At 71.3% G+C, this 55,881-nt stretch carries 54 protein-coding genes and 4 pseudogenes (2 of these 58 only partly in view); 27 read left to right on the top strand and 31 right to left on the bottom strand.

What is annotated here, in order from left to right:
* The 5 genes from EF387_RS10445 to EF387_RS10425 form a co-directional block, all read right to left on the bottom strand.
* Positions 1-203, bottom strand: partial view of an amidohydrolase gene (locus EF387_RS10445; RefSeq protein ID WP_128376236.1) — the 5' end (the start) only. Its footprint begins 1,171 nt before the window's first position; only the first 203 of its 1,374 coding nucleotides appear in the window; the start codon lies at positions 201-203; its stop codon lies off the left edge, out of view.
* An 89-nt stretch (positions 204-292) separates the two neighbouring features.
* A complete protein-coding gene (locus EF387_RS10440; protein WP_128376235.1) occupies positions 293-1,231 on the bottom strand; it encodes a hypothetical protein in 939 nt (312 codons plus the stop codon).
* A 284-nt stretch (positions 1,232-1,515) separates the two neighbouring features.
* Entirely contained in the window at positions 1,516-1,707 is a 192-nt protein-coding gene (locus EF387_RS10435) for a YbdD/YjiX family protein (RefSeq protein ID WP_128376234.1), read from the bottom strand.
* Entirely contained in the window at positions 1,704-3,875 is a 2,172-nt protein-coding gene (locus EF387_RS10430; RefSeq protein ID WP_420802553.1) for a carbon starvation CstA family protein, read from the bottom strand. The genes EF387_RS10435 and EF387_RS10430 overlap by 4 nt, the downstream gene beginning before the upstream one ends.
* Positions 3,876-4,029: 154 nt before the next feature.
* Positions 4,030-4,287, bottom strand: coding sequence for a DUF3311 domain-containing protein (locus EF387_RS10425; protein ID WP_202918196.1), 258 nt, complete (start codon positions 4,285-4,287; stop codon positions 4,030-4,032).
* A gap of 192 nt (positions 4,288-4,479) precedes the next feature.
* On the opposite strand from EF387_RS10425, the gene EF387_RS10420 reads away from it, so the two are divergent.
* From EF387_RS10420 to EF387_RS10410, 3 genes are read left to right on the top strand one after another with little or no spacing between them, the layout of a single operon-like run.
* Positions 4,480-6,042: a sodium:solute symporter family protein gene (locus EF387_RS10420; protein WP_128376233.1), complete on the top strand. Its 1,563-nt coding sequence runs from the start codon at positions 4,480-4,482 to the stop codon at positions 6,040-6,042.
* Positions 6,039-6,659 (top strand): sigma-70 family RNA polymerase sigma factor, encoded by a 621-nt coding sequence (locus EF387_RS10415; protein ID WP_202918195.1) that lies wholly within the window; start codon positions 6,039-6,041, stop codon positions 6,657-6,659. Before EF387_RS10420 ends, EF387_RS10415 begins: the two co-directional genes overlap by 4 nt.
* A complete protein-coding gene (locus EF387_RS10410; RefSeq protein ID WP_128376232.1) occupies positions 6,656-6,991 on the top strand; it encodes a hypothetical protein in 336 nt (111 codons plus the stop codon). Before EF387_RS10415 ends, EF387_RS10410 begins: the two co-directional genes overlap by 4 nt.
* Before the next feature lies 1 nt (position 6,992).
* Here EF387_RS10410 and EF387_RS10405 read toward each other — a convergent pair whose 3' ends face one another.
* Positions 6,993-7,778 carry an MBL fold metallo-hydrolase gene (locus tag EF387_RS10405; RefSeq protein ID WP_128376231.1) on the bottom strand — a complete coding sequence of 262 codons (786 nt, stop codon included), beginning with the start codon at positions 7,776-7,778 and terminating at the stop codon, positions 6,993-6,995.
* A gap of 384 nt (positions 7,779-8,162) precedes the next feature.
* Between EF387_RS10405 and EF387_RS10400 the strand changes: the two genes are divergently transcribed.
* Positions 8,163-8,987 carry an alpha/beta fold hydrolase gene (locus tag EF387_RS10400; RefSeq protein WP_128376230.1) on the top strand — a complete coding sequence of 275 codons (825 nt, stop codon included), beginning with the start codon at positions 8,163-8,165 and terminating at the stop codon, positions 8,985-8,987.
* Between the two features lie 104 nt (positions 8,988-9,091).
* On the opposite strand, the gene EF387_RS10395 is transcribed toward EF387_RS10400, so the two are convergent.
* Positions 9,092-9,745 (bottom strand): phosphoribosyltransferase, encoded by a 654-nt coding sequence (locus EF387_RS10395; protein ID WP_128376229.1) that lies wholly within the window; start codon positions 9,743-9,745, stop codon positions 9,092-9,094.
* Between the two features lie 175 nt (positions 9,746-9,920).
* Here EF387_RS10395 and EF387_RS10390 point away from each other — a divergent pair, with 175 nt between their 5' ends.
* The gene (locus EF387_RS10390) at positions 9,921-10,373 is read left to right on the top strand and encodes a YbhB/YbcL family Raf kinase inhibitor-like protein (protein WP_128376228.1); all 453 of its coding nucleotides are present in this window, start codon (positions 9,921-9,923) and stop codon (positions 10,371-10,373) included.
* A 227-nt stretch (positions 10,374-10,600) separates the two neighbouring features.
* On the opposite strand, the gene EF387_RS10385 is transcribed toward EF387_RS10390, so the two are convergent.
* Positions 10,601-11,278 (bottom strand): dienelactone hydrolase family protein, encoded by a 678-nt coding sequence (locus EF387_RS10385; protein ID WP_128376227.1) that lies wholly within the window; start codon positions 11,276-11,278, stop codon positions 10,601-10,603.
* A 401-nt stretch (positions 11,279-11,679) separates the two neighbouring features.
* Between EF387_RS10385 and EF387_RS10375 the strand changes: the two genes are divergently transcribed.
* Positions 11,680-12,291, top strand: a complete 612-nt coding sequence (locus EF387_RS10375) for an aldo/keto reductase (protein ID WP_128376226.1) — start codon at positions 11,680-11,682, stop codon at positions 12,289-12,291.
* Positions 12,292-12,547: 256 nt separating this feature from the next.
* Here EF387_RS10375 and EF387_RS10370 read toward each other — a convergent pair whose 3' ends face one another.
* Together EF387_RS10370 and EF387_RS10365 are read right to left on the bottom strand one after the other, a co-directional pair.
* Positions 12,548-13,147 carry an Rv1733c family protein gene (locus EF387_RS10370; RefSeq protein ID WP_238431432.1) on the bottom strand — a complete coding sequence of 200 codons (600 nt, stop codon included), beginning with the start codon at positions 13,145-13,147 and terminating at the stop codon, positions 12,548-12,550.
* 115 nt (positions 13,148-13,262) lie between these two features.
* Positions 13,263-14,078: a DUF427 domain-containing protein gene (locus EF387_RS10365; protein ID WP_128376225.1), complete on the bottom strand. Its 816-nt coding sequence runs from the start codon at positions 14,076-14,078 to the stop codon at positions 13,263-13,265.
* A 344-nt stretch (positions 14,079-14,422) separates the two neighbouring features.
* Between EF387_RS10365 and EF387_RS10360 the strand changes: the two genes are divergently transcribed.
* Genes EF387_RS10360 through EF387_RS10350 form a run of 3 tightly spaced genes read left to right on the top strand, consistent with a single transcriptional unit; the run spans position 14,423 to position 21,740 of the window.
* Entirely contained in the window at positions 14,423-16,240 is a 1,818-nt protein-coding gene (locus tag EF387_RS10360; RefSeq protein ID WP_238431431.1) for a TIGR02677 family protein, read from the top strand.
* Complete coding sequence (locus EF387_RS10355; protein WP_202918194.1) at positions 16,237-17,628, top strand: TIGR02678 family protein; 1,392 nt, start codon at positions 16,237-16,239, stop codon at positions 17,626-17,628. Before EF387_RS10360 ends, EF387_RS10355 begins: the two co-directional genes overlap by 4 nt.
* Positions 17,628-21,740, top strand: a complete 4,113-nt coding sequence (locus EF387_RS10350; RefSeq protein WP_128376224.1) for a TIGR02680 family protein — start codon at positions 17,628-17,630, stop codon at positions 21,738-21,740. The genes EF387_RS10355 and EF387_RS10350 overlap by 1 nt, the downstream gene beginning before the upstream one ends.
* Before the next feature lie 66 nt (positions 21,741-21,806).
* Here the strand turns inward: EF387_RS10350 and hypE are convergent, their stop codons facing one another.
* From hypE to hypA, 6 genes are all read right to left on the bottom strand, one after another.
* Positions 21,807-22,796, bottom strand: a complete 990-nt coding sequence (hypE, locus tag EF387_RS10345) for a hydrogenase expression/formation protein HypE (RefSeq protein WP_128376574.1) — start codon at positions 22,794-22,796, stop codon at positions 21,807-21,809.
* A gap of 121 nt (positions 22,797-22,917) precedes the next feature.
* Entirely contained in the window at positions 22,918-24,021 is a 1,104-nt protein-coding gene (hypD, locus tag EF387_RS10340; protein ID WP_128376223.1) for a hydrogenase formation protein HypD, read from the bottom strand.
* Entirely contained in the window at positions 24,018-24,314 is a 297-nt protein-coding gene (locus EF387_RS10335) for a HypC/HybG/HupF family hydrogenase formation chaperone (RefSeq protein ID WP_128376222.1), read from the bottom strand. The genes hypD and EF387_RS10335 overlap by 4 nt, the downstream gene beginning before the upstream one ends.
* A 52-nt stretch (positions 24,315-24,366) precedes the next feature.
* On the bottom strand, positions 24,367-26,751 hold the full coding sequence (gene hypF, locus EF387_RS10330; RefSeq protein ID WP_128376221.1) for a carbamoyltransferase HypF: 2,385 nt from the start codon (positions 26,749-26,751) through the stop codon (positions 24,367-24,369).
* Positions 26,748-27,632: a hydrogenase nickel incorporation protein HypB gene (gene hypB, locus EF387_RS10325; protein WP_128376220.1), complete on the bottom strand. Its 885-nt coding sequence runs from the start codon at positions 27,630-27,632 to the stop codon at positions 26,748-26,750. The genes hypF and hypB overlap by 4 nt, the downstream gene beginning before the upstream one ends.
* The gene (gene hypA, locus EF387_RS10320) at positions 27,632-27,985 is read right to left on the bottom strand and encodes a hydrogenase maturation nickel metallochaperone HypA (protein ID WP_128376219.1); all 354 of its coding nucleotides are present in this window, start codon (positions 27,983-27,985) and stop codon (positions 27,632-27,634) included. The genes hypB and hypA overlap by 1 nt, the downstream gene beginning before the upstream one ends.
* A 147-nt stretch (positions 27,986-28,132) precedes the next feature.
* Here hypA and EF387_RS10315 point away from each other — a divergent pair, with 147 nt between their 5' ends.
* The 13 genes from EF387_RS10315 (at position 28,133) to EF387_RS10260 (ending at position 39,059) form a co-directional block, all read left to right on the top strand.
* Positions 28,133-29,905, top strand: a complete 1,773-nt coding sequence (locus tag EF387_RS10315) for an enoyl-CoA hydratase-related protein (RefSeq protein WP_128376218.1) — start codon at positions 28,133-28,135, stop codon at positions 29,903-29,905.
* 91 nt (positions 29,906-29,996) lie between these two features.
* Positions 29,997-31,058: an NADH-quinone oxidoreductase subunit B family protein gene (locus tag EF387_RS10310; RefSeq protein ID WP_128376217.1), complete on the top strand. Its 1,062-nt coding sequence runs from the start codon at positions 29,997-29,999 to the stop codon at positions 31,056-31,058.
* Between the two features lie 34 nt (positions 31,059-31,092).
* Entirely contained in the window at positions 31,093-32,883 is a 1,791-nt protein-coding gene (locus EF387_RS10305; protein ID WP_128376216.1) for a nickel-dependent hydrogenase large subunit, read from the top strand.
* An 11-nt stretch (positions 32,884-32,894) separates the two neighbouring features.
* Positions 32,895-33,425: a nitrogen fixation protein NifU gene (locus EF387_RS10300; RefSeq protein WP_128376215.1), complete on the top strand. Its 531-nt coding sequence runs from the start codon at positions 32,895-32,897 to the stop codon at positions 33,423-33,425.
* On the top strand, positions 33,422-34,084 hold the full coding sequence (locus EF387_RS10295) for a DUF5947 family protein (protein WP_128376214.1): 663 nt from the start codon (positions 33,422-33,424) through the stop codon (positions 34,082-34,084). Before EF387_RS10300 ends, EF387_RS10295 begins: the two co-directional genes overlap by 4 nt.
* Positions 34,069-34,275, top strand: a complete 207-nt coding sequence (locus EF387_RS10290) for a hypothetical protein (RefSeq protein ID WP_128376213.1) — start codon at positions 34,069-34,071, stop codon at positions 34,273-34,275. The genes EF387_RS10295 and EF387_RS10290 overlap by 16 nt, the downstream gene beginning before the upstream one ends.
* Positions 34,272-34,970, top strand: coding sequence for a DUF6084 family protein (locus tag EF387_RS10285; protein WP_128376212.1), 699 nt, complete (start codon positions 34,272-34,274; stop codon positions 34,968-34,970). The genes EF387_RS10290 and EF387_RS10285 overlap by 4 nt, the downstream gene beginning before the upstream one ends.
* Positions 34,967-35,971, top strand: a complete 1,005-nt coding sequence (locus EF387_RS10280; protein WP_128376211.1) for a hypothetical protein — start codon at positions 34,967-34,969, stop codon at positions 35,969-35,971. Before EF387_RS10285 ends, EF387_RS10280 begins: the two co-directional genes overlap by 4 nt.
* Entirely contained in the window at positions 35,968-36,762 is a 795-nt protein-coding gene (locus EF387_RS10275; RefSeq protein WP_238431430.1) for a hydrogenase maturation protease, read from the top strand. The genes EF387_RS10280 and EF387_RS10275 overlap by 4 nt, the downstream gene beginning before the upstream one ends.
* Positions 36,763-36,769: 7 nt before the next feature.
* The gene (locus EF387_RS49410) at positions 36,770-36,901 is read left to right on the top strand and encodes a hypothetical protein (protein WP_274388930.1); all 132 of its coding nucleotides are present in this window, start codon (positions 36,770-36,772) and stop codon (positions 36,899-36,901) included.
* 219 nt (positions 36,902-37,120) lie between these two features.
* Positions 37,121-37,606 (top strand): Lrp/AsnC family transcriptional regulator, encoded by a 486-nt coding sequence (locus tag EF387_RS10270; protein WP_128376572.1) that lies wholly within the window; start codon positions 37,121-37,123, stop codon positions 37,604-37,606.
* Positions 37,607-38,078: 472 nt separating this feature from the next.
* Complete coding sequence (locus tag EF387_RS10265) at positions 38,079-38,453, top strand: hypothetical protein (RefSeq protein WP_128376210.1); 375 nt, start codon at positions 38,079-38,081, stop codon at positions 38,451-38,453.
* Between the two features lie 204 nt (positions 38,454-38,657).
* On the top strand, positions 38,658-39,059 hold the full coding sequence (locus EF387_RS10260) for an ArsR/SmtB family transcription factor (protein ID WP_128376209.1): 402 nt from the start codon (positions 38,658-38,660) through the stop codon (positions 39,057-39,059).
* Here EF387_RS10260 and EF387_RS10255 read toward each other — a convergent pair.
* Entirely contained in the window at positions 39,047-40,405 is a 1,359-nt protein-coding gene (locus EF387_RS10255; RefSeq protein WP_128376208.1) for a 6-phospho-beta-glucosidase, read from the bottom strand. The genes EF387_RS10260 and EF387_RS10255 overlap by 13 nt on opposite strands.
* Complete coding sequence (locus EF387_RS10250; protein WP_128376207.1) at positions 40,402-41,154, bottom strand: DeoR/GlpR family DNA-binding transcription regulator; 753 nt, start codon at positions 41,152-41,154, stop codon at positions 40,402-40,404. Before EF387_RS10250 ends, EF387_RS10255 begins: the two co-directional genes overlap by 4 nt.
* Before the next feature lie 327 nt (positions 41,155-41,481).
* Here EF387_RS10250 and EF387_RS10245 point away from each other — a divergent pair, with 327 nt between their 5' ends.
* From EF387_RS10245 to EF387_RS10235, 3 genes are all read left to right on the top strand, one after another.
* Positions 41,482-42,759: an extracellular solute-binding protein gene (locus tag EF387_RS10245; protein WP_128376206.1), complete on the top strand. Its 1,278-nt coding sequence runs from the start codon at positions 41,482-41,484 to the stop codon at positions 42,757-42,759.
* Positions 42,760-42,889: 130 nt separating this feature from the next.
* Positions 42,890-43,831: a carbohydrate ABC transporter permease gene (locus EF387_RS10240; RefSeq protein WP_238431429.1), complete on the top strand. Its 942-nt coding sequence runs from the start codon at positions 42,890-42,892 to the stop codon at positions 43,829-43,831.
* A 50-nt stretch (positions 43,832-43,881) separates the two neighbouring features.
* On the top strand, positions 43,882-44,661 hold the full coding sequence (locus tag EF387_RS10235; protein WP_128376571.1) for a carbohydrate ABC transporter permease: 780 nt from the start codon (positions 43,882-43,884) through the stop codon (positions 44,659-44,661).
* Between the two features lie 342 nt (positions 44,662-45,003).
* Here EF387_RS10235 and EF387_RS10230 read toward each other — a convergent pair whose 3' ends face one another.
* Positions 45,004-45,369, bottom strand: coding sequence for a hypothetical protein (locus tag EF387_RS10230; RefSeq protein WP_128376204.1), 366 nt, complete (start codon positions 45,367-45,369; stop codon positions 45,004-45,006).
* 21 nt (positions 45,370-45,390) lie between these two features.
* Positions 45,391-45,915 carry a MarR family winged helix-turn-helix transcriptional regulator gene (locus EF387_RS10225; protein ID WP_128376203.1) on the bottom strand — a complete coding sequence of 175 codons (525 nt, stop codon included), beginning with the start codon at positions 45,913-45,915 and terminating at the stop codon, positions 45,391-45,393.
* A gap of 241 nt (positions 45,916-46,156) precedes the next feature.
* Between EF387_RS10225 and EF387_RS10220 the strand changes: the two genes are divergently transcribed.
* Entirely contained in the window at positions 46,157-47,107 is a 951-nt protein-coding gene (locus EF387_RS10220; RefSeq protein ID WP_128376202.1) for an alpha/beta hydrolase, read from the top strand.
* Positions 47,108-47,212: 105 nt separating this feature from the next.
* Here EF387_RS10220 and EF387_RS10215 read toward each other — a convergent pair.
* The 9 genes and pseudogenes from EF387_RS10215 to EF387_RS10175 form a co-directional block, all read right to left on the bottom strand.
* Positions 47,213-48,163 (bottom strand): annotated as a pseudogene (locus tag EF387_RS10215) (VOC family protein).
* A 19-nt stretch (positions 48,164-48,182) separates the two neighbouring features.
* Positions 48,183-49,232 (bottom strand): 4-oxalomesaconate tautomerase, encoded by a 1,050-nt coding sequence (locus EF387_RS10210; protein WP_128376570.1) that lies wholly within the window; start codon positions 49,230-49,232, stop codon positions 48,183-48,185.
* Between the two features lie 53 nt (positions 49,233-49,285).
* Complete coding sequence (locus tag EF387_RS10205; RefSeq protein ID WP_128376201.1) at positions 49,286-49,999, bottom strand: 4-carboxy-4-hydroxy-2-oxoadipate aldolase/oxaloacetate decarboxylase; 714 nt, start codon at positions 49,997-49,999, stop codon at positions 49,286-49,288.
* Positions 49,996-50,745 carry a PIG-L deacetylase family protein gene (locus tag EF387_RS10200; protein ID WP_128376200.1) on the bottom strand — a complete coding sequence of 250 codons (750 nt, stop codon included), beginning with the start codon at positions 50,743-50,745 and terminating at the stop codon, positions 49,996-49,998. Before EF387_RS10200 ends, EF387_RS10205 begins: the two co-directional genes overlap by 4 nt.
* A gap of 121 nt (positions 50,746-50,866) precedes the next feature.
* On the bottom strand, positions 50,867-51,517 hold the full coding sequence (locus EF387_RS10195) for a GntR family transcriptional regulator (protein ID WP_128376199.1): 651 nt from the start codon (positions 51,515-51,517) through the stop codon (positions 50,867-50,869).
* 149 nt (positions 51,518-51,666) lie between these two features.
* A pseudogene (locus EF387_RS10190) lies at positions 51,667-52,118 on the bottom strand (oxidoreductase C-terminal domain-containing protein); the annotation flags it as partial.
* Entirely contained in the window at positions 52,093-52,491 is a 399-nt protein-coding gene (locus EF387_RS49960; protein WP_420802552.1) for a winged helix-turn-helix domain-containing protein, read from the bottom strand. The gene EF387_RS49960 and the pseudogene EF387_RS10190, both read right to left, overlap by 26 nt.
* Positions 52,377-52,784 (bottom strand): response regulator transcription factor, encoded by a 408-nt coding sequence (locus EF387_RS49700; protein ID WP_338058101.1) that lies wholly within the window; start codon positions 52,782-52,784, stop codon positions 52,377-52,379. The genes EF387_RS49960 and EF387_RS49700 overlap by 115 nt, the downstream gene beginning before the upstream one ends.
* A gap of 443 nt (positions 52,785-53,227) precedes the next feature.
* Positions 53,228-53,575, bottom strand: a pseudogene (locus EF387_RS10175) (MarR family winged helix-turn-helix transcriptional regulator); the annotation flags it as partial.
* Between the two features lie 16 nt (positions 53,576-53,591).
* Here EF387_RS10175 and EF387_RS10170 point away from each other — a divergent pair.
* Entirely contained in the window at positions 53,592-53,942 is a 351-nt protein-coding gene (locus EF387_RS10170; RefSeq protein WP_162467109.1) for a hypothetical protein, read from the top strand.
* A gap of 595 nt (positions 53,943-54,537) precedes the next feature.
* On the opposite strand, the gene EF387_RS10165 is transcribed toward EF387_RS10170, so the two are convergent.
* Positions 54,538-54,945, bottom strand: a complete 408-nt coding sequence (locus EF387_RS10165; RefSeq protein ID WP_128376195.1) for a RidA family protein — start codon at positions 54,943-54,945, stop codon at positions 54,538-54,540.
* A gap of 245 nt (positions 54,946-55,190) precedes the next feature.
* Positions 55,191-55,881 (bottom strand): annotated as a pseudogene (locus EF387_RS10160) (serine hydrolase domain-containing protein); it runs 759 nt beyond the window's last position.

The following is a 55,881-nucleotide window of genomic DNA, read 5'->3' as shown; positions in this document are numbered from 1 at the left end:
CCGCGGCCGTCGATCACGTCCGCCATGGCCGCGCCGCCCTGCGGCACGTCACCGGCGGCCGGCCGTATCTCCTGGATGACACCGTCCGCCACGACGATGTCCTGCGCCCGCAGCACCTCGCACTCGCCCTCCGGCCGAACACGCAGCACATCGCAGCCGGACACCACAAGGCCGCCCGCGGACGCGGGTGCTCTGTCACTCATGGCGGACAAGCTAGGTTTCCAAAACGTTTTGCACAACAGTCCACCGCGACCGGCGCCGACGGCGATGCAGCAGGCCGAGCCGCAGGTCCTCAGCTCAGTCGGTCCCGCCAGTAGAGGAACGTACGCTCCGGGTCCGGCAGCAGGTCCCACGGCTCACGGGTCATGTACGGGCCGATGCGGTGGAAGACGGGCGCGGCGTCGACCGGGCGGTGCGTTCGGGTCAGCGCGAAGGCGAGGATGTTGAGGTCCGCGACCGCTTCCGCGTGCGGCGGCGAGGCGGTGCGGAACCAGCCGGTGAGGGCCGCCTCCACCTCCTCGACCGCCTGTCGTTCGTTCCAGTGCCCGCCCGCCCCCAGCGCGGCGATCGGATCCTGCCCCCGACGGTGCGCGAAGAGTTCCACCCGGGCCGCGACGGGCAGCAGGACCAGGGGCGACCCGGGCGGTACGCGCAGGGCGCACTGCCGGGCGAAGTCCATCATGTCGGGGACGTTGCCGTGCCCACGCGGGGAGATGTAGCCCAGCATCCGGTGATAGGCGGTCCGGTTCCACGGGGCGCGGGTGACGGCCTCGGTCCACACCGGGACGGCGTCCCGGACGGGTGTCCCGAAGGAGTGCAGCAGCGACAGCAGCGCCAGCCACGGGGTGGGGTCGTCCGGACACGCCTGCGCCGCCCTGAGACACGCCTGTTCGGCGCGCTGGGCGGCGGCCCGCCCCTCGGCCGGCGCCCGGCGGGCCAGGAGGTGGGCGTGCAGGACGAGCGCGTCCCCGTCCCCGGGCCGTTCGGCGACCCACCGTTCCACGATCGCCGCGGGGAGGCCGCCCGCCAGCACGGAGGCCCGGTGGACGCGGCGGTCCCAGTCGCGCCCGGTGGTGCGCAGCAGTTCGGCGACCGGCTCCCACGGCGGGCGGGTGCGGCCCGCGCCGAGGCCGTGGAGCTGTTGGGCCGGGCGCAGGTCGGTCAGGGTCACGTGCAGGTCGCGGTCGTCGAGCTCGGGCCGGATCAGCAGGGAGGGTCGGCGTCTCAGCATTTCGGTCCCGGGAGAGGGTGGGGTGGGCGCGGACGGACACGTGGGGGATGCGGGGGTGTGGGCGACGTGGCTGGGTGATGTGGGGTGGTGATGTGGGTTGGCCATGCGTGCGGGCCAACGCGTCAGGGCTCGAGGCACGCCCGCCCCGCCGTTGGACAACTGCCCGCCCCGCGGTTGGACAACTGCCCGCCCCGCGGTTGGACAGTTGCCCGCCCCGCGTTGGAGAGCCGCCCGCCCCGCGGCCCGTGGCGTGGTGCGCGGGGCGGGCAGCAGACCGGCAACCTTCAGCAACAGCGGCCCTGGGGGTGGGCTTCCCGCTGGTGGGTCCGCAGGACCTGGTATTCGCGCCGGGTCGGCACGGGAGCGTGCGGATGGTGGCGCCGGTGCCGCTGGCAGTAGCGGTCGTACTCCGCCTCGCCGGTCAGTTCGCGCGCGTACCAGAGCACAGTGCCCAGCACCCTCCGGACGACGCTCATGAGCCCGCCCCCACCAGCGACTCGCTCTTCCCCTGCTCCGGCAGGTCGATACGGGACTCGACGTACGGCGCCTCGGTCGTCGGCAGCGGCTCGGTGGCGCGGACGGCACGGACGCACACGACGGCGCAGTTGACCAGGACAGTGAGGACCAGCACCAGGAAGACCGCCATGATCACGCCGTCGACCGTGTTGTTGAGCACGATCTTGTGCATGTCGTCCATGGTCTTGGCACCCGGCAGGAGCTGACCGTCCTCGATGGCCTGCGCGTACTTGTCCCGCAGGGCGAAGAAGCCGATCGCCGGGTTGTCCGAGAAGATCTTCTGCCAGCCCGCGGTGAAGGTGACGGCCACGTCCCAGACCAGCGGGATGCCGGTGACCCAGGCCCAGCGCTGCTTGCCGTGCTTGACGAGCAGGGTGGTGGTGACGGCCAGCGCGACCGCGGCAAGCAGCTGGTTGGCGATCCCGAACAGCGGGAACAGCTGCCTGATGCCGCCCAGCGGGTCGGTGACGCCGGCGTAGAGGAAGTATCCCCAGGCGCCGACGACCACGGCGCTGGTGATCCAGATGCCCGGCTTCCAGGTGACCCGGCCGATCGGCTTCCAGACGTTGCCCAGCATGTCCTGGAGCATGAAGCGGCCGACCCTTGTGCCCGCGTCCACCGTGGTGAGGATGAACAGCGCCTCGAACATGATCGCGAAGTGGTACCAGAAGGCCTTCATCCCGGCACCGCCGAACACCCCGGCGAAGATCTCCGACATGCCGACGGCCAGCGTGGGAGCGCCACCGGAGCGGCCCACCAGCGTCTCCTCCTCGACGGCCTTGGCCGCCGCGGCGAGCTGGTCCGGGGTGATGGTGAAGCCGAGGTTCTTCACCGCCTCGGCGGCACTGTCCACGGTCGGGCCGAGCAGCGCGGCCGGGGAGTTCATCGCGTAGAACAGGCCCGGTTCCAGCACACAGGCGGCGATCAGCGCCATGACGGCGACGAAGGACTCCGTGAGCATGGAGCCGTAGCCGATCATCCGGACCTGGGACTCCTTCTGGATCAGCTTGGGGGTGGTGCCGGAGGAGACCAGGGCGTGGAAGCCCGACAGGGCGCCGCAGGCGATGGTGATGAACAGGAAGGGGAACAACGATCCGGCGAAGACGGGTCCGGCGCCTGTCGAGGCGAAGTCGGTCACCGACTCGGCCTTGAGGTTCGGGGCGGCGATCACCACGCCCACGGCCATCAGGGCGATGGTCCCGACCTTCATGAAGGTCGACAGGTAGTCACGGGGCGCCAGCAGCATCCACACGGGGAGCACGGAGGCGATGAAACCGTAGCCGACCAGGCAGAAGACCAGGGTCTCGGGGCTCCAGACGAAGTACTCGGCGAGCGAGGAGTCCTGGATCCAGCCGCCGCCGAGGATGGCGAGCAGCAGCAGGGCCACGCCGATGAGGCTGGTCTCCACGACCTGGCCGGGCCGCAGGTAGCGCAGGTAGAAGCCCATGAAGAGGGCGATGGGGATGGTCATGCTGACCGAGAAGGTGCCCCACGCGGACTCCGCCAGCGCGTTGACGACGATCATCGCGAGGACCGCGAGCAGGATGATCATGATCGCGAAGACGCCGATCAGCGCGGCGGCTCCGCCCACCCTGCCGATCTCGTCACGTGCCATCTGCCCGAGGCTCTTGCCGTTCCGGCGCATGGAGAGGAACAGGACGATCATGTCCTGGACCGCACCGCCGAAGATCACGCCGGCGATGATCCAGATCGTGCCCGGCAGATAGCCCATCTGGGCCGCCAGGACGGGGCCGACCAGCGGGCCCGCGCCGGCGATGGCCGCGAAGTGGTGGCCGAAGAGCACGCGGCGGTCGGTGGGGTGGTAGTCGACACCGTCCTCCAGCCGTTCGGCCGGGGTGGCCCGGGTGTCGTCGACCTGGAGGACCCGGCGGGCGATGAACCGCGCGTAGAAGCGGTAGGCGATGGCGTACGAGCCGAGGGCGGCCATCAGCAGCCAGACGGCCGAGATCTCCTCGCCCCGGGACAGGCCGAGCACGGCCCATCCGATCGCGCCCACCAGGGACACGGCGGTCCACACGAGTACGGATCTGGGTGTCATCCGGGACCGCCGGGACGGTGGGCCCTCCGGTCCGGGGAGAGCGGATTCGGGCATGATTGACGTGGGCATGACGGCTCCTCGCCTGGGTGGTGGTGTGGTGGCGGTACCAGAGGTGCTGATCAGTGCTGATCAGCCGTGCTGATCAGTGGTGGGGAAACAGTGGGAAAGCAGGCCCGGGGTCGGTCCGGCCGGGCAGTGCCCCGGAGCACTCCGGACCCACCGGTCAGGGATCGTGGCGGTCGTGCCTGGACAGGGCGTACGCGGCGAGCAGGCAGAGCCCGCACCCCGGCACCCAGGCCAGCTGGTACCAGTAGAAGAACGGCGTGCCGGCCAGCCGCGGGCTCGCACCGGCGTACCAGGGGACCCACAGCAGTCCCGCGGCGGGCGCGAGGAGCAGCAGGGCGATCACGACGCGCCGTAGCCGGTGATGACCGGCCGGCCGGCTGTCAGGTTGACCGGTGGGCTGACCTGTGGGTGCCATGACCTGCTCTCCTCTCCCGCTCGCTGCTGGTCTGTGCAAGAGTTGCCCACCGACCGGAACCGGTTGACAGGAAATTTCCAGAAGATTTCCCGCCGATGTTCTGTCCTCCGAATCCGCCCGCCGCGCAACTCACCTACGGGCAGCCCGCGTGAGTCCTCCGCACGGGCCCAGGCACACCAAGGACGGTGACCCATGGCCGACGGCGCCATGACCGCGACGTTCCTCGCCGTGATCGGCGGGGCGTCGCTGTTCGCCGTCACCGCACGCCGTCTGCGGACCGTCGACCGGCTGCCGTCGCTGGAGGGCTGGGCGCTGGCCGACCGCAGCCTCGGCCCCGTGTGGACGTGGCTCCTGCTCGGGGGCACGATCTTCACCGCGTACACCTTCACCGCCGTGCCGGGTCTGGCCTACGGCAACGGGGCGCCCGCGTTCTTCGCGGTCCCGTACACGGTGGTCGTCTGCCCGCTCGCGTTCGTCCTGCTGACCCGGCTGTGGACGGTGGCCCGCCGGCACGGCTACATCACCGTCGCCGACTTCGTGCGCGGGCGCTACGGTTCCCCGCCGCTCGCCCTCGTGGTGGCACTGACCGGGATCCTGGCGACGATGCCGTACCTGGCGCTGCAGCTGCTGGGCATCCGCGCCGTGCTCACCGCCGGGGACGTCTACCCCCGGGGCGCCGGCGGCGACCTGGTGATGGTGGCCCTGTTCGCTGGGCTCGCGGTGGCGACGTACCGGTACGGGCTGCGCGCGCCGACGGTGATCTCCGCGCTCAAGGCCGTGGCCGTCTTCGTCTCGCTGACCGCGGTGTGCTGGCTGGTCCTGGAGCGGCTCGGCGGGCCGGGCGCGGTCTTCGACGGTGCCGCGCGCCGGCTCGGTGGCACGGACGTGTCCGACTCACCGCTGCTGCTGGCCCCGGAGCAGCAGCCCGCCTATGCCACGCTCGCCCTGGGCTCGGCGCTCGCCCTGCTGATGTACCCGCATGTGCTCACCGCCGGATTCGCCGCCGACGGGCCGCGCACCGTGCGCAAGGTGGCCGTGGCGCTGCCCGCCTGGACGGGACTGCTGGCGCTCTTCGGTTTCCTCGGCATCGCGGCGCTCGCGGCCGGGGTCCGGGCGCCCGAGGGCGGGGCGGAGGCGGCCGTGCCGATGCTGGTCGACCGGCTGATGCCGGCGCCGCTGGCCGGGCTGGTGTTCGGGGCGATCACGGTCGGCGCGCTGGTCCCCGCCGCCGTGATGTCGATCGCGGCCGCGACGTGTTTCGTACGCAATGTCTACGTCGAGTACGTCCATCCGACCGCCACACCCAAGCGGCAGGTGCGCATCGCGAAGGCGGTGTCACTGACCGCGAAGTTGGGGGCGGTCGCCTTCGTCTTCGGGCTGCGCGACCAGGACGCCATCAACCTGCAGCTCCTTGGCGGGGTGTGGATCCTGCAGATCTTCCCCGCGGTGGCCGTCGGGTTGTTCACCGGCCGGCTGCATCCCCGGGCGCTGCTCGCGGGGTGGGCCGTGGGCATGGTGACCGGGACGTTCCTGGTGGTGCGGGAGGGGTTCTCGTCGGTCGTGCCCTTCGGCGGGGGTGAGCACCCGGTCGAGATCTACGCGGGACTCGTCGCCCTCGTGCTCAACCTGACGGTCGTGGTGGCCGGCACCGCGGTCCTCGAACGCCTCGGCGTCCCGCGCGGCGCCGACATCACCGACCTGCCGTCCCGCCTGAGTGTCAGGCGGCGCCCCGAGACGGGAGCAAGCAACCCGTGAGACGCAGACAGCACATCAGGACTCCGGTGGCGCAGGCCGCTCCTGCCGCCGTCACCGAGCCGCGCGTGCCACACCCCGCCACTCCGCTGGGCGAGGCGCTCTCCCCCGCGGCGAGCGATCCCGCCGACCTGGAGCGGGAGGCGGCCCTGGCCCGTCTCTTCGAGCTGCACTACTCCTCGATGCTGCGGCTGGCCGTACTGCTCGGTGCGGACGACCCGGAGAACGTGGTGGCCGAGGCGTACTACCAGATCTACCGCAAGTGGCGGCGGCTGAGGGAGGCGGAGGCGGCGGAGGCCTATCTGCGCTCCACCGTGTGCAACCTGACCCGGATGCGGATACGGCATCTCCAGGTCGCCCGCAAGCACGCCGAGACCCCGCCGAGCGAGCTCGTCGCCTCGGCGGAGAGCACCGCACTGCTCCACGACGACCAGCGGGTACTGATCGACGCGTTGCAGCAGCTGCCCGCCAGACAGCGGGAGGCACTGGTCCTGCGCCACTGGCTCGGCCTGAAGGAGAGCGAGATAGCGGCCGCGATGGGGATCTCCAGCGGATCGGTCAAGACACACACCGCGCGCGGAATCGCCGCCCTGACCCAGGTGATGGAGGCCCGGCGATGAACGAGACCTTTCCCAACGAGGCCTCTCCGAGCGAGACCTCTCCGAGCGAGGCGGCCCGTACGGAACAGGCGCTGCGGGAGGCGCTGGGCACCCTGGCGGACGGGGTGCAGGCCGCGCCCGACGCCTACCGCACCGCTCGTGGCGACTGGCTGCGCCGCGAACGGCGCCGCCGCCTCGTTCTCGCCGTCCTGATCGCGGTCGTCTTCACCCTGGCCACCTTGATCGGCCTGTGGGTCCTCAACCAGGCCCCCTCGGACCCCGGCGTCATCTACTCCAACACGCACGCCCTCCCGCACCCGGCGGCCGACTCCGGCGGGGGCGTCCCCGGATGACCTACGCGCCCGACCGCGCCTTCTCGTACAGGTCCGGGTCATGGGCGTTGACGATCATCAGGTCGGGGTCCGTGCGCCGGTACAGCTCGGCCAGCCGGGCGTGGTTGTCGCGGACCTGCTGCGGGTCGTACGCGACGAACCGCTCCATACAGCGGAGGGATCCCGGCACGGGGGTGCGCCCGTCGAGTGTGCCGTGGTGGTAGAAGGAGTCGCCGGCGTGCAGGATCCACCGGCTGCCGGCGTCCACCGCGACACAGGCGTGGCCCCGGGTGTGACCGGGCAGGGAGATCAGCACGACCCCCGGGGCGATGCCGTCCAGCTCCCTGGCCGCCGCGAAGCCCCGCCACTTCTCGCCCTCCGGGCCGTACTCGACGAGCTTCGGGCCGTGGGCCCACTGCACCGACCGGAAACGGAAGCGTTCCCGGCGGGACGGGCCGTGGACCGCCCCGAGCGCCTCGGCCGCGGTGACGTGGACCTGGGCCCCGGGGAAGTCGGACAGGCCGCCGATGTGGTCCGCGTCGAAATGCGTAAGGACGACGTGCCGTACGTCGTCCCGGCGGAAGCCGAGCTTCTCGACCTGGCGGGCTGCGGTTTCCTCGTCGTCAAGGACCGGCCTGATCAAGTGGCGCGTCGGACCGAGACGTCTCCGGGGGTCGGCCACGTCCTGGAGACCGTACCCGGAGTCCACGAGCACCAGACCGGAGTCCGCTTCGATCAGGAGGACGTGGCAGACCAGCCGGAGTCCCGGAGGACGCATGGTGCCGCAGTTGAGGTGATGGACCTTCACGCCCGCAGTATGCCGTCACGCGGGCGGGGCGGGGAGCCGTTTGCCGTCACGCGGCGGGGCGGGGATCCGCATGCGGTCCGCGGTGGGTCGGCGAGCCGTACGCCGCCATGCGCGCTTGCGCTCGGTCGAACGGCAGCGGTACGCCCCGCGGGCGGCACCCGCGTCGGCCGCGGCCTCACCGTCTCCCCCGGCGGCCCCGTCCACCACCCGATTACGGCCGTCGGTCCGCCCGCCGCGGGACCAGCTACGTTCACCGTGCGCAATCGGAACACTGGAGGGAAACTGGAGGGAAATACGGGGGAAACATGATGCTTATGGGATCGGTCGACCGCCCAGGTTCGGGAAGCTGCCAGGTCTGAGCGCCGGCCGAGCGTCGTAACGGAGATGAGTACCACGAGCATTCCGTTGCAGGGAATCCGCCTGATCCTTCCGTGGCTGGTCACGCTACGTGGCGCGGCACTGGAGACCGGGTGGGTCACCATGCGGCTGGCGGGACTGCCCTGGGAACTGGCCGTGCGCGGCGCGCGCGAGGTCGCCGAGTGGTTCGGGGCGGGTGCGCGGATCCTCCCACCGGTCGACTGCGACGGTACGCAGGGCATGCCGGTGCTGTTCGTCCACGGTCTGGCCGACCGGGCCTCGATCTTCGCCCGGCTCCAGAACGGGCTGCGGGACTGCAGCGCCGGACCGTTCGTCACCGTCACCTACAACGCGTTCAACCCGGACATCCCCACGGCCGCCAAGGCACTGGGCGAGCAGGTCGAGCGGGCACGGGAACTCTCCGGCGGGCGCCCCGTGTGCGTGGTCGGACACAGCCTGGGCGGACTGATCGTGCGCTACTACGTACAGCGGCTCGGCGGTGACGCCCATGTGCCGCTGGCGATCACCCTGGCCACACCGCACACCGGCACCGCGATCGCGCTGTGGGCCCTTCCGCATCCGCTGCTGCGCCAACTCCGCCCGGGCAGCCCGCTGTTGACGGACCTCGCGGGGCCCTCCCCGAGTTGCCGCACCAGGTTCATCTCCTTCTACAGCGACCTCGACGAGGCCGTCATCCCCACCAGCAGAGGCCGCCTCGACCACCCTGACCTGCGGGCCCGCAACATCCTCGTACACGGTGTGGGACATCTGATGCTGCCCCTGGACCGCACCGTCATCGACGAGATACGACGCGTGCTCGACGAGAGCGCCGCGATACCGGTGGCGGTCTGACGGCGGCCCTCTCTGACGTCGATGACGTCGGTCTGACCGCTCTGAACACTCCCATCCTGAAATCTCCCATCGCTCTGAGCGGTCTGATCCGTCTCGATACGGATTCACACGGCGGACCGGACCTCGCGCAGCGCCCTGATCACCTCGTCGTCCGGGACCTGAGCGAAGTCGGTGTACCACTCGCCGACGGAGCTGAGGCGTTCCGGCAGGTGCACGCAGATGACGTCGTCGGCCTCCTCCCGCAGCGCCCGGACGGCCTCGGGACTGCCGACCGGCACCGCGAGGACCAACTGCCGCGGACCCTGCCGCCGCAGATGGCGCAGGGCTGCGCGCGCGGTGCCGCCGGTGGCCAGCCCGTCGTCGACGAGCACCACGCTGCGGCCCGCCACCCGCGGCGGGGGGCTCCCGCTGCGGTAGAGCGCCTCACGGCGGTGCAGTTCGAGCCGTTCCCGGGCCACGTCGGACCCGAGCCGGTCCTCGGACAGATGCAGGGCCTGCAGTGCCAGACGGTCGAACACCGGCGGGTCTTCCCCGACGATGGCCCCGATGCCGACCTCGGGGGCGCCGGGGACGCCTATCTTGCGGGCCACCACGACGTCCAGCGGTACGTGGAGGGCCTTGGCGATCTCCGCGGCGACGGGTACACCGCCCCGCGGCAGGGCCAGTACGACGATGTCGGTGAGATCTCCGTCGCCGGCCCACTGGAGAAGTCGTTCGGCGAGTTCCTGCCCGGCTTGCCGGCGGTTCTCGAAACGCACGGGTATCGCCCTCTTCCCAACGCGACTTTCGGAAGCGGGGTGGTGGGGTGGGCCCTTCCGCCCGTCGACCGTGTACCCCCGGCTCCTGCGGCGATGCACTCACCGGTTCCCGCGTACGCGGAAGCCCTCCCCCCGGACCCGGCATACCCCGCCTGACCAGGGGTACTCCGAGCGCATGGCCGGTATCGATCTCAAGAGCAGCGCATTCAGCGACAACTCCTTCCTACCGCGCCGTCACGCGCTGGAGGGGGAGAACGTCTCGCCTCCGCTCACATGGTCGGGGGCCCCGGACGACGCGGCGGAACTCGTCCTGCTGTGCGAGGACCCGGACGCCCCGTCGGGCACCTTCGTGCACTGGATCGTCGTGGGCATCGACCCGCACAGCGAGGGCGTGGCCGCGGGCCAGGATCCGCCGCGCGGCACCGGGCTCGTCAACGGCTTCGGGCAGCGCGGCTGGGGCGGACCCCATCCGCCGCCCGGCGACGAGGCACACCACTATGTGTTCCGCCTCTACGCGCTGGCGGAGCCGTGTGTCCTGCCCGACTCACCCAGCGCCGAGGAGGTGCACCGGACCGTGGCGGAGCGCGAGATCGCCAGCGGCGACCTCGTAGGCCTGTACCACCGCTAGCCAGTGCCCCAGCAGGCAACACCCGTCCCGCCGACGCGGGGAGTCTCCGCCGAGGCAGAGCGCTTCCGGTCACCCGACGCGGAGGTCCGCCGACGCGGAGGCTCCCGGGCCCGCCGACGCGGAGGCCCCCGGTGCGACGACATCAAGGCCCCTGGTCCGCCGGCACCAAGGCCCCTGGTCCGCCGACGCGCAGAGGCCTCTGGCCCGTCGGCGCGGAGGCCCTCAGCTCACCATCGTCGCTCCTCGGCGGCGTGTCGCAGCGCCTTCAGGCGCTCATCGCACCACTCCTTGGCCGTCGCGGCGACCTGTTCCAGCGCGCCCGGCTCTTCGAACAGGTGAGTGGCTCCCGGCACCACGCGGAGCGAGTGCGGGGCCCATAGCTGCCTGGCGGCCACCTGGTTCAGGCGCAACACCTCCGGGTCCCGGCCGCCGACGATGAGCAGGACGGGTGTCCGGACCCGGCTCAGGGCGTCGTGGGCGAGGTCCGGCCGACCGCCGCGGGAGATCACGGTCAGCACCCGGTGGTTGCGTTCGGCCGCGGCCACCAGGGCCGCCGCCGCTCCGGTGCTGGCGCCGAACAGGACCACCTGCAGCCCCCGGGTCTCGGGCTGCACCTCCAGCCAGTCGATGGCGGCCACCAGACGACGCCCCAGGAGGGGTATGTCGAATCGGTACTCGGCCGTCAGCGTGTCCCTGGGCTCCTCCTGCTCGCTCAGCAGATCCATCAGAAGCGTGCCGAATCCGCCGGTGCGGAGTTCGGCGGCGACCATGCGGTTGCGCGGGCTGAGCCGGGAACTGCCGCTGCCGTGCGCGAACAGCACGACCGCGCGGGCCGGCGTGGGCACCACGAGGTCCCCCGTGAGCACCACGCCGTCGGCGGGCACGGTAACCATCTGGGAGATCATCGGCATCATCCTCTTCCTCGGGGCGCCGGCCGGGTGCGCCGTGCGGTCACCGCGCACGGGCACGCCGGTGGGTGCACCCTGTCCGTCGATGCGGACGTCGCTACGGACGTCGGTACAGACGTCGCTACGGACGTCGCTACGGACGTCGGTACAGACGTCGGTACAGACGTCGATCCGCACGTCGATGTACGTCACTCCGCACGTCGACGCGTTCAGTCCTTCGTGCCGCGTACCCGGTCTGCGGGAATACGACCGCGCTCACCTGGAATTGGGTCGGTGAGACCGAGCCGGTTCGCGTTGACGCCGGCCTGGAACCGTGAGTCGGCCTCGAGCGCGGACATCAACTCTGCGACGCGCCTGCGGTAGGTCCGCACGGACATGCCTGCGGCGCGAGACCGACGTTGTCGATCGCGACCAAGGTCGGCCCGCTGTTCGGACCGGACGGCCGTCCCGGGGACCAGGCCGGCCCGGAGCAGCTTCGTGGGCTGCTGCTGGAGGATCTGCGCGCCCTCGGACTGGACCGGTTCGACCTCGTCTACCTGCGGGTCGGCGGGATGGGCGGACCGGGCGGCGAGAGCGTGGCCGACCGGTTCGCGGTACTGGCCGAACTGCGCGAGGAAGGTCTGATCCGCCACCTCGGCATCAGCAACGTCGATGTGGCGCAACTCGACGAGGCACTGGGCGTCGCGCCGGTGGTCGCGGTGCAGAACCACTACCACGTGCATCACCATGATGACGCCGCCGTGCTCGCACGCTGCGCGGAACGCGGCATCGCCTACGTACCGTTCTTTCCGCTCGGTGGCGGCAACGATCCGATCGAGCACACCCGCCTCGCGCAGGTCGCCGGGAGGCACGACGCGACGGCCGCGCAGGTCGCCCTCGCCTGGTTGCTCGCGACCTCACCGAACATCCTGGCCATCCCCGGCACCGGCTCGCCCGCACATCTCGCCGAGAACATCGCCGCGGCCGGCCTGCGCCTCGACGCCGCCGACCTCGCCGAACTGACGGCCTGACGCACCGCACCGGCCGACGGCCCGTCGGCTCACGCCCCGGCCCGCCCACGGGCCGGGGCGACGGCCGCCGCTCAGGACGACTATTGCGACGCAGTACTCACGGTGCGGCGCGTACTACACGCCACAGAGGTGCAGCGCAGCGCCTACCGCACGCACAGACACGGTGCGGCGCAGCGCCTACCGCACGCACATTCACGGTGCGGCGCGGGGCTACACGCACAAGACGCGGTGCGCCGCCGCTGCCGCCGGTGATCGTTCAGCCGGTCTTCCGGCCCCAGCGGGTGTCCATGCGCTGCCAGTCCTCGTCCCACTGGGTCATGCGCCGTCGTTCCAGGCACCCACGTGCGCCGCTGGCGCCGGCCCACACCAGGCCACCCGTGGCGACCGCGGCCAGACCGCCAAGCAGGCTCGCCTCCAGCAGGGCTTCCCCGGGCTGCAGCGGCTGCGTCGCCGGGGAGTCTCCGTCGACCCAGAGGCTGATCCGGGTGCCGACCGTGGTGTCGGCCGCCACCTGGGTGCTCGCCGTGTGCACGGCGCCGTCCCGGCCCGTCCACCGGACCGTGGCCCACACCCGGTCGTCGGCCACCATACGGTCGGACGCTTCGCTCCCGATCTCCTTGGGGCCCTTGACGACCGTGGCCGCGACCTCCTGCCGCTCGGCGCGCTGCCGGTCGAAGGACCGGTCCGCCGCGACCGCTGTCAACAGCCCGGCCAGGACGCCGCCGAGCACCGCCAGGACCCAGGCCAGCAACAGGACCCACGCCTCCACCAGGTCGCTGCGCCTCCTGAGCGGGCTGCGCCGCCACCGCCACAGTCCCAGTGCGGCGAGTCGCCTCTTCGACTGTGTCTTCGCCATCGGCCGACACCCCCTACGAGCACCAACCGTCGCCACCTCCAGTGTGCGCCGCCCGGCGCCGCCCCGCGCCTTCGGGCATCCACCTGCCCGGTACGTGATCCGCCATGGACACCGTTCACCGTTCCCGCGGAGTGGACAGGGTCCTGGTGAACCAGGTCACCGGTCGCGGCAGGCGTTCACCGTCCACGATGATGTCGACGGCCTCGTTGTAGAACGCCATGTGCCCCTGGATCGGTGTCACCGCCCGAAGTGGTTCGGGATAGCTCCAGAGGACGTTCGCGGGGACGGATCCGCCGGCCGTCCAGGACCAGTACCGGGCGGTTCCCTTGTAGGGGCAGCCGGTGGCATGGTCGGTGGCGGTGAACAGATCGAGGCGGACGTCCCCGGGCGGAACGTAGTAGCGGGTGGGCAGGCCGGTCTCGAAAAGCAGGACGGGATGGTGCGTGTCCGCGACGATCACCCCGTCGATCTCGACCTGGACGTGCCGGCTGCTGGGCAGGGCGTCCACGCGTTTGTGGGGGTCACGGGGATGGATGAAGATCTCCTCGTCCTCCTCGTACCAGTGGTCCAGGCCCCTGCCGCTGCGCCGGAACCATTCGAACGCGATATGTCCCGACAAATCACCGACCGGGAACGTCCAGGCCACGTTCGGCATCAGTTCACCGCCGACCTCGAGGTCGTAGAAGACCTGTGAGCCGGTGTGCGTGCCGATGTGCGGTCGCCGCGCAGGGCGCAGCAGCTCATGGCGGACTTCGTCGCGCGGGAAGGCGTACTGCGGCACCGGCAGTTCCGGTTCCCAGACGAGAACCGGGTGTCGGCTGTCGACGACGGTGACGTCTCCCTTGCGGCCGCGTACCCAGCGCTCGCTGGGCTCCCAGACGATGCCCTCGGGGGTCGTCCTGACGTTGCGTTCCGTGGCGAACACGCTCATCGGCGGGCTCCTTCGTGCGGTCGGGTGTCGTACGCGCCCAAGACCACTGGGCCTGCGTCGCCGGAGACCCACGAGGCCTTCTTCAAGGTGCCGGGACCTTCACGCTATGCCGCCGCGCGGCCGATGACACGCGGTACCCGAACGTGCCTTGAACTAGCCCCGGAACACCCCAGCCGCACCCCTCAGTCACCGCACACGCCGACCGGCCGGGGTTCGCACCTAAGCTCTTGCGGCTCGCGGACCCCGCCGAGCGCCCCGGACCGGCCGGAACACGCCGATCGTTTTTCGTCTTCCGGCGGAATCGGCCTGCCTCGCCGAAACCTGCCCGTACCCTGGTCGGGGTCATGAACGAGGCAGGGGGCGGCGAAGTCGGAGTGGAGCAGGGCGTGCAGGTTCCGGCCGACATGTTCCGGTGCACCACGGGCGAGCGGGCGCCGCTGTACAGCGCGGTCCTGCAAGCCTTCGGTGCGGCGAACGAGCATCGGGTGACGACGCTGACGCCGGACGAGGTGCGTCGGCGGCTGCGGGACGTGGGGTGGTGCGACGCCGTCACGGACGACGACCTCCTTGCGGCGCTGCGGCAGTTGCACGAGTGGCGGCTGCTGGACGCCACCCAGGCCCCCCGGCGGCACCACTGGGATACGGGCACGGCGGAAGAGCACGAGCGGTCCCCCGTGCGGTACTCCCTCACCCGCCACGATGCGGCGGCCTTCGCCGGGGTGCGGCACACGCTGACCGTCCTCACCTCCTCCGGCGCCGTGCAGACAGCGCTCCTCGACGCGATCGCCGACCGGCTGACGGCACTGGCGGACCTGCCGGCCACCCCGGCCACGGACGGCCACGCTCCGGCCGTTGCCGGCCCCGTCGCTCCGGTCGCTCCCGTCGGCCCCGGCCCCACCGGCCCCGGCTCCGCCGACCCCAACGACCCCGGCCCCGACAGCCCCGCCGGCCCCGTAGGCTGCGGATCCCTCGCCCCCGCCGCTCCCGCCGACCCCGGCGCCGCCGACCACCGGATCTTCACCACACTCCAGGAGTTGGAGGGGCATCTGGCCGCTCTGGACTCCAACACCAGCCAGTTCAACGGCGAGTTGCAGCACCTGCTGCAGGGCGACGGCAGCGACGGCAGCAACGCCACGGACCTGACCGCCTTCCGCGAGGTCAAGGCGGCCACCGTGGCGTATCTGCTGGAGTTCCTCGGTCACCTCGACCGGCGCGCGCGCGCCGTCGCGGGCGCGGTGGCCCCGCTCGAGGAACTGGATGTGGCCACCCCTCACCGGCGGGCGCCGGCCGGCGCGGAACTGCCGCCACGGGCGGACGGCGACTCGGGGCCCGCCTGGATCCGGGCAGGGCGCGAGCACTGGGAGACGCTGCGCGCGTGGTTCCTCCCCGAGGACGGCACGCCGGCCCGGGTGGAGGAGCTGCACCATGCGGCCCTGCGGGCGATCCTGACACTGCTGCAGGTGCTCGACCGGATCACCCGGACCCGGCACAGAACGCCCGGTGCGGCGGAGGACTTCCGCGAACTGGCACGCTGGTTCGCCGCCGTCCCCTCGGAGGACGACGCGCACCGGCTGTGGGCCACCGCCTTCGGGCTCGGCAGCGCCCGCCACGCCCACCTCACGCACGCCGACCCCGAGACGGTGCCGCCGTCGACGAGCTGGCGCGAGGCCCCGCCGGTCGAGGTGTCGGCGCTGCTGCGCTCCAGCGGTCGTACGGAACGGTTCACCAGGACCGGCCGGGTGCGGGACGTGACGGCGGTGAAGGCCGCCCGGGCCGAGCGGGCCCGGGCCGAACGGGCGGAGCTGGAGGCGGCCTGGGAACTGCTTCGCACCACCGCGCCGATACGGCTGTCGTCCTTCGCCCAGCTGGACCACCGGGTGTTCGAGCGGCTTCTCGACCTCCTCGGCCGGGCCCTCGCGGTGAGCCCCGACGCGTCGGGGCTCAGACGCGCCGTCACCGGGGACGGCTGGATGGAGGTGGTGCTCGGCCCGCCCAGCACCACCGGGCAGGCGGTCCTGCACACCAGCGAGGGACGTCTGACCGCCCCGGACTACGTCGTCGAGATCCGCCGTGCGGGCGACGCGTCGCACCGGCCCGGGGACTCCGACGGCCTCGGCGGCGGCTCGCAGACCCGCCTCGTCCGGGGCCGGGTGGCGGGATGAGCAACCTCGCCAACCAACTCGTCGTCGCCGAGCGCGAGGAGGTGGCGCGCGGTATCCGTCTGCTGCTGGCCCGTCCACTGCTCCGGGAGCAGGACGACCCGGCCGCCTTCGACGTGGTGCGCCGCCGCCGCGAACCGCTGACGCGCTGGTTCGACTACACACTGGGCTGGTCCCTGGTGGTCGAGCCGCGTCAGGGCCACGCCCGCCTGGCCAAGGTGCGCGCCTACGGGACCGGGGCCGACGGCGACCGTCCGGCGCGGCGTCCGAGCGCGGGAGCGGCACCCCTGGACCGCCGCCGCTATGTGCTGCTGTGCGTGGTCTGCGCCGAACTGCTGTCCGCGTCGGGGGTGACGACGGTGGGACTGATCGCCGACCGGGTGGCGCGGGCCCTGGCCGCCGACGACGCGCTGCCCGCGCTCGACCCGGCACAGCGTGCCGACCGCACGGCCTTCGTGGACGTCCTGCGCCTCCTCGAGTCGTACGGGGCGATCAAACCCGTCGACGGGTCCAGCGAGTCGTACACGGAGTCACCCGACGCGAAGGTGCTGTACCGGGTGGAGCCCGAGGTGCTGACGGGTCTGCTCGCGGCGCCGGGCAGCCCGTCCCGGGTCGCCGCCGCCACCGGGACCACCCCGGAGACGGTGCCCGCCCGCTTCGAGGAACTGCTGGCCGCGCTGACGGCGGAACGTCGCTACGGGACCACGGAGGACGAGGTGTCGGCGGCCCGGCACACGCTGTGGCTGCGGCACACCGTGCTGCGGCGGCTTTTCGACGATCCGGTGGTGTACCGCGAGGAGCTGACGAAGGAGCAGCTGGAGTATGCCGTCTCGCCGCACGGTCGGCAGATGATGGGGCGCGCGGCCGAGCAGGCGGGGTTCGTCCTGGAGGAGCGCGCCGACGGCTGGCTGCTCGCCGATCCGGAGGCGGTCGCCACGGACGAGATGTTCCCGGACGACTCCTCCCCCGCCAAGATCGCCGCACTCCACGTGCTCGACGTGGTGACGGTGGCGCCCGACGGCTGCTCGGCGGCGCTGCTGGAGCGGGAGGCGGAGCGTCTGCTGGCCCGGTTCCCCGGCTGGGGCAGGGCGTACGACTCAGGGAACGGCGCCGCGCGGCTCGCCGAGGACGCCGTGCGGGTCCTGGTCCGCTTCGGGCTGGTGCGGCGTGCCACCGACGGCGACCTGGTCACCGCCCGTCCCGCCGCGGCCCGCTACCGCCTGTCGGGCGACGACCGGCCGGATCCCGCCGATCCGCACACCCGGACCGACCCGGATACCGGGACCGACCCGCATGCCCGGACCGACCCGGATACCGGGAACGACCCGGATACCGGGAACGGCCCACATGCCCGGACCGACCCGCACACACCGCAGAAAGGCACCTCCTGATGGCCGTGACCGAACTGACGGAGTTCCCCGCGCCGCGCGGCACGGGCGACGACGCGGGAACGGTCCGCTGGCGCCCGTCGCGGGCCGGCGTGCTCAACGTCTGGCGCTATTACGACGAGGTGTTCGCCTTCCACCGGGGCCGGCTGCTGCTGCGCGGCCCCAACGGCACCGGTAAGTCCAAGGCGCTGGAGGTGCTGCTGCCTTTCCTGTTCGACGGAAGTCTCAAGCCGCACCGGCTGTCCACGTTCGGCGGCAGCGAGCGCACCATGCACTGGAACCTGATGGGTGAGGGCGCCTCCGGTGTCACCCGGGTCGGTTATGTGTGGCTGGAGTTCCGCCTGGACCGGGGCGGTGCCACCCAGTGGTTCACCATCGGCGCGCGCCTGCAGGCCACGACGCGCACCACGTCCGTGGGCGCCGACTTCTTCACCTGCCACGCCCGCGTGGGGCACGGCGAACGGCTGTCGCTGCTCACGGACACGGGCAGGCCGCTGTCGGTCGCGGCGCTCAAGGAGACGCTGACGGGGCGGGGTGAGGTGCACGAGACGGCCGCCGACTACCGGACGGCGGTGCGGCAGACCCTCTTCCCCGGCCTGTCCGAGCAGCGTTACGACGCGCTGATCACCGCCCTGCTGCAGCTGCGCACCCCGAAGCTGTCCGAACGGCTCGACCCCTCGCTGCTGTCCACCCTGCTCTCGCGCGCCTTGCCCCAGCTGAACCGCGAGGAGATCTCCGAACTCGCCGATGGCTTCGAGCGGTTGGACCGGCAGCGTGAGGAGCTGGCGGCTTGGGACGAGCGGGTGGAGGCGGCCGGGAGACTCGCCCGGCGGCAGCGCTCGTACGCCCGGCGCGTCCTCAGCGGCAAGGCCTCGGAACTCATCGAAGCCACCGCGCGGCTGGAGGACCTCGGCCAGGCCGTGGGCGAGAGCGACGAGGCCTACCAGGCCGCTGTGGGCGAACGGGAGCGCACGACGGAGAAGCTGGCCGAGGTGGAGCGGCTCGCCGGGGAACTGCGGTCACGGATCGAGGTGCTGACGGAGTCGGAGGACTACGGCCAGGGCCGTGACCTGGACCGGCTGCGTCGCCAGGCCGACCGGGCGCGTGTGCTGGCCGAGGACCGCCGTGCCGCCGCGGGTGCGGCGCGGGCCGAGGCCGAGGAGGAGTCGGCGCGGGCCGCGCGGGCCCGGGACCTGGCGGCGGCGCAGCGCGGGGAGGCCCGTACCGCCGAGGAGGAGACCTGGCAGGCCGCGCGGGACGCCGGACTCGGCGCGGTCTGCACCGAACTGGCCGCCGCGCTCGAGGCGCAGGAGGACGGCCGCGCACGTCGGCTGGTGTCCGGGGCGGTACGCGGCCGGCTCGACCGGATCGCCGAGGTACGGGGCGCGGTGGCGGCCCATCGCGGCGCGGTGCGCGCACGCTCGGCCGCCGAGGAGGCTCTGGAGCAGGCGCGGACGGCGCTGGCCGAGGCGACCGCCCGGCACGGGGAGCGGACCGAGGCGTACGCGGAGACGGTCCGGGCACAGGCCACCCGGCTGCGGGAATGGGCGCGCGGCTGTACGGAGTTGCGTTTCGGCCCCGGAGAACCCGTCGGCGCGGAGGAGCTTGCGGCGCGGGCGGTGGACGGTACGGCGGTGCTGGCGCTCACCGAGGCCGCGGCACGGTCCGTCGAGCGGGAGTTGACCGCGGAGGAGACCGCCATCGGTCGGCGTCGGGAGGCTCTCGCCGAGGAACGCGCGCGTACCGCCGATGAGCTGGCGAGCCTGGAGCAGTCGGAGGAGCTGCCGCCGGAGCCCGCGCGGACCCGCACCGCCAGCCGTGCCGCGCTGCCCGGCGCACCGCTGTGGAAACTGGTGGTCTTCCGGGAGACCGTGTCCGCGGAGGAACAGGCCGCCGTGGAGGCCGCGTTGGAGGCGTCGGGGCTGCTCGACGCGTGGGTGGGCCCGTTCGGCGGACTCGTGGCCCCCGGGCACGACACGTTCGCCGAGCCGGAGTGGTCCGTGCGGCCGCTGACCGAGCGGAACCTCAGCGATGTACTGCGGCCCGAGCCGGACGCCCCCGTACCCGCCGAGCGGATCGGACGTCTGCTGTCGTCGATCGGGTACGGCGACACCCTGCCCCCCGGTCCGGCGGCGGCCGTCGGGGCGGACGGCACCTGGCGCCTGGCCGCCGCGACCGGCAGCTGGGCCAAGCCCGAGTCCGCGTACATCGGTGCCGCCGCGCGGCAGCGCGCCCGCCGTCGCCGTATCGACGAACTCCTCGCCCGGCTCGCGGAGTCGGACGCCGCGATCCGCGAGTGCGACAGCGCCCTCGGGCTGCTCGCCGACCGCCGCCGGGCCCAGGACCGGGAGCTGCGTGCCAGGCCCGACCACACCGCCGTGGCGGCCGCCCGGCGTGCGGTGGACCGCGCCGAGGCCGACACCGCCGCCCGCGACGACACCGTGCGCGCCACCGCGTCCGTCCTGGCCGACCGCGAGAGCGATGTGGCCCGTGCGCTGCGCGCCCTCGACTCGCTCGCCGCGGAGCACGGTCTGCCCACCGAGGACCAGGCTCTCGACGCCCTGGCCGAGCACGCGGAGACGCTGCGCGAGAGCGCGGGACAGTGGGTGCTGGCGTCCGTGCGGCTCGGCGCCCTCGCGGGGGCCGCAGCCGAGGCCGAGGAGCGGGCGGCGCGCGCCGCGCGGACGGCCGAGGACCGCGAGTCGCGTGCCGGGGAGGCAGACGCCGAACTGTGCTCGGCGACGGCCGCGCTGGAGGAGGCCGAACGCACCACGGCCACCCCCTACGAGGACGTGCTGACACGCATCGGAGAACTCCGCGCCGAACTGGGCCGGGCGGAGCAGGACGGGCAGGACCTGCGCGGGCGGCTGCTCGAACTCGCGGCGCGGATCGGCGCGTTGGACAGCCTGCGGGCGGCCGCTGCCGAGGACCGCGACGCCGGGGCCGCGCAGCGGGACTCGGCCGCCGGACGACTGCGCCGCTGCCTCGCGCTCGGCCTCGCCGACGACGCGCGGGCCGCCGATCTGCGGGTGCCGCCCGACGCGGAGGTGGCGGCCGTCGTGGAGGCTGCGCGGGCGATCGCCGCCCGCTGGCCCACCGTCCCGAACTCCGCCCAGGACATCGCGGAGGCGCTGGAGCGTCTCGCCGAGACCCGGTATGCCACCGCCCAGGCCCTCGGCGAGCGCGCCGACGTCCGGCTGGAGGCCACGGAGGACGTGCATCTGCTGACCGCGACCGTCGACGGGTCCCCGGTGGGTGCGGCGGGCCTGCTCGCCGCGCTCACCGAGGAACGCGACCGCGGCCGGGACGACATCACCGCCGGTGAACGGGGCCTGTTCGACCGGATCCTGACCGGGGACACCCGCCGCCGGCTCGCCGCGCGCATCCACCAGGCGGAGGAACTGGTCGACGCGATGAATGCCCGCCTGGAGCGGGTGCGTTCCACGTCCCGGCTCGCCGTGCAGTTGATCTGGGAGGTGGACCCCGCGCTGCCGCCCGCTACGCGGACGGCCCGCGACCTGCTGCTCAAGGACCCGGCCCGGCTCACCGACGCCGACCACGAGGCACTGCACCGCTTCTTCCGGGAACGCGTCGAGGAGGCCAGGGACGGTCAGCGGGCGGGCGGTTGGGAGGAGCAACTGGCCCAGGTGCTCGACTACACGGCCTGGCACCGGTTCGTTGTCAGCATCGACCGGGGGAACCCGGCGCGGTGGGGCGGCTCCCGGCCGGACGGCGGGCAGGGCCAGGGCTGGCAGTTGCTGACGAAGAAGCTGCACGGCGCGCTGTCCGGCGGTGAGAAAGCGATCGCGCTGCATCTGCCGCTGTTCGCCGCCGTGGCCGCGCACTACCACACGGTGCCCGAGGCGCCCCGGCTGATCCTGCTGGACGAGGTGTTCGTCGGTGTCGACGCCGCCAACCGCGGCCAGGTCTTCGCCCTGCTGTGCTCCCTCGACCTGGACCTGTTGCTCACCTCGGACCACGAGTGGTGCACCTACCGGGAACTGGACGGCATCGCCGTCCACCAGCTGATCACCGATGGACAGGACGACGCCGTCACCACCGCGCGTTTCGTGTGGGACGGCGCCGGGCTGCTCCCGGAGGACGTACCGGTGTGAGGACAGAGCCTGTGTCATGTCCCCGGCCGGGCGCACGCCGCCTGGCCGGGGACATGACACAGGCTCTCAGCAGATGCGCGGCAGTTGCTCGCCCAGCGGCAGGTCCACCACCCGGGTGCCGCCGAGCCCGGTGCGGGCGACGACCATCCCGGGGTGCTCGGTTACACAGGTTCCGATGACGGCGGCGCCCGCGCCCTGAGGATGGTCGTGCATCGCGGCGAGGACGGCGTCGGCGTGCTCGGGCGGCACGAAGGCCACCAGCCGGCCCTCGTTGGCCACGTACAGCGGGTCGAGGCCGAGGAAGCCGCAGGCAGCGGTCACGGAGTCGGGCACGGGGACGGCACTCTCGGTGAGGACGACACCGGTGCCGGAGGCGGCGGCGATCTCGCACAGGGAGGTGGCCAGGCCGCCCCGGGTGGGATCGCGCAGGACGTGCAGGTCCGGCGTGACGGCCAGCATCGCGGCGACCAGGCCGCCGAGCGGCGCGGTGTCGCTGACCACGTCCGAACCGAACTCCAGGCCCTCGCGGACACTCAGCACCGCCACGCCGTGGGCGCCGATGGGACCACTGACGATGATCACGTCGCCGGGCGTCGCCCGCTGCGGTCGGATGTCGACCCCGGGCGGGATCAGTCCGATGCCGGAGGTGTTGAGGTAGACACCGTCGCCGTGGCCGGACTCGACGACCTTGGTGTCACCGGTCGCCACGCGCACCCCGGCGGCGGAGGCGGCGGCGCCCACCGCCTGGGCGACCCGGCCCACCACGTCGAGGCGGACCCCCTCCTCCAGGATGAACGCCGTGGAGAGATAGGCCGCGCGGGCGCCGCTCATCGCGAGGTCGTTGACGGTGCCGTTGACGGCGAGGTCGCCGATGCTGCCGCCGGGGAAGAACAGCGGGCGTACGACGTAGGAGTCGGTGGTGAACGCCAGCCGGGCGCCGCCGAGTTGGACGGCGGCGGAGTCGGTGAGCGCGGCGAGGGTTTCGTTGCCGTAGGCGGGTGAGAAAAGGTGCTGCGTCAGTTCCGCGGAGAGCGCGCCGCCCCCGCCGTGACCCATGACGACCACGGGGTGGTCGCGCAGGGGCGCCGGGCAGGACCAGTTGGCGGGATCCACGACCGTGTCGATCACGCCGGTCCCGATCGCCGTGCCGCTCGCTCCGGCGCCGATCGCTCCGGTGTCAGCCAACGGGGGTCACCTCCAGTCGCCGGTACAGGTAGTACGCCGCGCAGGCCCCCTCGCTGGAGACCATCGTCGCGCCGAGCGGGGTGCGCGGCGTGCAGGTGCCGCCGAACGCGGGGCACTCGTTGGGTTTGATGAGGCCCTGGAGCACCTCACCGCTGCGGCAGTCGCAGGACTCCTCGGTGCGGACGTCACCGACGTCGAAGCGGTACTCGGCGTCGTACTCGCGGAAGGCGTCGGACAGCCGCCAGCCGCTGTCGGGGATGACGCCGATGCCGCGCCAGGCCCGGTCGGAGACCTCGAAGACCTCCTCGATCATGCGCAGTGCGGCGGGATTGCCCGCCTCGCGCACCGCGCGCGGGTAGGCGTTCTCCACCCGGTGTTCCCCGCGCTCCAGTTGACGGACCGTCCGGCGCACGCCCTCCAGGATGTCCAGCGGTTCGAACCCGGTGACCACGATCGGAACCCGGTGCCGCTCGGCGAGTCCCGGGTATTCGGCGGTGCCCATCACACTGCACACGTGGCCGGCCGCGAGGAAGGCCTGGACGCGGCATTCGGGCGCCCGCATGATCGCGTCGATGGCGGGAGGCACCCGCACGTGCGAGACGAGCAGGCTGAAGTTGCCGATGCCGAGGCGGCGGGCCTCGTGGACGGTCATCGCGTTGGCCGGGGCGGTGGTCTCGAATCCGATGCCGAAGAACACGACCTGCTTGTCCGGTTCGCGGCGGGCGATGGTCAGGGCGTCCAGCGGCGAGTAGACCACCCGCACGTCGCCGCCCTCGCCCTTGACGCGGAACAGGTCGCGGCCGGTGCCGGGCACCCGGAGCATGTCGCCGAAGGAGCAGAAGACCACGTCGGGGCGGGAGGCGATGGCCAGCGCCTTGTCGATCATCTCCAGCGGGGTCACGCACACCGGACAGCCGGGTCCGTGGATCAATTCGACCTCGTCCGGCAGGAGTTGGTCGATACCGTGGCGGATGATGGAGTGGGTCTGGCCGCCGCAGACCTCCATCATCGCCCACGGCCGGGTCACCGTCGCGTGGATCTCGTCCAGCAGTCGCCGGGCCAGCGCCGGGTCGTTGAACTCCTCCACGTACTTCATCGCACGCCCTCCTGCCCGGCGTTCCGCTCGGCCTCGGCGCGGGCCCAGGCGTCGCCGAACTCCTCTTCCAGCAGACCGAGTTGTTCGAACAGCTCCAGCGAGGCACGCGCCGACTCCTCGTCGAGCCGCTGGAGCGCGAAGCCGACGTGGACGATGACGTACTCGCCCACCTCGGCGTCCGGGACGTAGGCCAGGCACACGTCCTTGACCACCCCTCCGAAGTCGACCCGCGCCATGCGTGTGTCGTCCCGGTCCTCGATTCCGACCACCCGGCCGGGCACCGCCAGGCACATCAGCGTTCTCCTTGTCGTTGCGGAGTTGCGGATCCTTGCGCGTCGTCACGGGTCACGCGGCCGGCGTCCGGGCCGCCACGACGAGTTGGCCGAGCGCGAGTCCTCCGTCATTGGGGGGCACCCGGCGGTGGCGGAGCACCGTGAAGCCGTCGGCCGACAGAAGCCGCGCGCACTCGGCGTCGAGCAGGGCGTTGGCGAACACCCCGCCCGACAGCGCGGCCACCCGTACCCCGGTCTCCCGGCGGGCGCGCCGGCAGACCTCCGCTACGGCCGCCGCGACCGCCCGGTGGAAGCGGGCCGCGATCACGGGGACGGGCACTCCGCACCGCAGGTCCATGACGATCGCGGCGAGGGCCGGTCCCGGGTCGAGGCACCCGGCGAAGGAGTAGGCACCGGTCCGCTCCGGCCAGGCGAGGACGGCGGCGGCTTCCAGTTCGACCGCGGCCTGCGCCTCGTAGCCCGCCCGGTGGCAGATCCCGGTGAGCGAGGAGACCGCGTCGAAGAGCCGGCCCATGCTGGAGGTCGGCACACAGGCCGTGCCGCGGTCCAACTGCCGGTGCAGCAGCTGTAGTTCGTCCGGTGGGCAGGCGGCGACACAGGGCAGGTCCGGGTCCCAGGCGATGCGGGCGGCGCGCAGCCGGGCCAGCGCGGTGCGGCAGGGGTTGGCCACGCCCGCGTCACCGCCGGGCAGATGGGCGTACGGCACATGGGCGAAGCGGCGGTGGCCTTCGTAGCCGGCGATCAGTACCTCACCGCCCCAGATCGCCCCGTCGTCGCCGTAGCCGGTGCCGTCGAAGGCGACACCGATGACGCGCGTTCCGGGCTCCAGACCGCTCTCCGCCATGAGGGAGGCGATGTGGGCGTGGTGGTGCTGGACGAGCCGCAGCGTGCCGCCCGCCGAACGGGCCGCCCGGCGGGCCCAGCGGCTGGAGTGGTAGCCGGGGTGCCGGTCGGCCGCCAGCAGCTCCGGTGCGATCCCGGTCAGGGCGCGCAGCCGGTCCCCGGCGGCCTCGAAGGCACGCTGGGTGGCCAGGTCGCCCATGTCGCCGATGTGCGGGGAGAACCAGCCGGTGTCCGCGGCCCCCAGGCAAAGGGCGTTCTTCAGGTCGCCGCCCGCCGCGAGGACGGGGGGCACCGTGAAGGGCAGCGCCACCGGCTCCGGGACGTGGCCGCGCGACCGGCGCAGGACCACCTCGCCGCCGCCGTCGGGGCGGATCCGGACCACGGAGTCGTCGCAGGGCCCCTCGATGACCCGGTCGTGCCACAGCCACCCGTCGGCGATGCCGGCGAGCCGCCGCAGCGCCTCGGCGTCGTCGGTGACGATCGGCTCCCCGGAACGGTTGCCGCTGGTCATCACGAGCACCTGAGGGCCCGGCGGATCGCCGGGCAGCCCGAACAGCAGCCGGTGCAGTGGGGTGTAGGGCAGCATGACTCCGACGTCCGGGCTGCCCGGGCAGACCGCGTCGGCCAGTCCCGTAGCCGCGGCGCGCCGTCTCAGGAGCACGATCGGCCGCCGACGGCTAGTCAGGGCCGTCCGCTCCTCCGGGCCGACGTGTCCGAGCCGCTCGGCGTGCGCGAGGTCGGCGCACATGACGGCGAAGGGTTTACCGCCGCGCTCCTTGCGCTCGCGCAGGCCGGTGACGGCCCCGTCGTCGTCGGCGGCGCAGGCGAGGTGGTAGCCGCCGAGTCCCTTGACGGCCAGTACGGCTCCCTCGGCCAGCATCCGCCGTGCCCGGACGAGGGCGTCCTCCCCGGGCAGGGGGTGCTCGCCGGGGACGGTGAGCCGCAGCCGGGGCCCGCACTCGTGGCAGGCCACCGGCTGGGCGTGGAAACGGCGGTCGGCGGGGTCGGCGTACTCGGTGGCGCAGTCCCGGCACAGGGGATACGCGGCCATGGTGGTGGTCGCCCGGTCGTAGGGCAGGCCGGTGGAGATGGTGAAGCGGGGGCCGCAGTGCGTGCACGTGATGAAGGGGTGCCGGTGGCGGCGGTCCGCCGGGTCGACGAGTTCCCGCAGACAGTCCTCGCAGGTGGCGGTGTCGGGCGGGATGAGCGCCGGGCTCGTGCCGCCGCCCTCGGAGGCGTGGATGACGAAGCCGGGCGTGCCGAGGGCCGCGACGGTCTCGTACGTGATCTGCCGAACGTCCGCGAGGGGCGGTGGGCGCTCGTCGATGGCCCGGCAGAACTCCGCCACGGCCGCCTCGGAGCCCTCCACCTCCGCGACCACGCCTTCGGATCCGTTGCGCACATGGCCCGCGAGGTCCAGCTCCGCCGCCAGCCGGTGCACGAACGGCCGAAACCCAACGCCCTGCACGGTTCCCCGCACCGTCACGCGCCGTCGCACGGCCGCCCGGTCCGCCGTCGTCGTGGCGCCGGTGGCCGGATCGCCCGCGGCCGGTTCCTCGGTGATCGGGCCCTCGGTCGCCGCCGTCGAGGTCATGCGGTGCTGGGCTCGGGCGCGCGCTCGTGGCCGTGGTCGTGACCCGGACCATGGTCGTGGTCATGGCTGTGTGCCGGACCGTGGTCGGGGTCATGGCTGTGTGCCGGACCGTGGTCGGGGTCATGGCTGTGTGCCGGACCGTGGTCGGGGTCGGCGGAGTCGGGGCCGTGGTCGTGGCCGTGTTCCCGCAGGTGCTTCGCCGCGAGCAACGGAACGTGCGGTACGGCGCCGTCCGCGACCGTCAGGACCCGGTCGAGGAGTGTGTCGACGCCCTGCCCGGTGCGGGCCGAGGTGTGCAGGATCTCCACCCCGGGGTTGACGCGTTCCACCGCCGTGGTGAAGGCGGCGGCGTCGAATCCGACGGCGTCGGCGAGGTCGGTCTTGGTGAGCACCACGAGGTGCGCCGCGCCGAAGGCGGTCGGGTACTTCAGTGGTTTGTCCTCGCCCTCCGTCACCGACATCAGCGCCACCCGCAGCGTCTCGCCCAGGTCGTAGGAGGCGGGGCAGACGAGGTTCCCCACGTTCTCCACGAACAGCAGCCGCGTGCCGTCCGGGAGCCAGCCGTCGATGAGTGCGCGCACCTGCGCGGACTCGAGGTGGCACAGCCCACCGGTCAGCACCTGCTTGACGGGGGCTCCGGAGCGGGCGAGACGGCGGGCGTCGTTCTCGGTTGCCAGGTCGGCGGTGAGGGCGGCGACCGAGAGGCCGCGTTCCCTGGCCCGGCGCAGCACCAGTTCCAGCAGGGCGGTCTTGCCGCTGCCGGGGCTGGAGAGGAGATTGACGGCGGTCACCCGCCGCTCGGCCAGTTCAGCGCGGAGGTCGGCGGCCAGTCCGTCGTTCTTGGCGAGTACCGCCCGGCGTACGTCGACACTGCGGCACATCAGGGGCTCCCTGCCATTCGTACCTCCGCAAGTTCCAGTTCGCGTCCGGTGAGCAGCTCGGCCGCAGCGATGTCGCAGTGCGGGCACCACAGGTCGGGGGGCGAGCCGACCGCAAAGCGTGTGTCGCAGCCGCCGCAGCGGGCGTGGGCCGGTACCTCTTCGATGACGAGTTCGGCGCCGTCCAGTGCGGTGCCCTCGGCGACCAGTGAGAAGGAGAAGCGCAGGGCGTCCGGGACCACGCCCGACAGCTCGCCGATCCGCACGGTGACCCCGGCCACCGCTTCCGCCCCCTGCTCACGGGCGACGCCCGTGGCGCTCTCCACGACGGCGGCGGCGATCGACAGCTCGTGCATGGTCCGTCACGGTAGGGACGGCGGGCGGCCCGGTCCGGCACTCGGGCGCGCACCGGGGCCGTTTTCCCCCGGGCGGCGCAAGCGCACCGGCTGCGGGGGCGCGCCTCGCGCCGCGCGGACGAACGGCCGGGGAGCATCGCCGCCGTGATGCGGATCCTTCTTCTGTCCAGCGCCTTCAACAGCCTCACCCAGCGGGTCTTCGTCGAACTGCGCGACCGCGGCCACACGGTCGCGGTGGAACTGGCGCTGGGCGACGACGACAGGCTCACGGCGGCGGTGCGCGGGCACTCGCCGGAGCTGGTGATCGCGCCGATGCTGACGACTGCCGTGCCGGAGGCGGTCTGGTCGGCGTACACCTGTCTCATCGTCCATCCGGGGCCGCCCGGCGACCGGGGCCCGTCGTCCCTGGACCGGGCAGTGCAGGACGGCGTGACGCGTTGGGGTGTGACGGTTCTGCAGGCGGTGGCCGAGATGGACGCCGGGCCGGTGTGGGCGTCGGCGGAGTTCGCGGTACCGCCGGACGCCGGCAAGAGCGACCTGTACCGGGGCGAGCTCTCGGACGCGGCGCTGCGGGCGGTACATCTGGCCGTGGACCGCATCGCGTCGGGCTCGTACACGCCGCGCACGCCGCCCGAGCACACCTGGCGGCCGTATCTGCGCCAGGAGGAGCGCCGGATCGACTGGCTCGGCGACCCCACGGACACGGTGCTGCGCAAACTGCGCGCCGCCGACTCCCAGCCCGGTGTACTGGACGCCTTCCTGGGCCGCGAGTGGTACCTCCACGGCGGCCACCCCGCGCCGGGGTTCACCGGCCCGCCCGGCGAGATCGTGGCCACGAGCGACGGAGCGATCTGCCGTGCCACGAGGGACGGCGCGGTGTGGATCCCGGAGTTGCGGCCGCGCCGGACACCGGGCGGCCCGGCGACGTTCAAGCTGCCGGCGACGCTGGCTCTGGGCGGTGACTCGGCGACATTCAAGCTGCCGGCGACGCCGGCCCTGGGCGGTGACTCGGCGCCCCTTCAGGGGCGCGGGACTGTGACAGGTGGGGCTCCGCCGCGTGGGCAGGACCAGCCCGCAACGGCCGGCGGTGGAGAGCCGGCGTGCGGGAGCTATTCCCAGGTCACCTACGACGAACACGGAACGGTCGGCTTCGTTAGGTTCCGCTTTCCCGGCGGAGCCATGAGCACGGACCAGTGCCGACGCCTCCTCGCCGTCTTCCGCGAGGCCAGGACACGACCGGTGGACGTGATCGTCCTCGGCGGGGAAAGAGACTTCTTCTCCAACGGCATCCACCTGGGCGTCATCGAGGCGGCAGCGGACCCCGCCGCGGAGTCGCTGGCCAACATCGAGGCCGTCGACGACTTGGTGGAGGCGATCCTGACCACCACAGACCGTCTGGTGGTGGCGGCGTTGCCCGGTAACGCGGCGGCGGGCGGCGCGATGCTGGCGCTCGCGGCGGACGAGGTGTGGTGCCGCTCCGGTGCCGTCGTCAATCCGCACTACCGGCTGATGGGTCTGTACGGCTCGGAGTACTGGACGTACACGCTGCCGCGCCGGGTGGGCCCCGTGGCGGCCGCGCGGTTGACCGGGGACGCGCTGCCGCTCAGCGCCACGGCCGCCCGGTCGCTGGGGCTGGTCGACCGGGTGGTGGAGTGCGCGCCCGGGGTGTTCGCGGAGCAGGTCGCCCGGATGGCCGACCGGCTGGCGCGCTCCACGTCCCTGCCCGCCCGGCTGGGCGCGAAGAAGGCGGGGCGGGAGCGCGACGAGGCCGCTCGGCCGCTCGGCGCCTACCGGGCGGCGGAACTGCACCGCATGCGGGCCGTCTTCGACGATCCGGCCGCCCCGTATCACGCGCTGCGCTCCGCGTTCGTCCGCAAGCGGCGGCCGGAGGGGACGCCGGCGCACCTCCGAACGGGGTGACCGGCCCACCTCAGAGCGGAGTGTCCGAATGGTGAGTGAATGTCCTATATGTCAGCCTGCTCCGGGGGACGCCGCCAGGAAGGAACGCGCCATGAGCACCGACACGAAGGCCCCCACAGACGCAGCCGTGGAGGAGGTCCACATCCTCTGGACCTCCGAGGGCATGAGCTGCGACGGCGACACCATCTCCGTCACCGCCGCCTCCCTGCCCAGCCTGGAGGACGTGGTTCTCGGTGCCATTCCGGGGCTGCCCAAAGTGGTGCTGCACAACAAGGTGCTCTCCTACGAGAGCGGTGACGATTTCACCCGCGCCTTCCACCAGGCCGCCGACGGCGAACTCGGCCACCCGTACGTCCTCGTCGTCGAGGGCTCGATCCCCAACGAGCGCATCAACGGCGACGGTTACTGGACCTCGATGGGCAACGACCCCCGCACGGGCGAGCCCATCACCCTCAACACCTGGATCGACCGGCTCGCCCCCGGCGCGTTCGCCGTCGTCGCGGTCGGCACCTGCGCCACCTACGGCGGCATCCACGCCATGGCGGGCAACCCCACCGGCTGCATGGGCCTCGCCGACTACCTCGGCTGGGACTTCCGTTCGGCCGGCGGGCTGCCGATCGTCAATGTGCCCGGCTGCCCGGTACAGCCCGACAACTTCATGGAGACGGTGACCTGGCTGCTGTACCAGGCGGCCGGCTCTGCCCCGCCCATCCCGCTCGACGAACAGCTGCGCCCCACCTGGCTGTTCGGCAAGACCGTGCACGAGGGCTGCGACCGCGCCGCCTACTACGAGCAGGGCGACTTCGCCAAGGACTACAACTCGCCCAAGTGTCAGGTGAAGATCGGCTGTTGGGGCCCGGTCGTCAACTGCAACGTCACCAAGCGGGGTTGGATGGACGGCATCGGCGGCTGCCCCAACGTCGGCGGTGTCTGCATCGGCTGCACCATGCCCGGCTTCCCCGACAAGTTCATGCCCTTCATGGACGAACCCCCGGGCGGCAGCGTCTCGTCGGGCCTCCTCTCCACCACCTACGGCCCGCTGGTGCGCACCCTGCGCGCCTTCACCAACCGCTCCGTCAACCGCGAGCCCAAGTGGCGCCACAACCGCACCGAGCTGACCTCCGGCTTCGCGCCGCGCTGGCCCGGCAAGTGACCCCCGTACCCCCCGCACGAGAGGAAGCCGTCCAGTGACGACGAGGCAAGTCGCCCCCGCGGAGCAACGCACCCTGACGGACGTCGCGTTCGACCCGATCACCAGGATCGTCGGCAACCTGGGCATCTACACGAAGATCGACTTCAATGCCCGCGAGGTCGTGGAGTGCAAGAGCACCTCGTCGATCTTCCGTGGCTACAGCGTCTTCATGAAGGGCAAGGACCCGCGCGACTCGCACTTCATCACCAGCCGGATCTGCGGCATCTGCGGCGACAACCACGCCACGTGTTCGGTGTACGCGCAGAACATGGCGTACGGGGTGAAGCCGCCGCCGCTCGCCGACTGGATCATCAACCTCGGCGAGGCCGCCGAGTACATGTTCGACCACACGATCTTCCAGGACAACATGGTCTTCGTCGACTACTGCGAGCGCATGGTCAAGGAGACCAACCCGGGTGTGTGGGAGCGGGCGGAGCGCACCCCGGCGCCACGCGGCGACCAGCACGGTCACCGCACCATCGGCGACATCATGCGCTCGTACAACCCCTTCGAAGGGGCCACGTACAAAGAGGCGCTGGTGATGAGCCGCCTCACCCGCGAGATGATCTGCCTGATGGAGGGCCGCCATGTGCACCCCTCCACGCTCTATCCGGGCGGTGTCGGCACGGTCGCCACTCCGCAGCTGTTCACCGACTACCTGGTGCGCCTCACCCGCACGACGGACTTCATCAAGCGCGCGGTCGCCATGAACGACGACGTCTTCGACTTCTTCTACGAGGCCCTGCCGGGTTACGAGGAGGTCGGCCGCCGTCGCACCATGCTCGGCTGCTGGGGCGCCTTCCAGGACCCCGAGATCGTCGACTACAACTACAAGAACATGAACGAGTGGGGCAACCGCATGTTCGTCACCCCGGGCATCGTGGTCGACAACCAACTCGTCACCACGGACCTGGTCGACATCAACCTCGGTATGCGCATCCTGCTCGGCAGTTCCTACTACGAGGACTGGACCGGCGAGGAGACCTTCGTCGACAAGGACCCGCTCGGCAACCCGGTCGACAAGCGCCACCCGTGGAACCAGACCACGCTGCCCGCCCCGCAGAAGCGGGACCTGGACGGCGGCAACTACAGCTGGGTGATGAGCCCCCGCTGGTTCGACAAGCGCACCAACGACTTCCTCGCCCTGGACACCGGCGGCGGCCCCATCGCCCGCCTCTGGGCGACCGCCCTCGCCGGCAAGGTCGACACCCCCTACGTCCGCTCCACCGGGCGCAGTGTGCGGATCGACCTGCCGAAGACCCCGTCGACGCCCGAGACCCATCTGGAGTGGACGCCCCCGGCCTTCCCCAACACCATCGAGCGCAACCGGGCCCGCATGTACTTCGTCGCCTACGCCGCGGCCATGGCCTTCCACTTCGTCGACCAGGCCCTGAACGAGGTCCGCTCCGGGGTCACCAAGACCTTCCAGGACTTCAAGGTGCCCAAGGAGGCCATCGGCGTCGGCTTCCACGAGGCGGTGCGCGGGGTGCTCAGCCACCACCTCGTCATCCGCGACGGCAAGATCGCCAACTACCATCCGTACCCGCCCACCCCGTGGAACGCGAGCCCCCGCGACTTCTACGGCACCCCCGGCCCCTACGAGGACGCGGTGCAGGGCTGTCCGATCTTCGAGGAGAACGGGCCGGAGAACTTCAAGGGCATCGACATCATGCGCACGGTCCGCAGCTTCGACCCGTGTCTGCCGTGCGGGGTGCACATGTATCTCGGCGGCGGCCGGACCCTCACGCAGTCCCACTCGCCCACCTTCGGCGCACTCGCCGGCTAGGCGGTCCGGCGATGCCCTTCGAACCCTGGGACGACACACATGCCCGCCGTCAGGTGGCGCTGGCCGAGGAGCGGCTGTCCTCTCTGGACACCCTGCCGGACGGCGTCGCCGCGGCGCGGGCCGCGGAGACCGTCGAGACACTCGTCGGACTGTACGGCGAGTGCCTGGGCCGGATCTCCGCCCAACTGGCCGACGAACCCGAGCTGTTGGGGCGGCTGGCCGCGGACGAACTGGTCGGCCATCTGCTGCTGGTGCACGATCTGCACCCCGAGCCGGTCGAGACCCGGGTCCGGCGGGCACTCGCCGAACTGCCCGGTCCCCCCGAACTGCTGGAGCTGACGGGTACGACCCTGCGGCTGCGGATCAAGGGCGGCTGCGGCTCGGCGGGGACCGAGCAGACGGTGCGGGAGGCGGTGGCCGCGCGGGCGCCGGAGATCGAGGACGTGACCGTGGAGAGCGGCCCGCAGAAGGGGGCCCTGATCCCCGTCGATTCGCTGTTCCGCGGCCGTACGCCCGCGGGCAGTGGAGGTATGGCCGGATGAGCGGCCTCAGACGCGTGGCCCGGCAGGCCGCCGCCCGGGACGGGGGTCCGGGCGGCGGGGAGGAGCGGTGCGACCTGTGCTCCGAACCGCTGCCGCCCGGATACCCGCACCGCCATCTGCTCCAGCCCGCGACCGGCACCGTCAACTGCGCCTGCCGGGCCTGTTCGGTGCTGTTCGACCACGGCGCCACCGCGGCGAGCGGCTTCCGGCTGCTGCCGCAGGAGCGGTGGCGCCTCGCCGGCTGTCACATCGACGACACGGTGTGGGCGGGCCTCGGCATCCCCGTCGCCCTCGCCTTCTTCACCCGTTCGGCGCAGAACGGGGAGATCACCGCCGCGTACCCGAGCCCCCTGGGCGCCCTGCGCGCCACCGTCCGCCCGGACGACTGGCGAGAGGTCGAGGAGTGCCACCCGGACCTGCCGGGTCGGGTCAGCGACGTGCTGGCCCTGCTGGTGAACCGGGCGAACGGGGCGCGCGAGCACTGGCTCGTCCCGCTCGACGACTGCTACCGCCTGGTCGCCGTCGTGCGCGCACACTGGAAGGGCCTGGGCGGCGGCCCCGAGGTGTGGCGGCGGGTCGAGGACTTCTTCCGTGACCTCAGCGAACCGACCGAACCCACCCCCTTCACCCCCGAGGAGGCGACATGGGCATCACCGTAGGCAGGCCCGACGTCGAGCCGGACAGGCCCGCGCACGTGGCGGGCGTACGGCGCGGCAACCACAAGGGCTTCATCAAGCGCCAGCCGGGCCACCGGCGCAACGACCGCTCCACGGCCCGCCGCTCCACCGGCATCAACGCCCGGCACCGCAACCCGGTCGACCGGGACATGCCGAACCTGTCCCCCGCATGACGGCGACCCCCGCGCTGACCGCTCCGGTGACGCCGGACCTGACGTTCACCGTCACCGGAGCGGAGGAGCAGCGCTTCGCCGCGTTGCCCACCCTCCGCTTCGGCCTGGAGATCGCCAGGACAGGCGGCACCCCCGTCAGCTCCATCAGCCTGACCGCGGTCGTCCGTATCGACGTCACCCGCCGCCGGTACGCCCCGGAGGCCCGCGAGGCGCTCGCCGAGTTGTTCGGGGCGCCGGAGCAGTGGGCGACCGGGATGCGGCCGCTCACCTGGGCGCGGACGACAGTCCAGGTTCCGGCCTTCGACGAGCGCACCACGGTGGGGATCCCCGTCGACTGCTCGTACGACACCGAACTGGCCGTGGTGAAGTACCTGCGGGCCGTCGGCGACGGCGAGGTGCCGCTGGACTTCCTGTTCAGCGGAACCGTCTTCCACCCGGGGCCGGGCGGGCGCGGACTCGTCGCCGCGCGGGTCTCCTGGACGGACGGCGACGCACGGTACGCGCTGCCCGCCGCGCTGTGGCACGACCTCACCGACCGCTACCACGCGGGCAGCCCCTGGCTGCGGCTGTCCCGCGAGACCTACGACCGGCTCGACGCCTACCGCGCCCGGCACGTCCTGGGCAGTCCGGACGACGCCGTGCGCGCCCTGCTCGACGGCGCCGCCCTCCACCACTCGGGGACCTCCTGCACATGACCCGCTCCGACCTCTGTGACATCGAGAAGATCACCCGGACCTGCCTGTACGAGGGCTATCTGCTGTGGCCCTACCGCAGGTCCGCCCTGAAGAACGCCAAGCGGTGGACCTTCGGCGGTGTCTTCCCGGCCAGCTGCGCCGGGGCACTCGGCGAACCCGACACGATGACCACCCAGGTGCTGTACGAGGGGTCCACCGCGGACCTCACCGTGCGGGTGCGGTTCCTGCACGTCGTGGACCGTACGGTGACGCGGGACGGACAACCGGTCGACGAGCTGACGGTGGACGGCCGGCGGTACGTCAGCTGGCAGGAGGTGACCGAACGCGAGGTCGTCCTGACCGGCGGTCCGGGCAGCACCTGCGTCGACATTCCCGAGGGCACGGACACCGAACCGCTGACGGACGGCGCCGCCCTCGTACGCTCCTGGCGCCGCCTGACCGGCACGGTGGAGATGACCGCCGAACCGGTGGCGGACGGCGTGCGGCGGCTGACCGTGCGGATCGTGAACACCACCCCCGGCTGCCCCCTCCCCGACCCGGACACCCGGCACGCCCGGGAAGCCGCGGCCGTGTACGCCTTCGTGTCCACGAACACCGTGCTGAGCAGTGACGAGGGCCGTTTCGTCTCGCTCCTGGACCCGCCCGAGCCGTTGCGCGAGGCGGCGGCGGCCTGCCGCAACGAGGGAACCTGGCCGGTCCTGGTCGGCGAGGACACCGGCGACGGGCGGGCCCGCACCGTGCTGTCCTCGCCGGTCACCCTGTACGACTTCCCGCGGGTCGCCCCCGAGAGCCCCGGTGACCTCTTCGACGGGACGGAGATCGACCAGCTGCTGATCCTGAGCGTGCTCAGCCTGACCGAGGAGGAGCAGGCGGAGGCCCGGGCCAGCGATCCGCGTGCCCGGGAGATCCTGGACCGCTGCGCGGGGCTGGACCACGAAGAGCTGATGTCGCTGCACGGCACGATCCGTGAGTTCCGTGCGGTCCCCGGGGAGGGCCTGTGAACGGCGTGAGCGACGACGCGAGCGAGGTGAGCGACGTGCGGGGTGCGGCCTGCCGGCCCGGCACCCGCGTCCGGCTGCGGCCGTCCCGCCGGGCGGACATCATGGACCTGGCGCTGGACGGGCGTATCGCCGAAGTCGCCGCTGTGGAGGAGGACTTCGAGGGTCAGGTGCACATCGCGGTCGTCCTGGAGGGGGACCCGGGGCGCGACCTCGGGTCCGCAAGCCAGATCGGTCACCGGTTCTTCTTCGCGCCCGACGAACTCGAGCCGCTGGACGGCCCGGCGGCCGAGCCGCCGGGCCACCGTGTGCTGGTCGCCGGCGTCGGCAACATGTTCATGGCCGACGACGGTTTCGGCCCCGAGGCCGCCGCCGCACTCGCCCGACGGCCCCTGGCCGACGGTGTGCACGTCGCGGACTTCGGCATCCGGGGCATGGATCTGGCGTACCGCATGCACGACGGCTACGACACCGTCGTCCTGCTGGACGCCACCCCCCACGGCCAGCAGGCCGGCACACTCAGTGTGATCGAGCCGGACCTCGCCGCGCTGCCCGGCGACGGGGTGCCCGAGGCCCATGCCATGGACCCGGTCAAGGTCCTCGCCCTGGCGCGCCGGCTCGGCGAGGGGGAGCTGCCCCGTGTCCTCGTCGTCGGCTGCGAGCCCGAGGTCCGTATGAACGGCGACGAACCCGACGTCGTCGTCGGCCTCAGCGAGCCCGTCCGTGAGGCGGTGGAGCGCTCGGTGCCCTTCGTCGAGTCCTTGATCGCCGACATCCTCGCCGAGAGGAGGTGAAACCACCATGAGGAAAGGCATCCACATCCCCGCCGGCGTCGTCCGGATCACGGTCGCCGTCGTAGCCGTCGCCGTGACCATGATCGCCCTGGCCGAGGCGCCGGAGGCGCGGCGCTACCTCAAGCTGAAGAGCATGTGACGTCCATCGCCGACGTCCGGCACCCTGCGCCCCGCAGCCGCGCACTGAGTGGGGCTCCCGTCATGGAGGCGGGAGCCCCACGGGCGCTCAGTTTCTCTGGACACTTGACAGAAGAACGGTCACTAATGCGAAATGTCTGTTCAATGGCTCAGATAAAGCGGCGATGAACTGCCGAGACCGATTCAGCAGGAGAGCAAAGTGTCCGAGAACGCCCCGTCGATGGGCTCTATGTCCGGACGCACTGCCGTCCCCGTCCCCCTCGACGAGATCGACCGGCAGATCCTGCGGCGGCTGCTCGACGACGGCCGGATGTCGGTCCGCGCGCTCGCCGAGCAGGTGCACATCTCGCGTGCCAACGCCTACACGCGCATCGGCCGGCTGATGTCGGAGGAGGTCGTCACCGGTTTCACCGCACGGTTGAATCCGCAGCGGGCCGGGCTCGGCACCAGCGCGTACGTGACGGTCACCATCGAGCAGAACGCCTGGCGGAACATCTCGAAGGCGCTGCGTGAGATCCCGTACGTCGAGCACATAGCCCTCGTCGGGGGCGACTTCGACGTCCTGGTGCTGGTGCGTACGCCGGACAACGCGGCACTGCGCCAGGTCGTGCTGGAGAGCATCCAGGCGGTACCGGGTGTGCGCTCGACCCGCACCTGGCTGGTCTTCGACGAGGTGCGGGGGCCCGGCGCCGACTGGGCCGACTGATCAGCCCCACGACCGAGTCCCACGGGTGGTCCCAGTCCCGCCGGCCGGACCCACTCCCCCGGCCGGACCTACCCCCCATGCCGGACCTACTCGCCGGCCGGACCCATCGCCCCGGCCGGACTCACTCGCCGGCCGGACCCACACCCCCCGGGCTTCGGCCGACGGGTGTCGGAGGCATCCGGCGACAGACGGCCGGAGGACTCGGCGTGATGGGCAGGCCGTCCTGCGGGAGCCCCTGCGGGGCGGCTTTCGCGCGACGGACGGTCCGGTCCGTCCGGTCCATGGTCGACTCCGCGTGGTCACTCGACGCACCTGGACGGTCAGAAGATCTCCTGTCTTCCTGTCTTCCGGTGCTCCTTCTGTCAGTCCCGGAACAACTCGGCTGCCGACCGCGCCCAGTGCATATGGTCCGGGTCACCGGACGGGCCGCAGACACCCGTGCCGTCGCAGCAACCAGGAGGAGATACCGGGTATGGCAAGTATCGAGACCTCGCTCAAGGAGACCATGACATCGATCGAGGGAGCGCTGGGAGTCGCTCTCGTCGATTACACCAGCGGCATGGCGCTGGGCACCCTGGGGGGAAGCAAGGACCTCGACCTCAACGTCGCCGCCGCAGGCAACACCGACGTGATCCGCGCCAAGGCACGCACCATGGATCACCTGGGCCTCAAGGGCGACATCGTGGACATGCTGATCACCCTGGGAAATCAGTACCACCTCATCCGGCCGCTCAAGGGCCGTGGCGGCAACGGGCTGTTCCTCTACCTGGTCCTCGACCGGGCGAAGTCCAACCTGGCCATGGCCCGCCACCAACTCAAGTGCGTGGAAGCAGAGTTGGAAGTCTAGGCAGCCACGCCCTCCGCGCCTCCGCACGCCCACGACTTGAAGATTTCTTCAACTGGGAACATCCAGATCGGGGCATTCCCATGGGTGTGCGGGGCCGGAGCCGCGATGATCGGTTGCACAAAAACGCCCGCGGCGGCGCGCACACGGTCGCCGCGCCAGAAAGAACACAGCCCGTCGAGCGCGGCAGGGAGCGAGCGATTCACCATGCAGGTCCCCCTCTACCAGGCCAAGGCAGAGTTCTTCCGCATGCTCGGACACCCGGTGCGCATCAGGGTCCTGGAGCTGCTGCAGAACGGCCCGGTCCCGGTGCGGGACCTGCTCGACGACATCGAGATCGAACCCTCCAGCCTTTCCCAGCAGTTGGCAGTACTGCGCCGCTCCGGGATCGTGGTGTCCATCCGCGAGGGGTCCACCGTCAGCTACGCCCTGGCCGGCGGCGACGTCGCCGAACTGCTCCGCGCGGCACGCCGGATCCTGACCGAACTGCTGGTCGGGCAGAGCGAGTTGCTGGCCGAACTGCGCCAGGCTGACCATCGGCCGGCCCTCACTCCGGTTCCGACCGGTCGTGAAGGAGTCGTCCCGGCCCCAGGCCCTCAGCCCAGATAGGCCAGTTCGGGGAAGTGCCGCTGATAGGCGTCCAGCAGACGCCGGGCGACGGTGTAGGAGTCGATCAGCGGGTGGATGGTCAGCGCCCTGACCGCGTCGGCGCGGTCGCCCGTGGTTGCGGCGCGGATCACCGCACGCTCGACCGCCTTGACCGCGCACACCAGACCCGTGGCGTGATCGGGCAGCGGCGCTCCGGCGATGGGGTGGGCACCGTTGGCGTCCACGTGGCAGGGGACCTCGATGACTGCGGCGTCGTCGAGGGCGGGGATCCTGCCGCGGCCCCGCACATTCAGGATGAGCGTGGCGCGCTCGTCGAGGGCGATGGCCCGCATGAGGGCAAGGGCCACCTGCTCGTACCCGCCGGACTCCAGGTCGCAGGAGTCGCGTTCACCCATGCCGACGGCGTCCCGGTTCTCGGCCATGTAGGTGGTCTCGCGCTCCAGCCGGGTGGCGTCCCAGGCGTTCCAGGCGGCGCGGGGCGCGGACGGGCCGCCGTCCGCGGTGCCCATGGCGTCGTAGAAGCGCTGCTGCTGTGAGTGGAGGAAGGCGCCGCGGGTCTGCTCGGCGGCCCGTGCGGAGCCGACCGACTCGCGGTTGAAGTAGTAGTAGTGCAGGTATTCGTTGGGCAGTGCGCCGAGCGTGCGCAGCAGGTCGGCGCCGAAGAGCTTGCCCTCCTCGAAGGAGGTCAGCGCGACCTCGTCGGCGAGCAGTGACGGCAGCAGGTCCCGGCCGTCGGTGTACAGGCCGCACAGCCAGCCCAGGTGGTTCAGACCCACGTAGTCCAGGCGGGTGCGGGCCGGTTCGACGCCGAGCGCCCCGGCGACCCGGCGGCCGAGGCCCACCGGCGAGTCACAGATGCCGATCACGCGGTCGCCGAGGTGGGCGGTCATGGCCTCGGTGACCATGCCGGCGGGGTTGGTGAAGTTGATGACCCAGGCGTCGGGGGCGAGGGCGGCGACGCGGCGGGCGATCTCGAGCGCCACCGGGATGGTGCGCAGCCCGTAGGAGATGCCGCCCGCGCCGACGGTCTCCTGACCGAGGACTCCTTCTTCCAGGGCGATCCGCTCGTCCGCCGCCCGCCCGGCGAGACCTCCGACGCGGATGGCGGAGAACACGAAGTCGCATCCGGTGACCGCCTCGTCCAGGTCGGAGGTGACGGTGACGGCGGGCGGGTCGGGGTGCCCGGCGGCCTGGTCGGCGAGCACCTTGCGAATGGTGGTCAGCCGGGAGGCGTCCAGGTCGTAGAGGGTCACCTGGGTGACGCGGCCCTCGCTGCGGTCGCCCAGCAGCGCCCGGTAGACGAGCGGGACGCGGAAGCCGCCGCCGCCCAGGATCGTCAGTCTCATACCTCGACCACCTCCACTCCCGCCTCGCGGAGCGAGGTACAGGTCGCCTCGTCGGCCGGGGCGTTGGTCACCACGACGTCGAGGTCTTCCGGCCCGCACACCCGGGCCATGCCGGTGCCGGGGAACTTGGCCGCGTCCGCCAGCAGGACCACATGGTCGCTGGCGGCGATCATCGCCCGTTTGACGGGCACCTCCACGGCGGTGGTGTCCAGCACCTGGCCGTCTGTGCGGACGCCGCTGGTGCCGAGGAACAGCCGATCGGCGTGGACCTGCCGCAGGTTGTCCTCGGTGAGGAAGCCGACGAGTGACCGGTAGTCGCGCCGGACCACGCCGCCCAGCAGTATCAGCTGGACGTCCTTGTCGTCCTGGAGCTCCTCGTAGACCGCGAGATTGCTGGTGATCACCGTCAGCGAGCGGCCGTGCAGATGGCGTGCCACCCGGTGGGCCGTGGTGCCGATGTCGAGCAGCACCGTCTCGCCGTCCTTGACCATTTGTGCGCACCGGGCGGCCAGGGCGTCCTTGGCCTCCACCCGTACCGCCGCCACGTCCGCGAACGGATCGTCCTCGCCGAGGAGCGGGACGGCACCACCGTAGACGCGCTTGAGCAGTCCCTCCTCCTCCAGCTGCACGAGGTCGCGCCGGATCGTGGCCTGGCTCGCCCCGACCTTCTCGGCCAGGGACGTCACGCTGGTGGGACCGTCCGCGCGTAGAACGCGCAGGATCAGCTCATGTCTTCGGTCAGGGAGCATGCGGCTGACCATACTCGCCAAAGTCGAGCAAAGTCACGCATGAATGTCTCGATCTCTGCTTGACCCTTGTCAAACTCGCGCACCGGGTGCACTCTCTTGCGTAATTCGAGCCAGGCCCGGACCCCACTCCGGTCGGCCGAAGCGGAGAAGAGGCATTGTTCGCCGCCACTGACGCATCGGCACGTCCGAGAGGACCAGCTCACAACGTTCCGGGCAACGAGGCGCGTTCGCGGTCGCCGACGCTCTTCAGCGACCCCGGTCCCCGCCGCGCCCGCCGCCCATGACAAGCAGGTCCTTGCCGGACACGCCGAATCCTAGGAGAAGATCGTGGACCTTTCCCGCAGACGATTCCTTCAGACCGCCGTACTGACGGCCGCCGCGGCAGGTGTCACCACCGCGTGCGGCGGCGGGTCCGGGAAGAGCGGCAGTAAGGACAGCAAGGACCTGAAGTTCTGGTACTGGGCCGGCGGGCTGAGCGACAAAGTCGTGGCCGACTCCAAGAAGCACTTCTCCGATGTCAAACTGAAGACCTCGGTGATCGGCGGCGACTTCAAGACCAAGCTGCTCACCGGTATGAAGACCGCCCAGACCGCCCCGGACATCACCGGCATCAAGGGCGAGGACATCGCCTCCTTCCTGCCCAACGCGAACCGCTTCCTCGACCTGAACTCTCTCGGTATGGACAAGCTGGCGCCCGAGTACCTGTCGTGGAAGCTGAAGCAGGCCACCACCCAGGACGGCAAGGTCATCGGCTTCCCGATCGACATCGGCCCCTGCGCGGTGTACTACCGCGAGGACATCTTCGACCAGGCCGGACTGCCCACCGACCCGGCCAAGGTCTCCGCCCAACTGTCCACCTGGGACGCCTACTTCGACGCCGGTGTCGAGCTGCACAAGAAGGTGCCGAAGTCCTTCCTGATCAACAACATCGGCGCGGTGTTCTCGATGGCCGTAGGACAGGGCACCCAGCGGTTCATCGACGAGGACAACAAGTTCATCGGCGACCAGGACCACATCCGTACCGCCTGGACCACCGCCGTCAAGCCCTACACCCTCGACATCGACGCGAAGATCAACGACAACACCTGGAACGCCGCCATCAGCAAGGGCACCGTGGCCACCGGCCTGGGCGCGGCCTGGTACGCGCTGGACATCCAGAACGCGGCGCCGGGCACCAAGGGCAAGTGGCGGGTGGCGAGCCTGCCGAGCGGACCGTCCAACCTCGGTGGCTCTTTCCTGTGCCTCCCCGCGACCTGCGCCAACCCCGAACTGGCCTTCGAGGTCGTCAAGTGGATCCTCAGCCCGGAGAACCAGGCCCGTGGTTTCGCCGACGCGGCCCTGTTCCCGACCTCCCCGGCCGCGTACAAGCTGCCCGAGCTGACCGGCGGCGACGCCTTCTTCGGCGGCCAGAAGACCATCGACATCTTCGGTCCGGCGGCCGAGAAGATCCCCGCCGCCTACGAGGCCCCGGCCGACGCGGCGGTCTCGGCGCCCTACTACAGCGAACTGACGGCCATCGAGGCCAAGGGCAAGGACCCGGAAGCCGCCTGGAAGGACGCGGTCAGCCAGGCCAAGCAGATCGCCCAGCGGCAGGGAGTGAAGTGACATGTCGTCTAGCCCGGTAGCCGGCCCGGTCCCCACCGGTCCGTCCTCGGGATCCGCCAACGGACCCTCCGGGCAGCCGGCCCCGGACCGCCACCGCGGTCCGGGGCGGTCCGGTCGCCGGGTCCGGCCGGTGCCGGCTCACCGGCCGCCTGCCGGGTCCCGGCGCGGGCCGCGGCGCTGGATCGCCAGGTACGGGACGCAGTACCTGGCGATCTCGCCGTACTATCTGATCTTCTCGGTCTTCATGCTCTTCCCGATGCTCTACACCGTGTATCTGGCGTTCCAGAAGTGGGACGGCATCGGGGAGATGAAGTTCGTCGGGCTGGATCAGTTCCGCTTCCTGTGGGACGACCCGGTGTTCTGGCTGTCCCTGCGCAACACCCTGGTCATCTGGGTACTGTCCACCGTGCCGATGCTCTTCATGGCGCTGGTGATGGCGGTACTGATCAACTCCACCCGGCGCCTCACGGCCTTCTACCGGGTGGCCCTGTTCATCCCCAGCATCACCTCGCTGGTGGCCATCGCCATCTTCTTCGGCGCGATCTTCAGCAACAACTTCGGGCTCATCAATGCCGTCCTGAAGGCGATGCACTTGTCCGCCGTGCCATGGCTGAGCAACGAGTGGACGATCAAGCTGGTGATCGCGACGCTGATGACCTGGCAGTGGACCGGCTACAACGCCATCATCTACCTGGCCGGTCTGCAGGCGATCCCCTCGGAGCTCTACGAGGCCGCCCGGATGGACGGAGCCGGACCGACGCGAATGTTCTTCAGCATCACGATCCCGCTGCTGCGGCCCATCATCCTGTTCACCGTGGTGATCTCCACCGTCACCGGACTGCAGAGCTTCACCGAACCCCAGGTGCTGTTCGGCAGCGACGCGTCCACCAACCCCAACTCCGGCGGTCCGGGCCGGGCGGGCCTGACCACACTGCTGTACTTCTACAACCAGGCCTTCGACTACAACGACTTCGGTTACGCCGCCGCTATCGTCTGGGCCTTCTTCCTGCTGATCCTCCTCATCGTCGTCATCAACTGGCGCCTGGTGCAGGGGAAGGAGCGACGGCCGTGAACAGCCTGAACCGCAAACGCTTCCGGGGCCTGAGCGTCCACGTCATCCTGATGATCTGTGTCGTCATCTCGGTGTTCCCGTTCTACTGGATCATCGTCATGGCGACCAACACCTCGCAGGACATCTACAGCTACCCGCCGAAACTGTGGCTCGGCGACAACCTGCTGACCAACATCGACCACCTGTTCGACAAGATGGACTTCTTCGGGTCGTTGCTCAACACCGTGATCGTGGCGGTCTGTACGACGCTGCTGGTGCTCTTCTTCGACTCGCTGGCCGCCTTCGCCTTCGCCAAGTACGAATTCCCGGCGAAGAAGTTCCTCTTCGGGCTGCTGCTCGCGATGTACATCCTGCCGACCCAGCTGGCGATCATCCCGCAGTACGAGATCATGGTGCAGCTGGGCTGGCTGGGCACGCTCAAGGCGCTCATCGTGCCGGCCGCCGCCAACGCCTTCGGCATCTTCTGGATGCGCCAGTACACCAGTACCGGCGTCCCGGACGAACTGCTGGACGCCGCCCGGATCGAGGGCGCCGGGTTCTTCCGTCTGTACTGGCACGTGGTGCTGCCGTGTGTCCGGCCGGCGCTCGCCTTCCTCGGCATCTACACCTTCATCGCCGCCTGGAACGACTACATCCTCCCGTTGGTGATGCTGGTCAACCCGGAGGAACTCACCCTGCAGGTGGCGCTGGCCCAGTTGTACGCCGGTCACTCGACCGACTACAGCATGGTGATGGCCGGCGTGCTGCTGGCGGTCATCCCACTGATGCTGATGTTCACCTTCTTCGCCCGCGGGTTCATCGCGGACGCTACGAAGGGGGCTCTGCGCTGAGGGACTGACGAACTGAGGACGGGCGGTGGGGGGTTCACCCCCCACCGCCCTTTGCCCGTTCCGTGTGCGTTGTTCGGAGCTCTAAGGGCTCGCCGGGAAATAACTTGCGTGCTCCGGGTCTTGACACCGCAGCTCAGGAGCGATGCTCGCCGACGAATTATTTATCGGCGAGCCCTAAGGGGTCCTTGCACTATGAGCGTCCGATGAGGTCGCGGGTCTGGTGCCGTGCATCGCAAGGCGCCGGAGAGCCCTGGATGGGGGTGCCCCCTGCTCGAGCGCAGCCGAGAGCTTGGGGGAGCGGTGCCAGGCCGCGCGACCCGGGCGGGCATAGTGCAAGGACCCCTAAGGACCGCTGAGCCGCGCGGCGTGTTCCTCCTCGTCGTCGCGAACGGCGCCGGGCCCGGTGCGGAGCAGCCGCCAGTGCGTGGTGACACCGTCCGGGCCACGGAAACACTCGCCGGCCAGGGCGTCGTGGATACGGTCACGGACCTCTGACTCGGCCGCGGCCTCCGTGGCGAACAGTACCCGGATGTGTACCTCGCCCTCCCCGCCCGTGGGTTCCGCGGCGGTGTGGTGCGGCGCCAGCGGACACGGGGGCGGGTGTTCCCAGTGCCCGCAGAGCGCGACGGTGACCGCCGCGCCGAGCGCACTCACATCACCGTCCGCGTCCATGACGACGACGGCGTCGTGGGCGAATGCCTGTCGCACATGTACTCCCGGAGGACTGGGTCAGGACGTGGGTTCCGCTCCGGCCGAGGCGACCTGGCCGCCTACCTCGTCGTCGGCGTGCGAGAGGAAGTCGTCGACCATCCGGTGGAAGAGGGTGGCCAGTTGCCGCAGGTCATCGGGCGACCAGTCGGACAGGGCCATCTGCATACCGCGGGCGCCGGCCTCACGGATGCGCCGCACGGCTTCGTGTCCGGCGTCGGTGAGCTCGATGCGCTGGGCGCGGCGGTCGTCGGGGTCGGGGACACGTGTCACATAGCCGGACTTCTGCAGTTGCTGCACCTGTCGGGTGATGTGCGAGGCCTCCACCGCCAGCCGGTTGGCCAGCTCTCCAGGGCGCAGCGGCTCGGATTCGGCGATCTGCCGCAGCAGCGCCACGGCTGCCCGGTCCAGCGGCACTCCGGCCAGTGTCATCAGGCGATCGTGCTGGCGGGTGCGGCTGATGAGGTAGGTGATGCGAGTGAGTGCTCGCTCGATCTCGATCACCTCCTGCGACGCGGGGGCGGTCGGCTGCGGTGGTGTGGGCATGAGAAGCACTTTACCATCTTGTTGCCTAACTCAAGTAAATTCCTCTGCGGTTACCCGCGGTGGCGCACCAGGGGGCACAGGCCCACACCTGTCGAGGCGACCGGGAGCCGGACGCACCGTCGACGATCAAGGAAATCACCTCAATCACGGCGCGGCACAAGGGGGTCCATGTACGGGCAATCGTGTTAGCATCCCCCGCGATCAGCAGGAATCCTGATAATTGATCTCCTCAAGGAGTCGCATGTCCATTCTGGCCCGCCCCGCTGTGGCGACCTTCGCCGCCAAGGCGATGCAACAAGCCGGCAAGCTCGCGAGCCGGCGGGCGAGCGGCCGCGGCTCGGATGCCTCCTACCATGCCCGCTTCCCTGAATTCCCGCGCAGGGTACGGGAGTTGACGATCCCGAACTCGATCGCCCCGGCGCGGGCCACGGTGTACCTGCCGGCGACGGAGGACGCGGCACCGCCCGTCCACATCAACTTCCACGGCGGCGGCTATGTCATGCCGATGACCGAGTTGGACGATCCCCTGTGCCGCTTCCTCGCCGCGGAGGCGGGTGTGGTGGTGATCAACGTGGACTACGCCGTCGCCCCGCAGCACCCGTTCCCGGCTCCACCACGCCAGGCGTACGAGGTGGTCCGCTGGGTCGCCGAGCACGGCGCCGAGCAGGGCTGGGACGGCGGCCGCCTCACCGTGGGCGGGCAGAGCGCCGGCGGCGGCCTCGCCGCGGCCGTGGCACGGCAGGCCCTGGCGGAGGGCGGGCCCTCGATCGCGCTCCAGGTCCTGCACTATCCCCCGCTCGACCTCGCCACGAGCGCCAAGGACAAGCGTGCCGCCATAGCCAAGCCATTGCTGCGCCCGTGGATGGCGGAGGTCTTCGACACCTCGTACGTTCCGGACCCGAAGCGGCGTACGGACCCGCTCGTGTCGCCCGGGAACGCGGCGGACACCGCGGACATCAAGGGCATCGCCCCGGCCCTGGTCGTCACCGCGGAGTACGACCTGCTCAAGGCCGAGGGCGTGCGCTACGCCGACCGGCTGCGCGAGGCGGGCGCGCTCGCCGACCACTACGACGTGGCGGGAGTCGACCACGGCTACGACGGTGACAACGACGCCAAGGCCCGTGAGGTGTACACCCTGATCGCGGAGCAGGTGCGGCGGGCCGTCGGCACCCGGCCGGCCGACGCCGGCTGAGCGAGGCGCTGCGGGCCCGCCCCCGGATCGGCCCGTGGGGGACAGCTGTGCGCGGGCGTCGCGGCCGGTCCGCATCGATCAGCCGCATCGGTCGATGCACGTCGGTCAGTCCACGGGCGGTGTGCCGTGCGTGTGGAAGGACTCGATGGTCTTCAGACCCCACGCCTGCCCCTTGGCGCGCTCGGCCTGGGTCCAGGTGATCAGTGGCCAGTCGGGGGCGAGGAACAGACGGGTGAGCGGATTGCACAACTCGACGCGGTTGCCACCGGGCTCGTAGGCATAGACGAAGAGCGTCTGCTGGATGGCGTGCTTGTGCGGCCCGGTCTCGATGAATACCGCCGGTGTCGATGGCGAGATCGGCGGCGCGCAGGATGTCCTCGCGGGAGTCGGTCGCGAAGGCGATGTGGTGCAGTCGGCCGCGCGAGCCGGCCCAGTCCTCGGTGTAGACGACGTCGTAGGACTTGTTGGTGAACGTCAGCCATTTCGCGGCGATCGTCCCGCTGTCGAGTCTGATCTGCCCGGTCGGGCGGGCGCCGAGCAGTTGCTGGTGGAAGTCGGCGTTGGCGGCCACGTCGGCGGCGAGGTAGTTGACGTGGTCGAGACGGCGTACCCCCACGCCGTGGCCGGGTTTGGCCTGGGGCTGGTTCTTCAGGGTCGGCTGGAGCTCGTCCGGGCAGCGGTACCACTCGGACTCCCAGTACAGGGCCAGCTCATGGCCGTCGGGGTCCGTGGTCACGTACACCGGGCCGAGGCCCGGCTCGTCCTCGGTCCATCGGCCTTGGTGGCCCGCGGCCCGGAGCTCCTTGACCCGCCGTCGCAGGGCCTCCTCGCTTGAGGTGCGCAGCGCGGTGCGGCGGATCCCGGAGGTCTCGTGCGCCGTGAGGGCCAGACTGTGGTGCTCGTAGTCGTCCCAGGTCCGCAGGTAGACCGAGTCGGCGTCGCGTCCGCTGACCGTCAGGCCGAGGTAGTCGGTGAAGAAGCCTAAGGGCTGTCCGGGTCCGGGGTGAGTAGTTCTACGTGCCCGAGGTGGGCGACGTCACCGAGGGGCGGAGTCATCCTGGTCTCCTCGGGGCGTTCAGGCAGAGGGCGTGTGGACGGGCCGGGGGAAGACCGTCCCGTCGAAGATCTTTCGTGCCGTGCGGACGACCGCGGTGCGGCGTACCACGGGGACGGCGGCCGTCTCGATGTCGATCTCGACATCGAGGAACCCGGCGGGGTGCTCGATGCGCAAAGTGTTCCCCGCCGTGGGGAGTTGGGCGATGTCCTCCCCCACGCTCCCTTTGGTGCGCAGCCCGGCGGCGACGGAGGCGGCGCCCAGCACCCCGATGGATGTGTGGCAGCGTGCCGGGATGAAGGTACGGGTCATCACCGCGCCGCCGTCGCGGGGCGGTGCGAGCAGGCTGAGCTTGGGCACCGTGGTGTGCTCGACGTCGCCCAGCCCCATCAGCCGGCCCGCCTCGAGGCGGATCTCCCGGAGCCGGTCGGCGAGGGCCGGGTCCTCCTCCAGGTCCCGCGGGGTCTCGTAGCCGGTGACCTCCAGGGAGGACGCGGCGATCAGCACCGTCGGCATGCCGTTGTCCACGCAGGTCACCGGGACGTCGGCCACGGTGTCGCGGACCCGGCCGGTGGGCAGCAGCGGGCCGTGACCCGGCGGGAACTCGATCAGCACCGGTGCGGCCGTCCCCGGTACGTCGGAGATCTCCGCGGAGCCGCTGTACACGACGCGCCCGCCCGGCGTGCGGAAGTTCGCGACGGCGAGGTCCCCGGTGTTGCGCATCCGGATCCGCACGGTCGTCTCCGCCTCACCGGGGTGGACCAGTCCGCGTTCCACCGCGAAGGGGCCGACTCCGGCAAGCAGATTGCCGCAGTTCTGACGGTCAGTCACCTCTGCTCTGGTGACGGCGACTTGGAGGAACAGGTAGTCGATGTCCGCCTCGGGGCCGGGCGATGCGGAAACCACGGCCACCTTGCTGGTCAGGGGATGGGCTCCGCCCAGGCCGTCGATCTGGCGCGGGTCGGGGCTGCCCATGACGCGCAGGAGCAGCTCGTCCCGGGCGCCGGGGTCGACGGGCAGGTCCTCGGCCAGGAAGTACGCGCCCTTGGATGTGCCACCCCGCATCAGCATGCAGCGGATTGCCTCGGCGCCGGCCTCGGCGGCACCGGCCGCGTCGTCTCCGTTCACGACCCGGAGCCCGCTTCCCTCAGGTACTGGTCGTAGGACTCGTAGCGCACCCCGAGGCGTACCAGCTTCTCACGCAACCCGTAGCGGTCCAGGCCGAGTTGGCCCCCCGCGAAGGCGGCGCGGGACGCCTCCTCCTTCGCCGTGCGGGCGGCGGACGCCTCGACGGCCTCGCCGGACCGCTCGCGGGGTACGACCATCACGCCGTCGTCGTCTGCGAGCACCACATCGCCGGGCCGGACGATCTCCCCGCCGACCACGATGGGCACATTGACCGAGCCCGCGGTCGCCTTGACGGTGCCCTGGGCGGACACGGCGGCCGCCCATGCGGGGAAGCCCATGCCGCGCAGTTCCGCGGTGTCGCGGATGCCCGCGTTGATGACGAGTCCGCGCACCCCGCGCCGCTGCAGCGCGGTGGCGAACAGTTCGCCGAACATGCCGTCCGTGGAGGGCGAGGTGGTGGTGACGACGAGGATGTCACCGGGGCTGCACTGCTCCACCGCGGCATGGATCATGAGGTTGTCGCCGGGCCAGCTGAGTACGGTGACCGCCGTGCCGGCGATCCGGACGTCCTGCTGGATGGGGCGCAGCCGCGGACCGAGGAGTCCGGTGCGGCCGAGGGCCTCGTGCACGGTGGCCACCCCGTAGCCGGACAGTGCCTCGACGTCCTTCTCGGCCGCCCTCGGAGGGTTGGTGACGATCACTCCGCTCATGCCAGTTCTCCCGTGACCTGCGGATAGGGGCGCATATAGGCCTCGGCATAGGTCGTGTGCGGCAGGCCGAGGTTGGGCCCGGCGTTGCGCTTCAGCTGTACGCCGCGCCGCTTGCCCAGGTCGGTGTAGTAGTCCCACAGGTGCCGCTGGGCGGCCAGGCACTCCATGGCCCTGCGCTTGGTCTCCCACACCTCGGTGATGTCGAGGAGGACCTGCGGCTTGAAGTCGCACATCTCGGGCTGGTGGGGCTCGAAGAAGAACACCGGCGGAGCGCCGATGACCTCGCCCTCCGCCGGGTAGCCGATGGCCTGGGCGAGCACACGTGCGTCCATGGCCATCCGGGCCGCCGCGGGGTGGTCGCCGTTGTACGGGTCCTCGAGGGGGTGGGTGAGGACGACGTCGGGCCGGGTCCTGCGGTACAGGGTGACGAGGCGGTCGGTCAGCTCGGGCGTGGCGGTCAGGGGGTAGTCTCCGGCGTCGAGGAAGACGACCTCGGCGCCGAGGGTGGCGGCGGCCTGCCCGGCCTCCTCGCGGCGGATGTCCTTGATCTCCTCCAGCGTTTTGCCCTCCCGCCACGCCTTGGCCGATTCACCGCGCTCCCCGTAGGTCAGGCACGCGATGGTGACCTTCTCGCCCCGGGAGGCGGCCAGGGCGATGGCTCCGCCGGCCCGCCACACATAGTCCCCGGCGTGTGCGGTGATGACGAGCGTCGATCGCGGGGCGGTGGGCGCTGTGCCGTGTGTCATGGCAGACAAATCTCCTCGGTGGACGGGTGGCGCGCCCGTGTCGGTATCGTCCGTCGCACAACACCCGGGCCGCCGAACCCGGTTGTGCGATGCGTGACTCGATGCCGTCAGCCGTGCGCGCTCATTCGCGCAACGCGTCGATCACGCTGCTGAGATGGGCGCGGGCAGCCGCCTCGGCCGCCTGCGGGTCCCTGGACCGGATCGCTTCGATCATCGCCAGATGCTGACTCAGGGACTGCTGGGGCCGCCCCGGTCGCAGCGCGAGCTGGAACCGGTGGCGCACCAGCTGGGCGTTGAGCCGGTCGAGGAGTTCCACGGCCACCTGCTGACCGGAGAACTGCCGGATACGGGCGTGGAGTTCCTGGTTGAGCTCGGAGTACGTCACCGGTTCGCCGTCGGCCACCGCCTTGGACATCGCGGCGCCCAGATCGGCCAACTCGGTCAACTGCTCGTCGCTCGCCTCGACGGCCGCCTTGGCCGCGCACAGCCCTTCAAGGACCATCCTGCACTCGGTGATGGCCACCGCCTCCTCGACGGTCACCACCCGGACCCGCGAACCGCGGTTGCGGATCCGTTCCACCAGCCCCTCGGCCGCCAGATCGATCAGTGCCGCTCGAATGCTGGCCCGTGTCACACCGAACTGCTCGGCGAGTTCGTTCTCCACCAGCCGCTGTGCCGGGGCCATGTCCCCGCGCAGGATCGCCTGCCTGAGCTGCGCGAGCGCATGCTGCTTGGCCTGCTCTCCGGTGCTTGGACGGGCTTCCGTCGGCATCGTGCCCTCCCTGAGTGCGCGCGTACCGACGCTAAATCCAGGGCGACAAGATTGTCAACAATTTTGTCGCCAAGTTGCCCCGGGCTACCCAAGGGCACCGAGGAGCTGGTTCCGGACGCTTACACAAGGGAGGGCCTGGGCGGGTCAGGTCATTCCGCCGTGAGAACCTCCTTGCGTCTAGGCTGAGTTGGTGCGCCCTCCGGCGCGCCCTCCAGTGCCTCGCGCCATGTGGTGCGGGCCGCGACAGCCTGCCGCCACTCACGGACCGTCTTCGGCGGCATGCCGACGGCGAGCGCTCCGGTCAGCTGCTCACCGTTGCGGTAGACGGCCAGGAAACGGCGCTCTGCCAGGTCCCCCCGGCAGCGACGGCGACCTCGTCGTGGCCACGCAGCCGGCCGAACGCCTGGATCTTCATGTCGTACTGGTCCGACCGAAAGTAGGGGACCGGTGCAAACGGTTTGCGCGCGTGCGGGCGCAGGAGGTTGCGGGCGGCGGCCATGCCCTGCTCGGCCGCGTTGGTGCGGTGCTCGATCCGCATCTGGCTGCCGAACAGCGGGTTGTGCCAGCGGGCGACATCACCGGCCCCGTACAGACTGGCAGCCCGAGCGGCTCGCGCTGCGCACGCCGGGCGACCTCGACGCCCTCGGCCTCGACCTGCGTCTCGGGGCCGCCGGGACCGGCCTCGATCTCGCCGGGTGCACCGTGCGGCTGGTCACCTTGCGCCGGAGGCGGGAGACGAGTTGCTCGATCGCGTTGCCGCCGCGGTACTCGCCCCAGACATGGCGGCCCATCTGGTCCTTCGACAGCAGTTTCCCGGCGTTGCACAGCAGATGGCGTAACAGCCGGTGCTCCGCGGGAGTCAGGGCGAGGTCCCGGGTGCCGCGCCGAGCCTGGCAGGTGACGTCGTCCAGGACCAGGTCACCGTAGCTGAGGGTGCAGGACCGCGGGCCGTTCCTCCTGCCGCGCAGCAACACCTGTGCCTGGCGAGGACTTCCGCGATCCTGAAGGGCTTGGTGACGTAGTCCTGGTCACCGAGGCCGACTTCGGGGCCGAGTCTGCCCAGGGATTCGTAACCGGTCAGGAAGAGCACAGGCGGCCGGCCGGTGCCGGGTAACCGGCGCCCCTGGGCGAGGTGGTCCAGGTCGGGCAGGGTGACGTCTAGCACGACCAGGTCGAAGGGATGCTCCGCCAGCCGCGCCAGCGCTTCGCCGCCCGTGTCCGTGCTGCCGACTTGATAGCCCCCCAACTCCAGGGTCACCGAGAGCACTTCGGTGGTTCCCCGGGGTCGTCGGCGACGACCAGGACATGCTGCCCCTCCCCACGAACGGGCGAGGGTTTCTCACCGATGCCTACATGCATGAACCAGACCAATCGTGTAGAGCTCGACACGTGGGACACAACGCTCGGGAGACGACCTCGTCGGGCGATCTCCACCTCCGGCGTACGGGCCCACCGGATCGGTGCTGCTCCGCGGCTCGGCGAGTGAGACCTCGCGGCGCGGGCCCGCGGGACGCGATCGCGGCGAACGGTCCGCACGGGCTCCCTGGGGGTGTGCGTGGGACGTTGGCAGTGCTCTGTACGGGTTGGGTGCTCTGTACGGGTTGGGTGCTCTGTACGGGTTGGGTGCTCTGTACGGGTCGGCGGCGAAGGCGGCGAACGGTTCGCACGGCTTCTCGCGGGTTCGCGTCCGATGGCACACCGGCACTCGGCTCAGCAGCCGTGCGCGGGCGCGGGCGGCGCGAGGTCGGCGCCACCCACCGCGCGGAGGGTGAAGTCGTCGGCCATGCGGTGGATGAGCGGGGCGAGTCGCCGTAGGTCCTCCCGCGACCAGTGGGCGAGGGCCATTTGCATACCGCGGCAACCGGCCTCACGGATCCGGCGGAAGGCCTCCTCCCCCGCCACGGTGAGCCGGATACGCTGCGCCCGGCGGTCGTCGGGATCCGGAACCCGCCTGATAGAGCCGGCGTTCTCCAAGTGCCTCACCTGACGGGTGACATGGGACGCCTCCACGGCCAGCCGGTGCGCGAGTTCACCGGGGCGCAGCGGCATCGACGCCGCCGGCGCACCCGCGGGCGTGAGCTCGTACTCGACACGCGCCGACGTCGCCGCCGCCCTGTTCGACCGCCCCGACATCACCGGAACGATCGCCGTGGGCCAGCACCCAGGGCTCACCAGCCCCGACCTCGCGTGGGCATTCTCCGACCACCTCGGCCGACCCGTGTCCTACGAACCCCTCTCACCCGAGGCGTTCGGCCAGCTGATCGTCCCTTTGGTCGGAGACGCGGGAGCGGCCGAGGCCACCGCACTGTACCGGCGACTCGCGACGGCGCCGGACAACGCCATCAGCGCACACAACAGCGCCCAGCAGATTCTGGGTCTGAAGCCGCGCACCACCACTCAATGGCTCATGCAGATCGGCCTGTGACCGACCCGGACTGTTCGACGAACATGCCATGTTCGTCCCGGGAGCCGGACACGAACCGGTCTACGGCAGGGAAAGGCATCAAGGAAGCTGAAGCCCCGGCTTCGGCGTAAGCACCGCGACGCAACACGGTGCGCCTGTCCCGGCCGGCACCGGACGCGGCACGCACTGACGAGTGCGCGGCTGTACCCAGCGCTCGGTGCCGCTGCCATTTTCGGCTCCCCCCGTCATCATGGGGGCATCATGCCCGAGTTCGGGCTGCTCGCTGTCAGAGTTGGTCGAAAGCCCCTTTCCCGCTGCGGCGCCTCAGCACCCGCGGATACCCAAAGGATCTTGCGGCTGAGCACCAACGCGGCACGTTGCTCAGCGCGTTCGGGCGGGAGGAAAACCAACAGCGACGACCACGGTCCACCGCTGCAAGAGCGCAGCGGTGGCGCCGAAGGGCGGACCGGGGCCGGGGCACCTTGGCCAGGGGGCATTGAGGAGGAACGGCCACACGGTTCAGCGGACCGGCCCGCGTCCGGCACCCTCCTCGACGGCCCGCTGCCAGGCCGCGTCCCGCAGCAGCCGTAGTCCGTTCAGGCCGACCATGACGACGTCAGTCGATGACCGCGGTGGCTTCGAGCTCGACCAGGTGCTCGGGGACGTCCAGTGCCGCGACGCCCAGCAGGGTGGCCGGCGGTACCGGGGTGACTCCCAGCTTCTCGGCGGCCCGGGAGATCCCGTCCAGGAGCAGGGGCATCTTGTCGGGGGTCCAGTCGACGACGTAGACGGTCAGTTTCACGACGTCGTCGAAGGAAGCACCGGCCCCGGCCAGGGCGGTGCCGATGTTGAGGTAGCACCGCTCGACCTGCGCGGCGAGGTCGCCTTCGCCGACCGTGACGCCCTTGGCATCCCAGGCGACCTGACCGGCGATGTAGACCAGTTTCGACCCGGTCGCGATCGACACCTGCCGATAGACCTCGATTTCTGGCAATCCGCTGGGGTTGACCAGGGTGACGGCCATGCTGTCTGCCTCCTTCTCATGAGCGCCGATGGGCTCGCTCAGACCGAACCTCGACGCACTCTCTGGTGGTTACTCAAGAACCGTAGGAGAGTGACCGCTGACGTGGAAGAACGCACTTTTCAGTGACTGGGTAACCTAATGGTGACCATGCAGTTCAGGGCTCGATCGACGAGACGGACGAGTTCGGTGTGCCGCTCATCGTGGACGAGCTGCGCACAGCGGAGCGCCACTGCCAGGGAGGCGGCTCAGCCCTCGTCCTCCCATCGAGCCGCCGCGCGGAAGGACCGCAGCGGTCCCCCGATGAGCGGCTTCGTGTGCCAGCGCGCCGTGAACGTGCGGCCGGGGAGCGAGCAGGTCACCGTGAGCCGGTGCGGGGTCTCCAGGAAGAGCGTGTCGACGCGCAGGGTGTCCGGGTCGGTCCAGCCTCCGGTCACGGCCGTGGGGGTGCCGCCCTCGTCGACGGTCCAGCCCGTGCCATCCAGACGCAGTTCGAACTGCGTACCGCTCTCGCCGAGAAGAACGCGCCACGCGCCGCCGGTCCGGGTGACCACCACGTCCGTCAGGGTGGGCTGATCGGCGCACACCACGCCCTCGGGGATGAACGTGGCATCCGGCCAGTCCTCGGGGCGCGTCGGCGGCACGGGTTCCACGGCGAGCGGCGGCAGCGCTAGGCGGGAGAGGCGGTGGCGCAGCGCGGTGTCGTCGGCCGCCCGGCCTTCGAGGGGCTGCGCCCCGAACGCGGGCAGCAGATGGGCCCACACCAGATCCAACAGGGGCTGCATCGGCTCGGTCGCCGCCGTCGCGGCGATCACCACGTCGTGCTCCGGCAGGACGACACAGAGCTGGCCGTAGGCCCCGTCGCCGCGGTAACCGTGGCGGGACATCCAGAACTGGAAGCCGTAGCCCTGCTGCCAGTCCGGCCCCTCGGACATGCCG

Origin of the sequence: Streptomyces cavernae, from assembly GCF_004023625.1 — a bacterium.
GTDB lineage: Bacteria > Actinomycetota > Actinomycetes > Streptomycetales > Streptomycetaceae > Streptomyces > Streptomyces cavernae.
This window is presented reverse-complemented; position numbering and strand designations above follow the sequence as displayed.

Bases quoted from the DNA above. Each gene is read 5' to 3' on its own strand.
- EF387_RS10255 (WP_128376208.1), bottom strand. From the start codon at position 40,405: ATGAGACTGACGATCCTGGGCGGCGGCGGCTTCCGCGTCCCGCTCGTC.
- EF387_RS10225 (WP_128376203.1), bottom strand. From the start codon at position 45,915: ATGCCCACACCACCGCAGCCGACCGCCCCCGCGTCGCAGGAGGTGATC.
- EF387_RS10410 (WP_128376232.1), top strand. From the start codon at position 6,656: ATGAACGAGACCTTTCCCAACGAGGCCTCTCCGAGCGAGACCTCTCCG.
- EF387_RS10350 (WP_128376224.1), top strand. From the start codon at position 17,628: ATGGCCGTGACCGAACTGACGGAGTTCCCCGCGCCGCGCGGCACGGGC.
- EF387_RS10280 (WP_128376211.1), top strand. From the start codon at position 34,967: ATGACCCGCTCCGACCTCTGTGACATCGAGAAGATCACCCGGACCTGC.
- hypD (WP_128376223.1), bottom strand. From the start codon at position 24,021: ATGAAGTACGTGGAGGAGTTCAACGACCCGGCGCTGGCCCGGCGACTG.
- EF387_RS10430 (WP_420802553.1), bottom strand. From the start codon at position 3,875: ATGCCCACGTCAATCATGCCCGAATCCGCTCTCCCCGGACCGGAGGGC.
- EF387_RS10365 (WP_128376225.1), bottom strand. From the start codon at position 14,078: ATGAGCGTGTTCGCCACGGAACGCAACGTCAGGACGACCCCCGAGGGC.
- EF387_RS10205 (WP_128376201.1), bottom strand. From the start codon at position 49,999: ATGAGCGGAGTGATCGTCACCAACCCTCCGAGGGCGGCCGAGAAGGAC.
- EF387_RS10425 (WP_202918196.1), bottom strand. From the start codon at position 4,287: ATGGCACCCACAGGTCAGCCCACCGGTCAACCTGACAGCCGGCCGGCC.
- EF387_RS10355 (WP_202918194.1), top strand. From the start codon at position 16,237: ATGAGCAACCTCGCCAACCAACTCGTCGTCGCCGAGCGCGAGGAGGTG.
- EF387_RS10310 (WP_128376217.1), top strand. From the start codon at position 29,997: ATGAGCACCGACACGAAGGCCCCCACAGACGCAGCCGTGGAGGAGGTC.
- EF387_RS10290 (WP_128376213.1), top strand. From the start codon at position 34,069: ATGGGCATCACCGTAGGCAGGCCCGACGTCGAGCCGGACAGGCCCGCG.
- EF387_RS10270 (WP_128376572.1), top strand. From the start codon at position 37,121: ATGGGCTCTATGTCCGGACGCACTGCCGTCCCCGTCCCCCTCGACGAG.
- EF387_RS10420 (WP_128376233.1), top strand. From the start codon at position 4,480: ATGGCCGACGGCGCCATGACCGCGACGTTCCTCGCCGTGATCGGCGGG.
- EF387_RS10335 (WP_128376222.1), bottom strand. From the start codon at position 24,314: ATGTGCCTGGCGGTGCCCGGCCGGGTGGTCGGAATCGAGGACCGGGAC.
- EF387_RS10370 (WP_238431432.1), bottom strand. From the start codon at position 13,147: ATGGCGAAGACACAGTCGAAGAGGCGACTCGCCGCACTGGGACTGTGG.
- EF387_RS10385 (WP_128376227.1), bottom strand. From the start codon at position 11,278: ATGATCTCCCAGATGGTTACCGTGCCCGCCGACGGCGTGGTGCTCACG.
- EF387_RS10220 (WP_128376202.1), top strand. From the start codon at position 46,157: ATGTCCATTCTGGCCCGCCCCGCTGTGGCGACCTTCGCCGCCAAGGCG.
- EF387_RS10250 (WP_128376207.1), bottom strand. From the start codon at position 41,154: ATGCTCCCTGACCGAAGACATGAGCTGATCCTGCGCGTTCTACGCGCG.
- EF387_RS10165 (WP_128376195.1), bottom strand. From the start codon at position 54,945: ATGGCCGTCACCCTGGTCAACCCCAGCGGATTGCCAGAAATCGAGGTC.
- EF387_RS10195 (WP_128376199.1), bottom strand. From the start codon at position 51,517: ATGCCGACGGAAGCCCGTCCAAGCACCGGAGAGCAGGCCAAGCAGCAT.
- EF387_RS10390 (WP_128376228.1), top strand. From the start codon at position 9,921: ATGGCCGGTATCGATCTCAAGAGCAGCGCATTCAGCGACAACTCCTTC.
- EF387_RS10440 (WP_128376235.1), bottom strand. From the start codon at position 1,231: ATGCTGAGACGCCGACCCTCCCTGCTGATCCGGCCCGAGCTCGACGAC.
- EF387_RS10360 (WP_238431431.1), top strand. From the start codon at position 14,423: ATGAACGAGGCAGGGGGCGGCGAAGTCGGAGTGGAGCAGGGCGTGCAG.
- EF387_RS10300 (WP_128376215.1), top strand. From the start codon at position 32,895: ATGCCCTTCGAACCCTGGGACGACACACATGCCCGCCGTCAGGTGGCG.
- EF387_RS10265 (WP_128376210.1), top strand. From the start codon at position 38,079: ATGGCAAGTATCGAGACCTCGCTCAAGGAGACCATGACATCGATCGAG.
- EF387_RS10315 (WP_128376218.1), top strand. From the start codon at position 28,133: ATGCGGATCCTTCTTCTGTCCAGCGCCTTCAACAGCCTCACCCAGCGG.
- hypF (WP_128376221.1), bottom strand. From the start codon at position 26,751: ATGACCTCGACGGCGGCGACCGAGGGCCCGATCACCGAGGAACCGGCC.
- EF387_RS10435 (WP_128376234.1), bottom strand. From the start codon at position 1,707: ATGAGCGTCGTCCGGAGGGTGCTGGGCACTGTGCTCTGGTACGCGCGC.
- EF387_RS10235 (WP_128376571.1), top strand. From the start codon at position 43,882: ATGATCTGTGTCGTCATCTCGGTGTTCCCGTTCTACTGGATCATCGTC.
- hypE (WP_128376574.1), bottom strand. From the start codon at position 22,796: ATGGGTCACGGCGGGGGCGGCGCGCTCTCCGCGGAACTGACGCAGCAC.
- EF387_RS10400 (WP_128376230.1), top strand. From the start codon at position 8,163: ATGAGTACCACGAGCATTCCGTTGCAGGGAATCCGCCTGATCCTTCCG.
- EF387_RS10285 (WP_128376212.1), top strand. From the start codon at position 34,272: ATGACGGCGACCCCCGCGCTGACCGCTCCGGTGACGCCGGACCTGACG.
- EF387_RS10210 (WP_128376570.1), bottom strand. From the start codon at position 49,232: ATGCTGATGCGGGGTGGCACATCCAAGGGCGCGTACTTCCTGGCCGAG.
- hypA (WP_128376219.1), bottom strand. From the start codon at position 27,985: ATGCACGAGCTGTCGATCGCCGCCGCCGTCGTGGAGAGCGCCACGGGC.
- hypB (WP_128376220.1), bottom strand. From the start codon at position 27,632: ATGTGCCGCAGTGTCGACGTACGCCGGGCGGTACTCGCCAAGAACGAC.
- EF387_RS10260 (WP_128376209.1), top strand. From the start codon at position 38,658: ATGCAGGTCCCCCTCTACCAGGCCAAGGCAGAGTTCTTCCGCATGCTC.
- EF387_RS10295 (WP_128376214.1), top strand. From the start codon at position 33,422: ATGAGCGGCCTCAGACGCGTGGCCCGGCAGGCCGCCGCCCGGGACGGG.
- EF387_RS10200 (WP_128376200.1), bottom strand. From the start codon at position 50,745: ATGACACACGGCACAGCGCCCACCGCCCCGCGATCGACGCTCGTCATC.
- EF387_RS49410 (WP_274388930.1), top strand. From the start codon at position 36,770: ATGAGGAAAGGCATCCACATCCCCGCCGGCGTCGTCCGGATCACGGTC.